At 72.7% G+C, this 55,707-nt stretch carries 49 protein-coding genes and 1 pseudogene (1 of these 50 cut by a window edge); 19 read left to right on the plus strand and 31 right to left on the minus strand.

All coding sequences use genetic code 11. From position 1 onward, the window contains the following. Nucleotides 1-358 carry the 5' portion of a MurR/RpiR family transcriptional regulator gene (locus tag B072_RS0100870; protein ID WP_026245327.1) on the minus strand. Its footprint begins 572 nt before the window's first position, so only the first 358 of its 930 coding nucleotides appear in the window; its start codon is at nucleotides 356-358; the stop codon falls past the left edge of the window. A gap of 120 nt (nucleotides 359-478) precedes the next feature. Between B072_RS0100870 and B072_RS0100875 the strand changes: the two genes are divergently transcribed. Together B072_RS0100875 and B072_RS0100880 are read left to right on the plus strand one after the other, a co-directional pair. Beyond that, nucleotides 479-859 (plus strand): hypothetical protein, encoded by a 381-nt coding sequence (locus B072_RS0100875; protein WP_018528039.1) that lies wholly within the window; start codon nucleotides 479-481, stop codon nucleotides 857-859. Next, on the plus strand, nucleotides 856-1,122 hold the full coding sequence (locus B072_RS0100880; RefSeq protein WP_018528040.1) for a DUF4031 domain-containing protein: 267 nt from the start codon (nucleotides 856-858) through the stop codon (nucleotides 1,120-1,122). Before B072_RS0100875 ends, B072_RS0100880 begins: the two co-directional genes overlap by 4 nt. Here B072_RS0100880 and B072_RS0100885 read toward each other — a convergent pair. Together B072_RS0100885 and B072_RS0100890 are read right to left on the minus strand one after the other, a co-directional pair. Then, entirely contained in the window at nucleotides 1,079-2,293 is a 1,215-nt protein-coding gene (locus tag B072_RS0100885) for a Cmx/CmrA family chloramphenicol efflux MFS transporter (protein ID WP_026245328.1), read from the minus strand. The two genes, B072_RS0100880 and B072_RS0100885, sit on opposite strands and share 44 nt — an antisense overlap. A 79-nt stretch (nucleotides 2,294-2,372) precedes the next feature. Further along, a complete protein-coding gene (locus B072_RS0100890; protein ID WP_234018772.1) occupies nucleotides 2,373-3,080 on the minus strand; it encodes a hypothetical protein in 708 nt (235 codons plus the stop codon). A gap of 31 nt (nucleotides 3,081-3,111) precedes the next feature. On the opposite strand from B072_RS0100890, the gene B072_RS0100895 reads away from it, so the two are divergent. Together B072_RS0100895 and B072_RS0100900 are read left to right on the plus strand one after the other, a co-directional pair. Beyond that, on the plus strand, nucleotides 3,112-3,786 hold the full coding sequence (locus B072_RS0100895; protein WP_026245329.1) for a maleylpyruvate isomerase family mycothiol-dependent enzyme: 675 nt from the start codon (nucleotides 3,112-3,114) through the stop codon (nucleotides 3,784-3,786). A 404-nt stretch (nucleotides 3,787-4,190) separates the two neighbouring features. After that, nucleotides 4,191-6,164 carry an ATP-binding domain-containing protein gene (locus B072_RS0100900; protein ID WP_018528044.1) on the plus strand — a complete coding sequence of 658 codons (1,974 nt, stop codon included), beginning with the start codon at nucleotides 4,191-4,193 and terminating at the stop codon, nucleotides 6,162-6,164. A gap of 290 nt (nucleotides 6,165-6,454) precedes the next feature. Here B072_RS0100900 and B072_RS0100905 read toward each other — a convergent pair whose 3' ends face one another. Beyond that, entirely contained in the window at nucleotides 6,455-7,150 is a 696-nt protein-coding gene (locus B072_RS0100905) for a copper homeostasis protein CutC (protein ID WP_018528045.1), read from the minus strand. Between the two features lie 86 nt (nucleotides 7,151-7,236). Beyond that, a complete protein-coding gene (locus B072_RS0100910) occupies nucleotides 7,237-8,100 on the minus strand; it encodes a hypothetical protein (RefSeq protein WP_018528046.1) in 864 nt (287 codons plus the stop codon). Between the two features lie 184 nt (nucleotides 8,101-8,284). On the opposite strand from B072_RS0100910, the gene B072_RS0100915 reads away from it, so the two are divergent. Continuing rightward, the gene (locus B072_RS0100915) at nucleotides 8,285-10,549 is read left to right on the plus strand and encodes a heavy metal translocating P-type ATPase (protein WP_018528047.1); all 2,265 of its coding nucleotides are present in this window, start codon (nucleotides 8,285-8,287) and stop codon (nucleotides 10,547-10,549) included. Between the two features lie 238 nt (nucleotides 10,550-10,787). Continuing rightward, nucleotides 10,788-11,987, plus strand: a complete 1,200-nt coding sequence (locus B072_RS0100920; RefSeq protein ID WP_018528048.1) for a glycosyltransferase 87 family protein — start codon at nucleotides 10,788-10,790, stop codon at nucleotides 11,985-11,987. Here the strand turns inward: B072_RS0100920 and B072_RS0100925 are convergent. Together B072_RS0100925 and B072_RS0100930 are read right to left on the minus strand one after the other, a co-directional pair. Further along, a complete protein-coding gene (locus B072_RS0100925) occupies nucleotides 11,945-13,588 on the minus strand; it encodes a DNA repair helicase XPB (protein ID WP_026245331.1) in 1,644 nt (547 codons plus the stop codon). The two genes, B072_RS0100920 and B072_RS0100925, sit on opposite strands and share 43 nt — an antisense overlap. 106 nt (nucleotides 13,589-13,694) lie before the next feature. Beyond that, entirely contained in the window at nucleotides 13,695-16,148 is a 2,454-nt protein-coding gene (locus B072_RS0100930; protein WP_018528050.1) for a helicase-associated domain-containing protein, read from the minus strand. Nucleotides 16,149-16,295: 147 nt separating this feature from the next. Here B072_RS0100930 and B072_RS0100935 point away from each other — a divergent pair, with 147 nt between their 5' ends. Then, nucleotides 16,296-17,339, plus strand: coding sequence for a hypothetical protein (locus tag B072_RS0100935; protein WP_026245332.1), 1,044 nt, complete (start codon nucleotides 16,296-16,298; stop codon nucleotides 17,337-17,339). A gap of 7 nt (nucleotides 17,340-17,346) precedes the next feature. Here the strand turns inward: B072_RS0100935 and B072_RS0100940 are convergent, their stop codons facing one another. The 4 genes from B072_RS0100940 to B072_RS0100955 form a co-directional block, all read right to left on the minus strand. Beyond that, nucleotides 17,347-18,324 (minus strand): ABC transporter substrate-binding protein, encoded by a 978-nt coding sequence (locus B072_RS0100940; RefSeq protein ID WP_018528052.1) that lies wholly within the window; start codon nucleotides 18,322-18,324, stop codon nucleotides 17,347-17,349. Between the two features lie 230 nt (nucleotides 18,325-18,554). Continuing rightward, nucleotides 18,555-19,352 carry an ABC transporter ATP-binding protein gene (locus tag B072_RS0100945; RefSeq protein ID WP_018528053.1) on the minus strand — a complete coding sequence of 266 codons (798 nt, stop codon included), beginning with the start codon at nucleotides 19,350-19,352 and terminating at the stop codon, nucleotides 18,555-18,557. After that, nucleotides 19,349-20,419: a FecCD family ABC transporter permease gene (locus B072_RS0100950; RefSeq protein WP_018528054.1), complete on the minus strand. Its 1,071-nt coding sequence runs from the start codon at nucleotides 20,417-20,419 to the stop codon at nucleotides 19,349-19,351. Before B072_RS0100950 ends, B072_RS0100945 begins: the two co-directional genes overlap by 4 nt. Continuing rightward, nucleotides 20,416-21,429 (minus strand): FecCD family ABC transporter permease, encoded by a 1,014-nt coding sequence (locus B072_RS0100955; protein ID WP_026245333.1) that lies wholly within the window; start codon nucleotides 21,427-21,429, stop codon nucleotides 20,416-20,418. The genes B072_RS0100950 and B072_RS0100955 overlap by 4 nt, the downstream gene beginning before the upstream one ends. 107 nt (nucleotides 21,430-21,536) lie before the next feature. Between B072_RS0100955 and B072_RS0100960 the strand changes: the two genes are divergently transcribed. Continuing rightward, nucleotides 21,537-22,202 carry an HAD family hydrolase gene (locus tag B072_RS0100960; RefSeq protein WP_026245334.1) on the plus strand — a complete coding sequence of 222 codons (666 nt, stop codon included), beginning with the start codon at nucleotides 21,537-21,539 and terminating at the stop codon, nucleotides 22,200-22,202. Here B072_RS0100960 and B072_RS0100965 read toward each other — a convergent pair. Next, nucleotides 22,181-22,441, minus strand: coding sequence for a hypothetical protein (locus B072_RS0100965; protein WP_026245335.1), 261 nt, complete (start codon nucleotides 22,439-22,441; stop codon nucleotides 22,181-22,183). The genes B072_RS0100960 and B072_RS0100965 overlap by 22 nt on opposite strands. A 185-nt stretch (nucleotides 22,442-22,626) precedes the next feature. Here B072_RS0100965 and B072_RS49735 point away from each other — a divergent pair, with 185 nt between their 5' ends. Together B072_RS49735 and B072_RS0100975 are read left to right on the plus strand one after the other, a co-directional pair. Next, nucleotides 22,627-23,010 (plus strand): cold-shock protein, encoded by a 384-nt coding sequence (locus B072_RS49735; protein WP_018528058.1) that lies wholly within the window; start codon nucleotides 22,627-22,629, stop codon nucleotides 23,008-23,010. A gap of 70 nt (nucleotides 23,011-23,080) precedes the next feature. After that, complete coding sequence (locus tag B072_RS0100975) at nucleotides 23,081-23,911, plus strand: hypothetical protein (protein ID WP_234018773.1); 831 nt, start codon at nucleotides 23,081-23,083, stop codon at nucleotides 23,909-23,911. 26 nt (nucleotides 23,912-23,937) lie between these two features. On the opposite strand, the gene B072_RS0100980 is transcribed toward B072_RS0100975, so the two are convergent. From B072_RS0100980 to B072_RS0101000, 5 genes are all read right to left on the minus strand, one after another. Then, entirely contained in the window at nucleotides 23,938-24,690 is a 753-nt protein-coding gene (locus B072_RS0100980) for an SDR family oxidoreductase (protein ID WP_018528060.1), read from the minus strand. A gap of 122 nt (nucleotides 24,691-24,812) precedes the next feature. Beyond that, entirely contained in the window at nucleotides 24,813-25,703 is an 891-nt protein-coding gene (locus B072_RS0100985; RefSeq protein WP_018528061.1) for a 1,4-dihydroxy-6-naphthoate synthase, read from the minus strand. Further along, nucleotides 25,700-26,401 carry a futalosine hydrolase gene (locus B072_RS0100990; protein WP_018528062.1) on the minus strand — a complete coding sequence of 234 codons (702 nt, stop codon included), beginning with the start codon at nucleotides 26,399-26,401 and terminating at the stop codon, nucleotides 25,700-25,702. Before B072_RS0100990 ends, B072_RS0100985 begins: the two co-directional genes overlap by 4 nt. Continuing rightward, entirely contained in the window at nucleotides 26,371-26,847 is a 477-nt protein-coding gene (locus tag B072_RS0100995; RefSeq protein WP_018528063.1) for a hypothetical protein, read from the minus strand. Before B072_RS0100995 ends, B072_RS0100990 begins: the two co-directional genes overlap by 31 nt. A gap of 230 nt (nucleotides 26,848-27,077) precedes the next feature. Next, complete coding sequence (locus B072_RS0101000; protein ID WP_018528064.1) at nucleotides 27,078-28,421, minus strand: MFS transporter; 1,344 nt, start codon at nucleotides 28,419-28,421, stop codon at nucleotides 27,078-27,080. 420 nt (nucleotides 28,422-28,841) lie between these two features. Here B072_RS0101000 and B072_RS0101005 point away from each other — a divergent pair, with 420 nt between their 5' ends. From B072_RS0101005 to B072_RS0101020, 4 genes are all read left to right on the plus strand, one after another. Next, nucleotides 28,842-29,765: a DUF3027 domain-containing protein gene (locus tag B072_RS0101005; RefSeq protein ID WP_018528065.1), complete on the plus strand. Its 924-nt coding sequence runs from the start codon at nucleotides 28,842-28,844 to the stop codon at nucleotides 29,763-29,765. Between the two features lie 252 nt (nucleotides 29,766-30,017). Next, nucleotides 30,018-33,143, plus strand: a complete 3,126-nt coding sequence (locus B072_RS0101010; RefSeq protein ID WP_018528066.1) for a sacsin N-terminal ATP-binding-like domain-containing protein — start codon at nucleotides 30,018-30,020, stop codon at nucleotides 33,141-33,143. Between the two features lie 206 nt (nucleotides 33,144-33,349). Continuing rightward, nucleotides 33,350-34,300, plus strand: a complete 951-nt coding sequence (locus B072_RS0101015; RefSeq protein WP_018528067.1) for a hypothetical protein — start codon at nucleotides 33,350-33,352, stop codon at nucleotides 34,298-34,300. A gap of 301 nt (nucleotides 34,301-34,601) precedes the next feature. After that, on the plus strand, nucleotides 34,602-34,955 hold the full coding sequence (locus B072_RS0101020; protein WP_018528068.1) for a hypothetical protein: 354 nt from the start codon (nucleotides 34,602-34,604) through the stop codon (nucleotides 34,953-34,955). A gap of 7 nt (nucleotides 34,956-34,962) precedes the next feature. On the opposite strand, the gene B072_RS0101025 is transcribed toward B072_RS0101020, so the two are convergent. Together B072_RS0101025 and B072_RS0101030 are read right to left on the minus strand one after the other, a co-directional pair. After that, the gene (locus B072_RS0101025; protein WP_018528069.1) at nucleotides 34,963-37,371 is read right to left on the minus strand and encodes an HAD-IC family P-type ATPase; all 2,409 of its coding nucleotides are present in this window, start codon (nucleotides 37,369-37,371) and stop codon (nucleotides 34,963-34,965) included. Between the two features lie 233 nt (nucleotides 37,372-37,604). Next, a complete protein-coding gene (locus B072_RS0101030; protein WP_018528070.1) occupies nucleotides 37,605-37,880 on the minus strand; it encodes a DUF2530 domain-containing protein in 276 nt (91 codons plus the stop codon). A gap of 237 nt (nucleotides 37,881-38,117) precedes the next feature. On the opposite strand from B072_RS0101030, the gene B072_RS0101035 reads away from it, so the two are divergent. Beyond that, on the plus strand, nucleotides 38,118-39,566 hold the full coding sequence (locus tag B072_RS0101035) for an NCS2 family permease (RefSeq protein ID WP_018528071.1): 1,449 nt from the start codon (nucleotides 38,118-38,120) through the stop codon (nucleotides 39,564-39,566). Between the two features lie 19 nt (nucleotides 39,567-39,585). On the opposite strand, the gene B072_RS46100 is transcribed toward B072_RS0101035, so the two are convergent. Next, nucleotides 39,586-39,768 (minus strand): ribbon-helix-helix protein, CopG family, encoded by a 183-nt coding sequence (locus B072_RS46100; RefSeq protein WP_078506238.1) that lies wholly within the window; start codon nucleotides 39,766-39,768, stop codon nucleotides 39,586-39,588. Nucleotides 39,769-39,932: 164 nt separating this feature from the next. Between B072_RS46100 and B072_RS0101045 the strand changes: the two genes are divergently transcribed. Both B072_RS0101045 and B072_RS0101050 read left to right on the plus strand, forming a co-directional pair. Further along, nucleotides 39,933-40,367 carry a MarR family winged helix-turn-helix transcriptional regulator gene (locus B072_RS0101045; protein WP_018528073.1) on the plus strand — a complete coding sequence of 145 codons (435 nt, stop codon included), beginning with the start codon at nucleotides 39,933-39,935 and terminating at the stop codon, nucleotides 40,365-40,367. A 60-nt stretch (nucleotides 40,368-40,427) separates the two neighbouring features. After that, nucleotides 40,428-41,774: an MFS transporter gene (locus B072_RS0101050; RefSeq protein WP_026245338.1), complete on the plus strand. Its 1,347-nt coding sequence runs from the start codon at nucleotides 40,428-40,430 to the stop codon at nucleotides 41,772-41,774. A 237-nt stretch (nucleotides 41,775-42,011) separates the two neighbouring features. On the opposite strand, the gene B072_RS0101060 is transcribed toward B072_RS0101050, so the two are convergent. The 4 genes and pseudogenes from B072_RS0101060 to B072_RS0101075 form a co-directional block, all read right to left on the minus strand. Further along, complete coding sequence (locus tag B072_RS0101060) at nucleotides 42,012-43,001, minus strand: aldo/keto reductase (protein WP_018528076.1); 990 nt, start codon at nucleotides 42,999-43,001, stop codon at nucleotides 42,012-42,014. Nucleotides 43,002-43,031: 30 nt separating this feature from the next. Then, nucleotides 43,032-43,277, minus strand: a pseudogene (locus B072_RS0101065) (helix-turn-helix transcriptional regulator); the annotation flags it as partial. A gap of 157 nt (nucleotides 43,278-43,434) precedes the next feature. Then, on the minus strand, nucleotides 43,435-43,824 hold the full coding sequence (locus B072_RS0101070; RefSeq protein ID WP_018528078.1) for a VOC family protein: 390 nt from the start codon (nucleotides 43,822-43,824) through the stop codon (nucleotides 43,435-43,437). Between the two features lie 9 nt (nucleotides 43,825-43,833). Continuing rightward, complete coding sequence (locus B072_RS0101075; protein WP_018528079.1) at nucleotides 43,834-44,535, minus strand: SGNH/GDSL hydrolase family protein; 702 nt, start codon at nucleotides 44,533-44,535, stop codon at nucleotides 43,834-43,836. 68 nt (nucleotides 44,536-44,603) lie between these two features. Between B072_RS0101075 and B072_RS0101080 the strand changes: the two genes are divergently transcribed. Further along, on the plus strand, nucleotides 44,604-45,587 hold the full coding sequence (locus B072_RS0101080; RefSeq protein WP_018528080.1) for a hypothetical protein: 984 nt from the start codon (nucleotides 44,604-44,606) through the stop codon (nucleotides 45,585-45,587). Nucleotides 45,588-45,734: 147 nt separating this feature from the next. Here the strand turns inward: B072_RS0101080 and serC are convergent, their stop codons facing one another. The 7 genes from serC to B072_RS0101115 all read right to left on the minus strand — a co-directional run bounded on the left by serC (nucleotide 45,735) and on the right by B072_RS0101115 (nucleotide 52,583). After that, entirely contained in the window at nucleotides 45,735-46,853 is a 1,119-nt protein-coding gene (gene serC / locus B072_RS0101085) for a phosphoserine transaminase (RefSeq protein ID WP_018528081.1), read from the minus strand. Nucleotides 46,854-46,972: 119 nt separating this feature from the next. Next, nucleotides 46,973-48,214: a cytochrome P450 family protein gene (locus B072_RS0101090; protein WP_018528082.1), complete on the minus strand. Its 1,242-nt coding sequence runs from the start codon at nucleotides 48,212-48,214 to the stop codon at nucleotides 46,973-46,975. A 127-nt stretch (nucleotides 48,215-48,341) separates the two neighbouring features. After that, entirely contained in the window at nucleotides 48,342-49,580 is a 1,239-nt protein-coding gene (locus B072_RS0101095; protein WP_018528083.1) for a cytochrome P450, read from the minus strand. Further along, complete coding sequence (locus B072_RS0101100; RefSeq protein ID WP_078506240.1) at nucleotides 49,577-50,236, minus strand: GTP-binding protein; 660 nt, start codon at nucleotides 50,234-50,236, stop codon at nucleotides 49,577-49,579. Before B072_RS0101100 ends, B072_RS0101095 begins: the two co-directional genes overlap by 4 nt. Further along, on the minus strand, nucleotides 50,217-50,576 hold the full coding sequence (locus B072_RS0101105) for a DUF742 domain-containing protein (protein ID WP_018528085.1): 360 nt from the start codon (nucleotides 50,574-50,576) through the stop codon (nucleotides 50,217-50,219). The genes B072_RS0101100 and B072_RS0101105 overlap by 20 nt, the downstream gene beginning before the upstream one ends. Then, nucleotides 50,573-51,004 carry a roadblock/LC7 domain-containing protein gene (locus tag B072_RS0101110; protein WP_018528086.1) on the minus strand — a complete coding sequence of 144 codons (432 nt, stop codon included), beginning with the start codon at nucleotides 51,002-51,004 and terminating at the stop codon, nucleotides 50,573-50,575. The genes B072_RS0101105 and B072_RS0101110 overlap by 4 nt, the downstream gene beginning before the upstream one ends. Further along, on the minus strand, nucleotides 50,979-52,583 hold the full coding sequence (locus B072_RS0101115) for a sensor histidine kinase (protein WP_078506241.1): 1,605 nt from the start codon (nucleotides 52,581-52,583) through the stop codon (nucleotides 50,979-50,981). The genes B072_RS0101110 and B072_RS0101115 overlap by 26 nt, the downstream gene beginning before the upstream one ends. Nucleotides 52,584-52,759: 176 nt before the next feature. Here B072_RS0101115 and B072_RS0101120 point away from each other — a divergent pair, with 176 nt between their 5' ends. Beyond that, a complete protein-coding gene (locus B072_RS0101120; RefSeq protein ID WP_018528088.1) occupies nucleotides 52,760-55,564 on the plus strand; it encodes an FAD-binding and (Fe-S)-binding domain-containing protein in 2,805 nt (934 codons plus the stop codon). Nucleotides 55,565-55,707 lie beyond the last annotated feature (143 nt).

Genomic DNA, 55,707 nt, shown 5'->3' on the forward strand with positions numbered 1-55,707 from the left:
CGAGCTTCGCGACGACGTCGGCGATCGGGTCGTCGACCGCGATGTCCGCCGTGACGGCCGGGGCGCGGCCCGACTGCTGCTGGGCGGCGAGCCCGGCGAGCGCCAGGCGCAGGTCGCGGTAGCCGGGGTAGCCGAGGAGGCGGGCGGTGCGGACCACCGTCGCCTCGCTGGTGCCGGTGAGCTCGGCGAGGCCGGTGACGGTCAGCGCGGCGCAGCCGGCCGGGTCACCGGCGACCGCCTCGGCGACCCGCTGCATGGACCGCGTCATCGACGGGGCCAGGGTGCGCACCTTGGCCGCGAGGGCGGCCGGGGCGGGCGGCGCGTCGCTGGCGAAACTTTCCTTCACGTCATTGCTCACGTAATGAAAGATATTTTCGGGACGGGTGGGGGTCAAGGGTCCTTCGCCCCTGTCGTGCGGCTCACACGCCCCTGCCGTAGGGCTCACACGCCCCTTGCGCCGCGGGCGCACAATTGGGGGATGGACACCATCAGCCCCCTGGAACAGGCCCTGCACGCGGCCCGCGCGCTCGTCCTCGCCGACCTGAAGGCGGTGGACGTCGCCGACGCGGACGTCGTCTCGCTGGTCGAGGAGTCGATCGCGCAGCGGCGCTGGTGGGTGGAGCAGTGGCCGGAGGGCGTCGAGTTCGTCACCGGGCTCGTGGCGCAGGACGTGAAGGACGGGATCCTGGAGCGGTACGGGCGCTGGCCGCTCTGCCCGGTCTGCGGCCCGGGGTCCGGCACGGAGGGGCCGCACGCGCTGGACGTCGAGCCGGAGCTGGGGGCCGACCCGCACTGGGTGTGCTCGGAGGCGGGCGTGGTCGTGGCGCCGGTCGGCTCGCTCGGGACCGTCGCCGGGTGACCCTCTACATCGATCCGCCGGACTGGCCCGGTCACGGCCGCATGTGGTCGCACCTCGTCAGCGATGTGTCGTACGACGAACTGCACACGTTCGCAAGGGAGTTGGGAGTGCCGGAGCGCGCCTTCGAGCGCGATCACTACGACCTTCCGTCGCACCGTTACGCGGACGCGGTGCGGGCCGGGGCCGTGGAGATCGGCTCGAAGGAGCTCGTGCGGCGGCTCACGGACGCCGGGCTGCGGCGGCCGAAGGGGCGGCCCGCGTAGCGCCGCGGGCCACGACCTTGGAGGCGGTCCTCCGGTGCAGCCGCAGCGACACCGCCGTCAGGGCCAGTGCCGTGACCGTCATCGCGCCGCCCGCCCAGGCGACGGCCGGGTAGCCGAGGTGGGCGTCGATGACCGTGCCGCCGAGCCAGGGGCCGCCCGTGTTGCCGAGGTTGAACGCGGCCGTCGCGGTGGCGCCCGCCAGCGTGGGGGCGGCGCCCGCGACGTTGAACATCCGGGCGTTGAGGGCCGGGGCCGTGAAGAAGGCGGACAGGCCGAGCAGGAACGACAGGCCGACCGCCGCGACCGCGACATGGCCGAGCAGGGCGAGCGCGGCCAGGAAGACCGTCGACGCCGCGGTGCCCGTCAGCAGCACCCCGAAGAGGTGCGCGTCCGCGACCCGGCCGCCGACCGTCGTGCCGACCAGCGCGCCGACGCCGAACAGGGCCAGCACCGCGGGGACCCAGCCCTCGTCCAGGCCCGCGACGTCCGTCAGGAACGGGGACAGGTAGCTGAACGCGCAGAAGACGCCGCCCGCCGCCAGCGCCGTCACGGCGATCGACAGCCACACCTGACGGTCCGCGTAGATCGACAACTCGCTCTTCAGGCGCGGGCGTTCGGCGGCCAGGGGGATGCGCGGGACGAGCGTGAGGATGCCGACGAGCGCGATCGCCGAGGCCGCGCCGACCGCCCAGAACGCCGCGCGCCAGCCGAGCCCGTCACCGAGGAAGGCACCGGCCGGGACGCCGAGCACGTTCGCGATCGACAGGCCGCCGATCATGACCGCCATCGCGCGGGCCCGCTGGTTCATCGGCACCATCGCGATGGCCACCGCCGCGCCGACCGCCCAGAACCCGGCGCAGGCCAGCGCGGACACGACGCGGGACGCGAAGAGGACCGCGTACGAGGGGGCGAGAGCGCCCGCGATCTGGCCCAGGCCGAACACGGTGATCAGGGCGATGAGCGTGGTGCGGCGCGGCAGGCGCAGCGTCGCCACCGCGAGCAGCGGGGCGCCCACCACCATGCCGATCGCGAACGCCGAGATCAGCAGGCCGGCCTGCGGGATCGTGACGTCCATGTCGTCGGCGATCGCCGGGAGCAGCCCGGAGAGCATGAACTCGCTCGTGCCGAGGGCGAAGACACTCAGGCCGAGTATGTAGACGGCCAGGGGCATGGCGGTGCGGGCGGGATTTCGCGGCATGCAAGGGGCAACCGGGGGATGGGGGGTGGCATTCCCGGCGACCGCCACGCCTTCAGGCGGTCAGCAGCCGCAGCTCCGTGGAGAGGTTCTCCCGGGCCGGGGCCTCCCAGTTCGCCTTTCCGTACGGGGTCCTGAACAGCCTTGGGAGAGAGAGGAGTTGGCTGAGCACCGCCGCCCGGCCGCTTCTGAAGGCTTCGTCGGGGACGAACGCGTACTCCTCGCGGACCGCTCGCGTATAGGCCGCGTACGGCTCCGGGGGCGACGCGAGGATCGCCAGGTCGGCGTCGCACAGGGCCTCGCCGTTGGTGTCGTCGTCGGCCGGGTCGTGGGTGACCGTGAGGCGGACCAGGCGGGCCACCTCGGCGATCCGGTCCGCCGCGAGACCGGCCTCCGCCAGCGCCCGCTCGGCGAGGGCGGCGGACCGCTCCTCGTTCTCCGAGCGGTCCGGGCGGTACACCGCGTCGTGGAACCAGGCCGCGAGCCGCACCAGCGCCGGGTCCGCCGCGTGCTCCTCCAGTACGTCGATGTGGTCGAGGACCGCGGTGAGGTGCGCGGGGGTGTGGTACCGGCGCTGTGGTTCGGACCAGCGGGTCAGCAGGGCGTGGCCGTATCGGTCCGGGTCGACGGCGCCGGTGTCCGCCTCGTCGGTGTCGTCGGTGTCGTCGGTGTCCAGCGCGCCGAGGAGTGCCGAGCGCCAGCGCCGGATCAGCTCGTCGTGCCGGGGGTCGCCGTCCGTCATCTCTGTCGTCGTCTCCTTCATGGGACGACCTTAGGCGCCCTACCGTGTGGCCATGACTGCAGACACCGTACGGACGAAAGAGCGTGACCCCGGGCTGCCGGGACGCCTGCTGGTCTCCGAACGGGACGTCCTCGTACCGTTGTTGCGGGCCAGGCCCGACGCCGACTTCGCCCGCTACACCGCGTGTCCGGGGTGGACCGTGCGGGATGTGCTCGCGCACTGCTCGGCCGCGCTGATCCGGGTCGTGGAGAGCCGGTTCGAGGCCGGGGTGTTCAGTCCCGAGTGCAACGACCGGGACATCGCCGAGCGCGCCGACCGGAGCAACCAGCAGATCGTCGACGAGCTGGAGCGCGGCATGACCGACGCCGGGGCCGCCATCGCCGCGGCGGGCGGCCGCCTCGACGGGGTCGCGCTGGGGGAGTGGGTGCACGCGGGGGACGTACGGGACGCGTTCGGGGAGCCCGGGGCGTATGCCGGGGTCGGGCTTCCGGTGGCCCTCGAACTGCTGGCGCGGATCACTCGTGACCGGGGGCGGGTGGCGCTGCACGCCGATCTGGACGACGTGGACGAGCCGCTGGTGCTCGGGGCCGTCGCGGGCGAGGGGCCGCCGGCGCGGTACATCGGGGATGCGGCGACCTTGGTGCGGTTGTGCGCGGGGCGGCCGGTGGTGGGGGCGCGCTATGAGCTGGCCGGGGTGCGGGAGGCTGAGCTGAATTTGTTCGGGTGAGCGGGTGCGGGGGGTGGTTCGTTGCCGGGTGCGCGTGGGTGGTGGCCGGTCGCGCAGTTCCCCGCGCCCCTTTTCGCCTGAGCGTCTGCCGGGTTCCCTTGTCGCGCGGCGGAAGGTCGCGGGGAACTGCGCGAAGCAGGGCCACCGGGCCGCAGTCGCGAACGAAAGCGCATCCGGCACCGGCACCGGCCCCCGCGGAAATCGTTGGCACCGGCATTCAGGCGTCACGTAGAATCGCCCGTCTTTCCCGCCTCCCCTTGCCGGAGTGCCGCCGACCGGTCGGAAACCGGGCGGCCCGTGACGTACATATCTCGGAGCCGGAGGCAGAACCCGTGAGTCAGCCAGCGTCACCGCTCGACCGTGAGCGCGCACACCTAGCCTCGTCCCGCTCCGCACTGCGGGCCATGCGCGAGGACGTGCAGGCCCTGGACATCCGTGACGTCACCGCGAACTGGGTGAACGCCGAGGTGCTGCAGCGCCAGATCGACGAGCGGATCAAGGCGCTCGCCGACCTGAGTCACACCCCGCTCTTCTTCGGGCGGCTCGACTACCTGCACGCGCCGGGCGCCGACCGGGCCGAGGGTGCCGAGGGGGAGCAGTTCTACATCGGGCGGCGGCACGTGCACGACGCCGACGGCGACCCGATGGTCATCGACTGGCGCGCGCCCGTATCGCAGCCGTTCTACCGGGCCTCGAAGAAGGACCCGCTGGACGTCGCGCTGCGCCGCCGGTTCGGTTACACGGGCGGGGAGTTGACCGCCTATGAAGACGAGAACCTGACCGACCCCGCCGAGGTCGAGCGGACCAGCAAGCTGCTCCAGCAGGAGATCGAGCGGCCGCGCGTCGGCCCGATGCGCGACATCGTGGCCACCATCCAGCCCGAGCAGGACGAGATCGTCCGTAGCGGCCTCGCCGGGTCGGTCTGCGTGCAGGGAGGGCCCGGGACCGGAAAGACCGCCGTCGGCCTGCACCGTGTCGCCTATCTGCTGTACGCGCACCGCGAACGGCTCGCCCGCACCGGCACCCTCGTCATCGGACCCAACAAGTCCTTCCTCCACTACATCGAGCAAGTGCTGCCCGCGCTCGGCGAGTTGGAGGTCAAGCAGGCCACTGTCGACGATCTCGTCGCGCACGTGGAGGTGCGGGGCACCGACGACGCGAGCGCCGCGCTGGTGAAGGGCGACGCCCGGATGGCCGAGGTGCTGCGGCGCGCCCTGCGCTCGCACATCACGCCGCCGACCGAGGGCGTCGTGGTCGTGCGCGGTTCGCGCCGGTGGCGTGTCGCCTCGTACGAACTGGAGGAGATGGTCTCCGAGTTGATGGCCCGCGACATGCGGTACGGGGCCGCGCGCGAGGCGCTGCCGCAGCGGATCGCGCACGCCGTGCTCGTCCAGATGGAGCGGGCCGGGGAGGCTCCCGACGACCGCGTGCAGAACGCCGTCGCGCGCAACGCCGCCGTGAAGGCCGCCGTCAAGGAGATCTGGCCGCCCGTCGACCCGGCGAAGCTGGTGCTGCGGCTGCTGTCGGACCCGGACTTCCTGGCCGAGCACGCGGCCGGGCTGTTCGACGAGGCCGAGCAGAAGGCCATGCTGTGGGAGAAGCCGGCGCGCAGCGTGAAGACCGTCAAGTGGTCCGCCGCGGACGCGGTGTTGATCGACGAGGCCGGCGATCTCGTCGAGCGCACGCACTCGCTCGGGCACGTGGTGCTCGACGAGGCGCAGGACCTGTCGCCGATGCAGTACCGGGCGGTCGGGCGGCGCGCCACGACCGGTTCCGTGACCGTGCTCGGCGACCTCGCGCAGGGCACGACCCCGTGGGCGACGCGGAGCTGGGCCGAGGCGCTGTCCCATCTGGGCAAGCCGGACGCCGTGGTGGAGGAGCTGACGGCCGGTTTCCGTGTGCCGTCCGACGTCATCGCGTACGCGTCCCGGCTCCTTCCGCACATCGCGCCCGGGCTCGCTCCGGTGGCGTCGGTGCGGGAGAACCCCGGGGCGTTCGAGGTGCGGGCCGCCGCCGGGGACGACGACGTGGTCGCGGCCTGCCGGGAGGCGCTGGAGTACGAGGGGTCGATCGGGCTCATCGCGGCGGACGCGCGTTGCGCGGCGCTGGGGGAGCTGCTGACGGAGGCGGGGCTCACGTTCCTGGCGCCCGGTGAGGAGACGACCGCCGAGTCGCGGCTCACGCTCGTGCCGGCGTCGCTCGCGAAGGGGCTGGAGTACGACTACGTGGTCCTCGACGAGCCCGCGGCGGTGGTGAGCGGCGAGCCGGACGAACGCACCGGGCTGCGCCGCCTGTACGTCGCTCTGACCCGCGCGGTGTCGGGGCTCCTGGTGGTCCACGGGGCGCCGCTGCCGGAGGAGTTGGGGGCCGCCGCGTAGGCGCGGCCGAGCCTCTTACGCCTTCGCGTCTGCCGGGTGCGCTTGGTTCGCGGCTGCGGGCCGGTGGTCCTGCTGCGCGCAGTTCCCCGCGCCCCTGGGAGCGAGCTTCGCTCGCCCAGGGGAGGCTGCGCGCAGCGCATGCCTCAGGGGCGCGGGGCTGTGCCCATCAGCGGCTCCGCCGCGGGGCGCGACCAGCCACGACGCACCCACAGCCGCGAGACGAACCGCCACCCGGCAGACGCGAAGGCGAAAAGCCCCGCCGGGCCCGCACCCGCAACCCCGGCGGCGCCCTACGCGTCCAGCGCCTCCCGCCACACCCGTACCGCGTCCGCCGAGACCGGCCCGTCCCACCCGCGCGGTCGCGACGCCCCGCCGATGTGGAACGCCGAGATCCCGGCGGCCCGCAGGCCGGCGACGTGTTCGAGGCGGAGGCCGCCGCCCACCAGGATCTGCTGCTCGTACCCGGGCTCGCCGGAGGCGGCCCGTGCCGCCTCGGCGACCAGGACGTCGAGGCCGGCGTCGACCCCGTCGGCCGAGCCCGCGGTCAGATACGTGTCGAGCCCCGGCAGGTCCGCGAGCTGCTTGCGCAGCGCGTCGCGGTCCGCGGCCCGGTCGACGGCCCGGTGGAACGTCCACCGGCAGCCGTCCAGCTCGCCCACCAGACGCTCGACGGCCGCCAGGTCGGGGCCCCCGTGCTCGTCCAGGAACCCGAGCACGAACTCGTCCGCGCCCGCGGCCCGCAGCGTCCGCGCCCGCTCCACCAGAGCCGACACGTCGCCGGCGGCGAAGCCGTCCGCGAGCCGCAGCATCACGCGCAGCGAAATGTCCACGGCGCCGCGGATCGCCGCGAACGTCTCGACCGACGGTGTCAGACCGTCCGCGGCCATGTCGGTGACCAGCTCGAGCCGGTCCGCGCCCCCGGCCTGGGCGGCGATCGCGTCCTCGGCGTCGAGGGCGATCACCTCCAGGACTGCACGCTTGCTCATGAGGCTCTGGCTCCTGTCGCGCGTCGACCCGGCCCCGAACCCTCGGCGGATACGGCTTACAGGTCTAGTCCAATGTCCCGCTCAGCCTACGCCGCGTGCACGGTGAACGCAGCCGTCCTGACCTTGCCGTCGTGCTTGAAGTCCAGGAAGAGCCGGTACGTACCCGTGCTCGGCGCGGTCGCGGTGAAGGAAACCTCCGGCCCCGGCCTGCCGTCGTGCGGGTGAACGTGAAGGTACGCGAGATCCCCGGAGCGCAGCGCGACCAGGTGCCCGTACGCGCCGAGATACGGCTCCAGATCGGTGACGGGACGCCCGTCCTTGCTGACGCCGAGAGTGAGCTCGCTCGCGGTGCCCGGCCTCAGTTCGCCGTCGACCCGGACCTCGTACCCGTCCGCCGTGCGTGCCGTCGCCGCGTGCGGGGGCAGTGGCGCGGGTGCGTACGTCCCCGCGACCCCGAGCCCGGCGCCGAGCGTGAGCCCCTCCTCCTCGCCGCGCGGCGTGAAGTCGGCGAAGACCCGGTAGTCGCCCGCCTTCGGCAGCGAGACCGGGGTCGACCAGGTCCCGTCGGCCGCCCGCACCGGATGCAGATGCCGGTACGCGGTCAGGTCGCGCGAGGCGACGATCAGGTGCAGCTCCTTGCCGTGCTCCTTCGTGTACGAGGTCAGGGGCTTGCCGGTGGCGTCCTTGGTGATGGTGAAGCGGAGCTCGCCGGTGCGGCCCGGCAGTCGGTCGCGCTCCAGGTCGAGCGTGTAGCCGCGCTCGGAGACCTGGAGTCCGCCGGGCGTGGTGTCGGCGGCGGCCGCGGGGGCGGCGGCGTGCTCGTCGTGCGCGGCCGGCCGCTTCTCGTCCCCGGCGACGACCGGGTCCGCCGCGCTGCCGACCCCGTACGCGGTCCCGAACGTGGCGGCCGCCGCGGCGGTGAAGGCGGCGATCTTCAGTCCTGTGCGCATGACGGGCTCCTCGGTTGGCTGGTCGGCGGGGCGGTCGGCGCCTGGGCGTCGCCGTTGTCACGAAGATACCCCTAGGGGGTATCAAGTCAAGCCCGGTCCGACCTTGCTCACGATACCCCCGAGGGGTATAAATGACGAACGTCACGGGGTACCCGCCCCGGGTACCGGCTACCGAGGAGGCACCATGTCGGCGCACACCGTCGCCCCACCCGCGCAGGTGGAACTCGCCATCGGCGGCATGACCTGCGCGTCGTGTGCCGCCCGTATCGAGAAGAAGCTGAACCGGATGGACGGCGTCGAGGCGACCGTCAACTACGCCACCGAGAAGGCGAAGGTCGCGTACGCGGACGGGGTCGAGGTCGCGGACCTGATCGCGACCGTCGAGGCCACCGGATACACGGCGCGGGAGCCCGCCCCGCCCGTGCCTGTGCCGGAGGGCGGCCCCGCGGCCGGCGCGGACGACGAGCTGCGTCCGCTGCGTCAGCGGCTGATCACCGCGGTGGTCCTCGCCGTGCCCGTCGTCGCGATGGCGATGATCCCGGCCCTCCAGTTCGAGTACTGGCAGTGGCTGTCCCTGACGCTGGCCGCGCCCGTCGTGACGTACGCGGCCTGGCCCTTCCACAAGGCGGCGTTCACGAACGCGCGGCACGGCGCCGCGACGATGGACACGCTGATCTCGCTCGGCACCTCGGCCGCGTTCCTGTGGTCGGTGTGGGCGCTGTTCCTCGGCACCGCCGGCACGCCCGGCATGACGCACCCCTTCGAGCTGACCATCGGCCGCGGTGACGGCGCGGGGAACATCTACCTGGAGGCCGCCGCGGGCGTCACCGCCTTCATCCTCGCGGGCCGCTACTTCGAGGCACGCTCCAAGCGGAAGGCGGGCGCCGCGCTCAGGGCGCTGCTCGAACTGGGCGCCAAGGACGTCACCGTCGTCCACGAGGGCGGACACCGACAGACCGTTCCGGTCGGCGAGTTGAAGGTCGGGGACCGGTTCCTCGTCCGGCCCGGCGAGAAGATCGCCACCGACGGCACCGTCGTCGAGGGCTCCTCCGCCGTGGACGCCTCCATGCTCACCGGTGAGTCCGTGCCGGTCGAGGTCGCGACCGGCGACGCCGTCACCGGTGCCACGCTCAACGCCGGCGGCCGGCTCGTCGTCGAGGCCACCCGTGTCGGCGCCGACACCCAGCTCTCCCGCATGGCCAGGCTCGTCGAGGACGCCCAGAACGGCAAGGCGGCCGCGCAGCGTCTCGCCGACCGCGTCTCCGGGGTCTTCGTCCCCGTCGTCATCGCCCTCGCCGTCGCCACCCTCGGCTTCTGGCTCGGCAACGGCGCGGGCTGGACGGCCGCCTTCACCGCGGCCGTGGCCGTCCTGATCATCGCCTGCCCGTGCGCCCTCGGCCTCGCCACGCCCACGGCCCTCATGGTCGGCACGGGGCGCGGCGCGCAGCTCGGCATCCTCATCAAGGGCCCCGAGGTCCTGGAGACGACCCGCAAGGTCGACACGATCGTCCTCGACAAGACCGGCACGGTCACCACGGGCCGGATGACACTCCTCGCCACGCACGTCACGGACACCACGTCCAAGGGTGAAGTCCTGCGGCTCGCGGGCGCGTTGGAGCACTCCTCCGAGCACCCCGTCGCGCAGGCCGTCGCGGCGGGCGCGCTGGCCGAGGCCGGTACGCTCCCCGCTCCCGAGGACTTCGTGAACATCGCCGGGCTCGGCGTCCAGGGCGTCGTCGAGGGGCACGCGGTCCTCGTCGGCCGTGAACAGCTGCTGGCGCAGTGGGAGATCCGCCTGCCGGTGGAACTGGCGCGCGCCAAGGCGCGGGCGGAGGCCGCCGGCCGTACGGTGATCGCGGTGGCCTGGGACGGGGAGGCCCGCGCGATCCTCGAAGTCGCCGACGCCGTGAAGGAGACCAGCCCGGACGCCGTCCGCCGGCTGCGTCGACTGGGCCTGCGGCCCGTGCTGTTGACCGGGGACAACGAGGCCGTGGCCCGCGCCGTCGCCGCCGAGATCGGCATCACCGACCCGGCGGACGTCATCGCCGAGGTCCTTCCGCAGGACAAGGTCGACGTCGTCAAGCGCCTTCAGGGCGAGGGGCGTTCGGTGGCCATGGTCGGTGACGGGGTCAACGACGCGGCGGCGCTGGCGCAGGCCGATCTGGGGCTCGCGATGGGGACCGGTACGGATGCGGCGATCGAGGCCGGTGACCTGACGCTCGTCCGCGGTGACCTGCGCTCCGCGGGCGACGCGATCCGGCTCTCCCGCAAGACCCTGGGCACGATCCGGTCGAACCTGTTCTGGGCCTTCGCGTACAACGTGGCGGCGTTGCCGCTCGCCGCGGCGGGGCTCTTGAATCCCATGATCGCCGGGGCGGCCATGGCCTTCTCCTCGGTCTTCGTGGTCGGTAACAGCCTGCGGCTCCGCGGATTCCGTCCCGGGTTCTGAGGTTCGTCGCGGGGTGCGGGCCCGGTGGGGGCTGGTCGCGCAGTTCCCCGCGCCCCTGAGGCATGCGCTTCGCGCAGCCTCCCCTGAAGGCCGCAGGCCTTTCAGGGGCGCGGGGAACTGCGCGAGAAGCCCCCACCGGCCGTCAGCCGAGGGCGAAGCCGGTTTTCAGGGGCGCGGGGAACTGCGCGAGAAGCCCCCACCGGCCCGCAGTCGCGAACGGCGCATAGAGTCGCCCACTGTGATCACCCGCGCACGCAAAGTCACCCCGTACGTCCTCGCGGCAGCCTCCGTGGCCGCGCTGCTCGCCCTCTGTGCCCTCCAGCGCGCCCCGATGGCCGACGTCCTGGTCTACCGGGCCGAGGGCCACGCGGCGGCGACGCGTGGCGCGGACCTGTACGGATTCACCGTCACCGAGTGGCAACTGCCCGCCACCTACCCCCCGTTCGCCGCGCTCCTGTTCGTGCCGACGACGTGGCTGCCGCTGCCCGCGCTCAAGGCCGTCTTCCTGCTCGGCAACATCGTGCTCACCGCACTCCTGGTGCAGCTGTCCTGCCGTCGCCTCGCGGGACTGCGGCCGGCCGGGGCCACGGTCTGCGCGGTCGCCGGCGGAGCGCTCTGGCTCGAACCCGTCTTCCAGACCGCCGTGTTCGGCCAGATCAACCTGGCCCTGGCCTGCCTGATCCTCTGGGACCTGACCCGCCACGACACCGCCCGCTGGAAAGGCGTCGCCCTCGGTGTCGCGACCGGCATCAAGCTGACGCCCGCCGTCTTCATCGTGTACCTGTTCCTGGCGGGCCGCCGCCGCGAGGCCGCCCGCGCGACCGCCGGATTCGCCGGCACCGTCGCCGTCGGCGGGCTCGTACTCCCGTACGCCAGTGGGGAGTTCTGGACCGGGCGGCTCTACGAGACCGGGCGCGTCGGCAAGGCGTGGATCGTCGACAACCAGTCGCTGCAAGGGCTGGTGGCCCGGGCGCTGCACACCGCCGAACCGGGACTGCTCTGGGCCGTCCCGGCGGCCCTCGTCGCCGCCGCGGGGCTGTACGCGGCGACCCGCGGGGCCCGGACGCCCGCCCAGGGCATCGTGCTCACCGCCCTGACCGCGCTGCTCGTCTCACCGATCAGCTGGTCCCATCACTGGGTGTGGTGCGTGCCGCTGCTCGCGCTGCTGTGGGCCGGGGGGCATCGGCGTACGACGGTCGCGCTGGCGGTGGTGTTCACCGCCCGCACCATGTGGATCCTGCCGCACCAGGGCGACCTGGACCTTCAACTGCCTTGGTGGCAGCAGCCGTTGGCGGCGCCGTACCCGCTGCTCGGGGTGGGCGTGCTGGGCCTCGCGGTGCTGGACGCCCGGCGGCGCCGCGACGCACACCCCGCCCCGTCCGGAGCGCCGGTGCGTCAGCTGCCGGCCAGCAGTTCGTCCGCGTCCACGATCCGGTAGGCGTACCCCTGCTCGGCCAGGAACCGCTGCCGGTGCGCCGCGAAGTCCTGGTCGATGGTGTCGCGGGCGACGACCGAGTAGAAGCGGGCCTCGTGCCCGTCCGCCTTCGGCCGCAGCACCCGGCCGAGCCGCTGCGCCTCCTCCTGGCGCGAGCCGAACGTGCCCGACACCTGGATCGCGACCGTCGCCTCCGGCAGGTCGATGGAGAAGTTCGCGACCTTCGACACGACGAGGACGCTGATCTCGCCCTCGCGGAACGCGTCGAAGAGCTTCTCGCGCACCGCGTTCGTCGTCTCGCCCTTGATGACCGGGGCGTCCAAGTGGGCGCCCAGCTCGTCGAGTTGGTCGATGTACTGGCCGATGACGAGGGTCTGCTCGCCCGCGTGCTTCTTCACCAGCGCCTCGGTGACCTTCCGCTTGGTGGCGGTCGTCGCGCAGAAGCGGTACTTCTCCTCCTGCTCGGCGGTGGCGTACGCGAGCCGCTCGGAGTCGGTGAGGTTGACGCGTACCTCGACGCAGTCCGCCGGGGCGATGTAGCCCTGCGCCTCGATCTCCTTCCACGGGGCGTCGAACCGCTTCGGGCCGATGAGTGAGAAGACGTCGGACTCGCGCCCGTCCTCGCGTACGAGGGTGGCGGTCAGCCCGAGGCGGCGGCGCGCCTGGAGGTCGGCGGTGAACTTGAAGACGGGCGCGGGCAGCAGGTGCACCTCGTCGTAGACGACCAGGCCCCAGTCGCGGGAGTCGAACAGCTCCAGGTGCGGGTAGACACCCTTCCGCTTCGTCGTCAGCACCTGGTACGTGGCGATGGTGACCGGGCGGATCTCCTTCTTCGTACCGCTGTACTCGCCGATCTCGTCCTCGGTGAGCGAGGTGCGCTTCACCAGCTCGTGCTTCCACTGGCGGGCGGAGACGGTGTTCGTGACGAGGATGAGCGTGGTCGCCTTGGCCTCGGCCATCGCCCCGGCCCCGACCAGCGTCTTGCCCGCGCCGCAGGGCAGGACGACGACACCGGAGCCGCCGTGCCAGAAGTTCTCCACGGCCTGCTTCTGGTACGGGCGCAGCGACCAGCCGTCCTCGGCGAGCTCGATGGGGTGCGCCTCGCCGTCCACGTACCCGGCGAGGTCCTCGGCGGGCCAGCCCAGCTTCAGCAGGGTCTGCTTGATCTGGCCGCGCTCGGAGGGGTGCACGGCCACGGTGTCGGCGTCGATGCGGGCGCCGACGAGCGGCTGGATCCGCTTCGAGCGGAGGATCTCCTCCAGGACCGGGCGGTCGGTGGACGTCAGGACGAGGCCGTGCGCCGGGTGCTTGCTCAGCGTCAGGCGCCCGTAGCGGTCCATCGTCTCCGCGATGTCGACGAGCAGCGCGTGCGGCACCGGGTACCGGCTGTACTCCACGAGCGCGTCCACGACCTGCTCCGCGTCGTGCCCGGCGGCCCGCGCGTTCCACAGGCCGAGCGGCGTCAGCCGGTACGTGTGGATGTGCTCGGGCGCCCGCTCCAGCTCGGCGAACGGGGCGATCGCCCGGCGGCAGTCGTCGGCCTGCTCGTGGTCGACCTCGAGAAGCAGGGTCTTGTCCGACTGGACGATGAGTGGACCGTTCACGCGCGGCACCCTTTCTGCTGGGCCTGGCCCGGTGTGGCCAAACGTCCAGTGTGCCTCATGGGGTGCCGTGCGGGTGTTCGGTCGGCTGCCCCGGGCGCGAACGGGGTCACCCCGCGTCGGGCGCCAGCTCCGCCACCCCCGTCACCCGGTGCAGCGGATACGTCCGGACCTCGTCCGCCGTGTGGTCGTACGCCGTGACGAACCCGCCCTCGACCCGGATCGGCGCGATGACCCGCTGGCTGGCGGAGCCCTCCGCGTTGACGTAGCCGATCCACAGGGTGTCGCCCGTCATCACCGCGGCCTGCATCGTGGCGAGGGTGTCCGCGGGGGTGGTGCGGGGCAGCTCGCCGTTGGCCGCCGGGGCCTGCTTGCGCGGGGTCGTGGCCGCCGTGTCGCCCGCTCTGATGGCCCGGATCGCGGCGTCGAGGAGTGTGCCGTCGGGCAGCGGGGGGCCGTCGGGCACCGGCTCGGGGGCCGTGCGCGGCGGGGTGCGGTGGGCGTGCGCGCGGGCGATCAGGACATCGCCCTCGGGGGTCTCGGCGGCCGGGGCGAAGCCCATCGCGCGCAGCCCTTCGAGGAGCGTGCCGGGGTCGGCCTGGGCGGCGAGGACGGTGGGCGCCAGGCGGCGCAGGCGCAGACCGGCGGCCCGCTTGTCGGCGAGGATCTCGCCGAGCACGGCGTCGTCGTCGCAGCGCACGTACGCGGAGGCCGCGCCGATCCGCAGATGCCCGTGGCGCCGGGCCACGTCGTCGATGAGGTACGCGAGGGGCTGGGGGACGGGCGTGCGGGAGTGGGCGCCCAGGAAGGTGTGCAGGTCGGAGGCGGTCCGCCCGGAGTCGAGCGCGCGGCGCACCGAGCCGGGCGTGAAGCGGTAGACCGTCGCGCCGCCTCTCGACTCCACGTCGGCGAGGACGGCGAGCGCCTCGGCGAGCGGGCGCACCAGCGGTCCGGGGGCGACCGCCGTCAGGTCGGCCTGGAGGAGTACGTGGTCGAGCGGTTCCGGCAGCAGCGGGGCGAGCAGCTTCTCGGCGCGGGCCGCGGTGGCCGACGCCTCCAGGGCGGTCCCTCCGGGCTCTCCGGGCTCACCGGGCTCTTCGTGTACGGGCAGCAGCGCCCGGCCGTGCGCGGACAGCGCCCCGCGGCCGGTCAACCCGATCAACTCGGCCTCGGCGAGCGTCCATCGGGTCAGGCGCGTGCGCAGGTCGAGGGAGGCGGGGGAGGGCCGCTCCCAGGTGAGGCGGGCCGTCAGCGACTCCGGGGCGGGCGCGGCGCCCTCCGGCAGGGTGCCGAGCAGGGCCAGCACCCGGTGGCGCACCTCGGGCGCCGCCGAGCGGTCCAGGTGCGGGCCGAGGGCGGACAGCGTGCGGTCCTTGCCGTCCCGCCCGCCCACCAGGCCGGACGTCCGCGTCGCCGACAGCCACGCCGTGGCCAGGCGGGTCCACCGCTCGGCCGGGGGACGCTCCAGCCACGCGTCGTACTCGGGGGTCGCCGCGTACCGCTCGTCGGCCTCGCCGTCCGACGCGATCAGACCGGCGGCGTAGGCGAGTTCGACCCAGAAGGCGGCCGTCTGCTCGGTGGTGTCGAGGGCGGTGGCGGTGCGCTTGAGGTCGCGCACGCTCAGGCCGCCCGCGCGCAGGACGGCGGGCCCGCCCTCGTCCCAGTCCTTCAGCAGTTCCTCGACGGTGTCGAGCGCGGTGTACGCCTGCGCCGCCGCCGTCGCGTCCACAACCTGTGGACGGTGCGCCGCCTTCTCCTCGACGGCGGGCGCCAGCGGCTCCAGCGCGCGGTGCGCCCGGCCGCCGCGCAGGTGCAGCGCGGCCTCCCGGGGCAGCACGACCGTGCCCGGATTCGTCGGCACCAGCAGCGCGCGGTCGAGCAGCCAGCGCAGATGGGCCGCGGGCCGGGCCGTCACCTGCCCGTACGGCGGTCCCCACAACAGCCGGTTCAGCACCTCGATGGACTCGGCCGGGGCCTCGTCGAGCAGCGCCGACATCCGGTGCGGGTCCGTGAACAGGGCCGTCAGCGCGGAGACCGCGGACACCGGGTCGTGGGTGGACGGCAGGCCCGCCGCCGCCACGATCTCCTGGATGCGGCCCGGCGACATGCCGGAGGTGGCCTCGGCGACGGTCGGGCCGAGGCCGGTGGGCGACGGATGCTGCGGCGCGGGCACGAGCAGCTCGCGGGCCGTGCGTACGAGGCGCAGCTGGTCGTCGCCGCCCCAGGCGAGGGCCTGCTCGCGCAGGGTGGCCACGGCACGCGGCAGCGCGTGCGTCGTGTCGGGGCCCGGCAGCAGGCTCTTCAGCGTCCCGTACGTCGTCGGGTCGGGGGCGACCGCCAGCGCCTGCGCCACCTGCTGCGTGAAGCGGTCCAGGCGGTCCAGTGCGCGGATCACCGAGGCGCGGGTGCCGGCCCGGGTGGCGAGCTGGGTGAGGTCGTTCGGCACCGGATTGAGCAGGTCGGGGCGGGCGCGCAGGAGACGGGCCAGGGACACGTCGTCCCGGGCGCGCAGCGCTTCCGCGAGGGAGCGGGGTGCCGCCGGTGTCTGCTCGTTGGGGCTCATCTGTCCCACGGTAGCGGGTGGCCATATCAAGCCCCTCCGGTGAGGGAGGAGCGGGGTCCGGGTCGCGGCCCCGTGGCCCGGAACACGCCGGGCCGCACCATTCGCGATACGGTCGGATGCCAACTGCTGCACCCCGGAGGGGACTTCGTGGGGATCGAGAGTGATCAGCTCGTCTTCGACTATCTGAGCCGGGTCGGGGACCTGGCCCAGCAGCGCCAGCTGCCGTCCGCGACACGAATGCGCCTGGTCACGGAGTTGCGCGGGGAGATCGACCGGCGCAGAGCGAGGACGACCGTCGACAGCCCGGCCGCCGTGCGCCGCATCCTCGACCGCCTCGGCACGCCGGACCGGATCGTCAGCGGCGCCCAGGAGGGCGGGTCCGCCGCGGCCGACCCGGCGGCGCCCCTCATCCGCCCGCTGCCCGAGCAGCGCTCCACCAAGGACGAGCGGAGCGGCGGGCTGCGCCGCAGGGTGCCGCGCCCGCGCCGCGAGCCCGCCCCGGAGCAGCCGGCCGACGCACCGTCGCCGCCGCACCTGGCCGGCACCGACGAACTCGGCGTGCCGGGCGGCGACACGGACTGGTGGCGGATCGGTGACGGCGCCCCGGGGGCCGGGCTGTCGCTCACCGACACGGACAGCGTGCCGGGGTTCACGGGCGGGGTGGAGATCCCGGACATACTCAAGCCGCCGAGGCGCCGCCCCGACGGCCCGGACCTGCGCAAGCGCCCGGAGCCGGAGGCGGTGGAGGACGACGAGGAGGCCGACGAGGCCGAGGCGCAGGACGAGGAGGCGGTCGAGGAGCCGCGCGCCTTCCGGCGCCGCCGGACCGTGCCCCGTATGGCCCCGGCCGGAGGCTGGACCAACCCCCTGCTCCTGCTGGCCGCCGCGGCCCTCGTCGTCGGCGCGGTCCTCGGCAACATCCTGGTCCTGCTGGTCGGTTGGGCCGTCGTCTACCTCTCCCGCCGGCTGACCGTCCTGCAGAAGAAGTTCGCGGTGTTCGGCCTGCCCGCTCTGGCCGTCGTGGGCGGCATCGTCTGGCTGTGGGGGCGCGGCGAAGGGAAATGGGGCGCGCCGCTCGCCGACGGGCGGATGAGCGGCGCGTTCCAGGAGACCTGGCCGTGGGTGCTGCGGTGCGCCGCGTTCGCCTCGGCCCTGTATCTGCTGTGGCGGTCGCAGCGCCCCCGGATCTGAATCGGTCCTACCGGGCCAGGTCGGACCGGAGCTCGGAGAGGATCTGGTTCGCCGCCGTGTAGCCGATGCCCTGGATCCACAGTTCGTCGTCCACCTGGTAGACCTTGCCGTCCTTGACGGCCTTCAGGTTCTTCCACAGGCCGCTCGTGGTGGTCTCGGTGACCTTCGCCCGGCCCGGCCTCCCGTACGTCGACGTGTAGATGACGTCCGCGTCCGCCTTGTCGATCTGCTCGGGGCTGACGTCGTACGAGAATCCGTCCTTGGCCTTGTCGGTGATCGCGGGCCGGCCGAGGCCGATGTCGGCGAGGATCGTGCCGATGTAGTTCTGCTTGCCGTAGATCCGGATGTCGGCGCCCTCCACGAACCGGACGACGTTCACCTCGGTCCTCGCGGCCTTCGCTCTGCCTCCCAGTGCCTCGGTGACGGCGGCGACATGGGTCTCGTACGTCTTGACGGCCTTCTTGGCCTGCGCCTTCTTGCCCAGGGCGTCGGCGTGCACGAGGAAGTTCTGCTTCCACGGGTAGCCGGTCGTCTCCGTGAGCACGGTCGGGGCGATGGCGCTGAGCTGCTGGTAGCGCTGCCCGTCGCGGATCTTGCTGCCGAGGATCAGGTCGGGCTTCAGCCCGGCGATCTTCTCCAGGCTGGGGTTGGCGATCTCGCCGACCTCGGTGATGCCGCTGGTCCTGTCCTTCGGAAGGTACGAGAGGAACGCGTCCTCGGCGCCCGCGCGCGTGGCGCCGACCGGCTTCACACCGAGGGTGATCGCGGAGTCGAGCTCGGCGGTGTCCAGGACGACGACGCGCTTCGGTGCGTTCTTCACTTTTACGTCGCCCATCGCGGTCCGCACCGTATGAGTGGTGCCCGCGGTGGTGGGGCCGGAGCCCTTCTTCCCCGAGTCGTCGGAGGTGCAGGCCGTCAGGGTCAGGGCGGTGCTGAGGGCGAGGGTGGTGAGGAGGGTGCCGCGGCGCTTGAGGGAGGCGTTCACTGTGGTGCCTTTCGGGTCGTCGGGCTGCCTTGCGTGGGTGCGTTGCCGGGTGCTCGTTTCGTCGTGGCTGGTCGCGCAGTTCCCCGCGCCCCTGGGACGAGCTCAGCTCGTCCAGGGGAAGGCTGCGCGGAGCGCATGCCTTCAGGGGCGCGGGGAACTGCGCGAAGCAGGACCACCGGTCCGTAGCCGCCCGTGAAGCAGGAGCCAGGCAGACGGACCGGCGAGGGCGATCACGGCGCCGGGGCGTGCCAAGGCGAACCCGGGACGACCAGAGGGGACCCCGTGACCGGGTCGGGGACCACCACGCACTCCAGGCCGAAGACCTCGCGCACCAGCTCCGCCGTGACCACCTTGCCCGGCTCCCCCTCCGCCACGATCCGCCCCTCCTTCATCGCCACCAGATGATCGGCGTACCGTGCGGCCTGGTTGAGATCGTGCAGCACGACAGCGACCGTACGCCCCTTGTCGTGGTTCAACTGGCGTACCAGGTCCAGGACTTCGACCTGGTGCGAGATGTCCAGGTAGGTGGTCGGCTCGTCCAGGAGCAGGATCTCCGTCTCCTGCGCGAGGGCCATCGCGATCCAGACCCGCTGCCGCTGGCCCCCGGAGAGTTCGTCGACGCCGCGGTCCGCGAGGGCCGCGACGTCGGTGCGTTCCATCGCCTCCGTGACGGCCCGCTCGTCCGCGTCGGACCACTGCTGCCACCAGTGCTGATGCGGCTGCCGCCCGCGCGAGACCAGATCGGCGACGGTGATCGCCTCGGGCGCGACCGGCGTCTGGGGCAGCAGCCCGATCTGCTGGGCGATCCTCTTGGTGGGCAGCTCGGCGAGCGCCTTGCCGTCGAGGACGACGGACCCGCCGGCCGGCTTCAGCAGCCGCCCGAGCGCCCGCAGGGTCGTCGACTTGCCGCACGCGTTGGGGCCGACGATGACGGTGACCTGCCCGTCGGGCACGGCCAGGTCGAGCTCGCGCACGACGACCCGGTCGTCGTAGGCGAGCGTCAGGTCGCGGGCCGAGAGCCGGCTCATGAGGTACCTCCGGAACTGGCGCGGACAGCGGCCCGGCCACGCACGATCAGCCAGATCAGATAGGGCGCCCCGACGGCGGCCGTCAGCACGCCCACCGGCAGTTCGGTCGGCGAGAACAGACGCCGGGCCAGCAGGTCCCCCACCACCACGATCAGCGCGCCGAGCAGCGCCGACGTGACCAGCGGGATCTGTGCCGTACGCGTCACCCGGCGGGCGATCTGCGGCGCGAGCAGCGCCACGAAGTCGACCGGCCCGGCCGCGCCCGTGGCCAGCGACGCGAGCACCACGCCCAGCGCGACGAGCCCGAGCCGTACCCGCCCGAGCCGCACCCCGAGCGCGGTCGCCGTGTCGTCGTCCAGCGAGACGGTGCGCTGCGCGCGGGCGGCCCACGCGACGCAGGGCGTGAGCAGCAGCAGGCTCCAGGCCAGCGGCTGCGCCTCCGCCCAGCCGCGCCCGTTGAGGGAGCCCGTCATCCAGATCTGCGCCTGCTGGGCGACGAGATAGTCGCCCTTGGTCATGAACAGGGTCGTCACCGACCGCAGGGCGATCGCGAAGCCGATGCCGATCAGCACGAAGCGCGTGGCGTGCAGCCCGCCGCGCCACGCGAAGACGTAGACGAGGGCCGCGGCCAGCACGCCGCCGCCCACGGAGACGTAGGGCAGATACGCGTACGAGGTGAGGCCGAAGGTCATGGCCGCCACGGTCACCGCGCTCGCGCCCTGGCTGATGCCGATGATGTCGGGGCTCGCGAGGGGGTTGCGGGCGACGGTCTGGATCAGGGCGCCCGCCACACCGAACGCCGCGCCCACCAACAGGCCGACGACCATGCGGGGTTCGCGCAGGGTGCCGACGACCAGCTCGTCCGGCGACGGCTGCCCGGTGAGGACCTTGAAGACCTCGGCGGGGCCGATGAACTGCTCCCCGACACAGAGGTACGCCACACAGCTCACGGCCAGCGCCACCGCGCAGACCGCCGCGACGACGGTCGCCCGCCGGTGCACCAGGAACCGGGCGCGGCCGGCGCGGGCGACGGCGTACCCGGCGGGACGTATGCCGATGCCGCTCACGCCGGTACCGCCTTCCTGCGCACCAGCGTCACGAGGAACGGCACCCCGATGAGCGCGGTCATCACCCCGGCCGGCACCTCGCTGGGCGGGAAGATCACCCGGCCCACCGTGTCCGAGACCAGCAGCATCACGGGCCCCACGAGCGCCGCCATCGGCAGCAGCCAGCGGTGGTCGGAGCCGACCACGGCGCGCGCGATGTGCGGCACGGCGAGCCCGATGAAGGCGATGGGCCCGGCGGCCGCGACCCCCACACCGGTCAGCACGGTCGCGCCGAGCCCGCCCACGATCCGTACGGTCGCCACCCGCTGCCCGAGCCCCTTCGCCACGTCCTCGCCGAGCGCGAGCGCGTCGAGCCCGCGGGCGACGGACAGCACGAGGACCACGCCCACCAGCAGGAACGGCCAGGTCTGGCCGATGAGATCGGCGTCACGGCCGGACAGCGATCCGACCTGCCAGAACCGGAACTCGTCGAGCGCCGACGCCTTGGTGGTCAGCACGGCGGTGGTCACCGACACCAGCAGCGCGTTGATCGCGGCGCCGCCGAGCGCGAGCTTCACGGGCGTCGCCCCGCCCCGCCCGCTCGCGGCGATCGCGTACACGGCGACGGACGCGATCCCGGCCCCGGCGAACGCGAACCACACGTACCCGGTCAGCGTGTGGATGCCCAGGTACGCGAGGGCGAGCACGACACCGACCGAGGCGCCCTGGCTGATGCCGAGGATGCCGGGGTCGGCGATGGGGTTGCGGGTGATGCCCTGGAGCACGGTCCCGGCCAGCGCGAGGGACGCGCCGACCATGATCCCGACGACGGTGCGCGGCACGCGCAGCCCCCGTACGACCTCGGCGGCATCGCTGTGCCCGCCGTGCAGCAGGGCGTCGAGGACGGCGGACGGCGCGATCGGGCGGGCGCCCACCGCGAGGCTGAGCAGCACCGCGAGCGCCAGGGCCACGACGGCCGCCACGATCGCACCTGCCCTGACAGCACCGACGGCACCGGGTCTGACGGGCATGAGCGTGCTCTCCCAGGAGGTGAGGCCGAGGCAGGGGCGGGGCTTGGTAAGGCTTAGCTAAGTATGTGCTGTGAAGGCTCATCGTATGCCGGGGCAGAATGGCGTTCATGGCTGCCCTCACAGATCCCGCAGATCCCGCGTCCGCCACGGAAACCGGCGCGGGCCCCGTCGTCGGCTTCGACCTCGACATGACGCTGATCGACTCGCGCCCCGGGATCCGTGCGACCTGGGTGGCACTGGCCGAGCAGACCGGCGCGTACGTCGACGTCGACCTGGTCGTCTCGCGCCTCGGCCCGCCGCTGACCGACGAGATGGCCAACTGGTTCCCGGCCGACCGGATCCCGGCCATGACCGACCTCTACCGTGAGATGTATCCCACATACGCCATCGAGCCGACGCTGCCGATGCCGGGCGTCCGCGAGACGGTCGCCGCCGTGCACGCCGCGGGCGGCCGGGTGGTCGTCGTCACCGCCAAGTACGAGCCCAACGCGAAGCTGCACCTGGCCCACCTCGGCATCGACGCGGACGTCGTCGTCGGTGATCTGTGGGCGGAGGGCAAGGGGGCGGCGCTGGAGGAGCACGGCGCGAGCGTCTACGTCGGCGATCATGTCGGTGACGTACGCGGAGCACGCACCGCGCAGGCGCTGTCGGTCGGCGTCACCACGGGCCCGTGCGACGCGGACGAACTGCGTGCCGCGGGCGCCGACGTGATCCTCGCCGGCCTGACCGAGTTCCCGTCCTGGCTCGCGGGCTACGTGGCCGAACGCGCCTGACGGCGCTGGACGGCGATCCCGCGCAGCACTCCCGCCGCCGCCAGCAGGAAGCCGACGCCCATCAACATGCACACCGCGTAGGCGACCGGCGGGAACGGGTCGGTGTGGAGGAACAGCGGGGCCACCGTGACGAGGGTGGCGACCGCCCCCACGACGAAGACGATGCCGCCCGCTTTCACGAGTCCGTCGCCCGGACCGGTCTCGGCCGCCCGGGAATTGGCTTGGGTTTTGTCACGCACCCCGCCAGGGTAGTTCCCAGCCCATAAGGACAAACAGCGGGCAGGCACGGGACGGTCACGGGACGGCCACAGAACGTCTTGTCACCGGCTCCGCGCCCCATAGTGTTGGTCGCGGCGGGTCGGACCACGACCCGCTGCACTGCTATCCAGAGCGTTTTCTTCAGTGACGAGGACGAGGACTCCAGGTGCCTACCGGCAAGGTCAAGTGGTTCAACAGCGAGAAGGGCTTCGGCTTCCTCTCCCGCGACGACGGCGGCGACGTCTTCGTGCACTCCTCCGTACTTCCGGCCGGCGTCGACTCCCTCAAGCCCGGCCAGCGCGTCGAGTTCGGGGTGGTCGCAGGGCAGCGCGGCGACCAGGCGCTCTCGGTCACGATCCTCGACCCGACCCCGTCCGTGGCCGCGGCCCAGCGCCGCAAGCCCGACGAACTGGCGTCGATCGTCCAGGACCTGACGACGCTTCTGGAGAACATCACGCCGATGCTGGAGCGCGGCCGCTACCCCGACAAGGCGGCCGGCGCGAAGATCGCGGGCCTGCTGCGCGCGGTCGCCGACCAGCTGGACGTCTGACGGGCCCCGCCCCATGTGTGTGTCGAGCGCGCCCGCGCACTTCGCCGGTACGGCGTTGTACGTCGGGCGCGTGACGCATCCCCGGCACGGCGTCACACACGTCCTCGGCTACCGCAACACCGTGGAGAACCGCTCCGACGGCCCGAACGCGATGCTGCTGCACCTGCCCGCGCACCGCATGACGCGGGCCGGCTTTCTTTTCACGGCGCACCATCCGGAGCTGATGGACGTCCTGGTCGACGCGGTCCGGCCGAAGGACCTCGCGCTGATGGGCGGCATCGACTGGATGGGCGGCGACGAGACCCGGACCGCCCCCGCCGAGGTCTTCGACCACGACATCTACACGGTCGTGCTCGCCGCCGACGCCCGCGCGATCCCGGCCGCGCTCGCCGAGGTCCCGCGGCACAAGCGCCCCCGGATCGACCCGGACCTCATCGACTTCTACGCGACCCGGTACCCGGACCACGTACTGGCCCTGTGCTGCTTCGACAACGCCGAGGCGGCCCGCGCGGCGCCCCTGTTCCTCCGGTATCGCCCGCACGATCCGGACCTGCTCACCGCGGCCGCCCTCGACTGCCACACCGGCGGCCCGCCGACGCCCGGCGAACCCGTCGTCACCGACCACCTGCTGGTCTTCGGCACCGACGAGGCAGGGCCCGGCTGGGGCGAGGAGGTCGGCTACCCCGGGGGCACGCACGGCGGCGGCCCGCGCCGCTCGCTGCGCGCCTTCCTGCCGGACCGGGTCATGGGCGCCCACTTCCCGCACCAGCCGCTGCCCAACGGCGACTTCGCGCTCGCCCACACCGACCTGCTCGCGGGGCGCCTGGACCGCATCGTCCGCGTCCCGCCGACGTCCTGGGGGCCGCCGGTGCCGGCGGCCCCGCACTGGCGGACGCCGTAACCGGTTCGGCCCGTTCGCCGCATCCGTTACTTCGTCCGCGCGCGCAGCCATTCCTCGATCGTCGGCCCGACGATCCGCGCCGCGGCGGGAGCCAGCTGCGCGCCTTCGGCCAGCGCGGGGACCGCCGCGGGAACGGTCCGCACGGGCCGCGCGTCACCCCGCGCGGCGAGCAGCCGCCGCGTCAGCTCGGGCAGCCGGATCGTCTCGGGCCCCGACAGCTCGACGACCTCCGGCGCGTCCGCGGCCACGGTGAGCGCGGCCACGACGTCGGCGACGGCGTCCGCCGCGACCGGCTGGACCAGCCAGTCCCCGACGGTGACCTCGGTGTCGCCGAGGACCACGGCCGCCGGGTTGGTGGCGAACTCGTGCCACTGCGTGGTCTTCACGATCGTGGTCCGCAGCCCGCTCGCGGCCACCGCCTTCTCCTGCTCGCGCTTGGCGACGTAGTACAGGTTCTGGTCGAAGACCGGGTTCTCGATGTTGCAGATGGAGACCAGGACGAACCGGGGGACACCCAGCTCGCGCGCCGTGTCGAGCAGCAGGCGGGTGGCTCCGGCCACGGTCCCGACGACGTCGGCCGCCGGGTCGGAGGGGAACGCGTTCGCCGCGTCGATCACCGCGTCCGCCCCGGCGAGCGCCTCCTTCAGGCCCTCGCCGGTGTGCAGGTCGACCCCGGCCGAGCGGGAGACCGGCACCACGGTGTGGCCGGCCGCCGTGAGCCGGGCGGCGATCTTCGCGCCGGCCGTTCCGGTGGCTCCCGCGACGGCGATCCTGCTCATGTCCGCACCTTCTTCCGTGACGTCCCGCGTGCTGTTTCCGCTGGGTACGTCATCGAATCTACGGCGGGAAAAGACCCGCCGCATGGTGCATTCGGCGGCCGGAATCGTGGGTCAATTCCCGCTTACGGGAATGTCAGCGCGTCCGGTGCCAGCGCCGGGACCAGGCCCTCGGCGGCGGCCCGGGTGAGCAGCCCGCGGATCGCCGCGTAACCGTCCTCGCCGAGATCGGCGGTGAACTCGTTCACGTACAGGCCGATGTGCTGGTCGGCGACGGACGGGTCCATCTCCTGCGCGTGCGCCATGACGTACGGCCGCGAGACCTCGGGCTCGTCCCAGGCCGCCCGGACCGAGGTGCGCACCGCGTCCGCGTAGCCGCGCAGCTTCTCGGCGCCCAGGTCGCGCCGCGCGATGATCGCGCCGAGCGGGATCGGCAGGCCCGTCGTGGCCTCCCAGTGCTCGCCCATGTCGGCGAGCTTGTGCAGGCCGTAGTTCTGGTAGGTGAAGCGGGCCTCGTGGATGACGAGTCCGGCGTCGATCTTCCCGTCGCGCACGGCGGGCATGATCTCGTGGAACGGCATGACGACGATCTCGCCGACCCCGCCACCGGGGACGGTGTCGGCCGCCCACAGCCGGAACAGCAGGTACGCGGTCGAGGTCTCGCTCGGCACCGCGACGCGCTTGTCGGAGAGGTCCACGCCCGGCTCGCGGGTCAGGACGAGGGGCCCGCAGCCGCGGCCGAGCGCGCCGCCGCACGGCAGCAGCGCGTAGTCGTCGAGGACGTACGGCAGGACCGCGTAACTCACCTTGAGGACGTCGTACGTGTCCTCGCGGCGCTCCGCGATCCCGTTGGTGATGTCGATGTCGGCGAACGTCACGTCGAGCGCGGGGGCGCCGGGGACGCGGCCGTGGGCCCAGGCGTCGAAGACGAAGGTGTCGTTCGGGCAGGGCGAGAAGGCGATGCGGACCGCTGCGTCCTCGGCTGCGTTCTCCGCTGTGTTTTCCGTCGTCGTCATGTACTGCTCCAACTCATCAGGACGGGTGCCGCCTTCCCGAACGCGTCGGTGAGCGCGGCCAGCGCGTCGCCGATGCGCCAGGCGTCGCGGTCGCGGGGCCCGACGGCGTTGGAGACGGCGCGTATCTCGGCCACGGGCACGCCGTGCGCGGCGGCGGCCTCGGCGACGCCGAAGCCCTCCATCGCCTCGGCGACGGCGCCGGGGTGCGACTGGGCGAGCAGCGCGGCACGGTCGGCGGTGCCGGTCACCGTGGAGACGGTGAGCACGGTGCCGACGCCGGCGGAGGTGACCGCGGCGAGGTCTCGTACGAGGGACGCCGGCGGACGGTGGGTGACGGTGCCGAAGCCGAGTTCGGTGACCGGCACGAAGCCCTCGGGGGTCTCGGCGCCGAGGTCGGCCGCGGTGATCGCGTCGGCGATCAGGACCGCGCCGGGCGGTGCGGTGAAGCCGCCGCCGATGCCCGCCGAGACGACGAGCGTGTAGGGGCGGCCTTCGAGCGCGGCGGTGGTCAGCGCGGTGGCGGTGCCGGCCGCGGCGGCCGCGGGGCCGACGCCCACGGCGATCACGTCGATCGCCGGGTCGTCGTCGTGCACGCCGCGTGCCACCGCGTCCCGTTCGGCGGGGACGGCGGTGGCGACGAGGACGCGCGAGGCGGGTCCGGTGTCCGTCAGGAGTCCTTCTCGAGCTTGAACGACCACAGGCCGTACGCCTTGGAGTTGCCGCCCTCCAGGATCGTCACCGTGGTGGACTTCCCGGTGGCGCCGTACTGCTGGTTGAAGAACACGCTGCCCGGGACGGTGCGGTACGTCTTCTTGCTGGCGTCGGTGAGCGGCTGACCGTTCATCAGGATCGTCCAGCCCTTGTCCGCGACCTCGGGGTCGACGCCGAAGCGGACCGTCGCGTCGGGGTCGACCTTGATCGACTTGGCGTCCTTGTCCTTCAGGCAGCCCTGGAGGGAGGAGGCCTTGAGCGACTTGCCGTCGTTGTAGCAGGTGGCCTCGGAGTTCACCGTGCTGCGGTCCACCGTGACGGTGGCCAGCGGGGTCGGCTTGTCGCAGGCGGAGAGGACGAGCAGTCCGGCGCCGACGGCACCGACGGCGGCCAGGGCGCGGCGGTGGCGCGCGGCGAAACGCTGGGAGGTCATGGCGGAAGGCTATCTGGCGGGTCCGCCGCGGCTCAGAGTGGGGCGTGTGTCGGCGTGCCCGGGGTTTTTGGGCGCCTTTGCGTCTGCGCGGCTGTCGTTTCGCCGGCGGCTGCGGCCCGGTGGGGCTTCTCGCGCCCCGCGGCGGAGCCGCTGACCGGCACAGCCCCGCGCCCCTGAGGCATGCGCTCCGCGCAGCCTCCCCTGGGCGAGCAACCGCACTCGGCAGACGCCTAGGCCACCCGGGTCGACCGGGCCGGGCCGCTGTGGCGGGCCGAGGCCAAGAGGCCCCGGACCGTGGACAGCCAGCCCACCGCCACGATCGCGGCCGCGACGGAGAGCCCCAGCGCACCCACCAGCGGCAGCGCGATCCCGATCGCCCCGCCCACCACCCAGGCCACCTGCAGGATCGTCTCCGACCGGGCGAACGCCGACGTCCGCACCGCCTCCGGCACGTCCCGCTGGATCGTCGCGTCCAGCGACAGCTTCGACAGGGCCTGCGCGAACCCGGTGACCGCGGCCAGACACGCCGTCATGATCGCCCCGAAGAACACCGCCGAGGTGATGGCGACCGCGAGCACCACCGCCACCACGGCCACGATGATGACCTCGGGCGCCCGCGCCTTCAGCCACGCCCCGACCGCCGTCCCCAGCGCGTTCCCGGCCCCCGCCGCCACTCCGACGATGCCCAGCGAGACGGCCGCGCTCTGCCCGGTCATCGGATGCTCGCGCAGCAGGAACGCGAGGAAGAAGATCAGGAAGCCGGACAGGCACTTCAGCGAGGCGTTCGCCGCGAGGGCGTGGGTCACGGCGGGCCCGACCGTGCGCAGGCCGGGCCTGCGCTGCCGCTTCCCGGGCCCGTGCACGTGCTCCTCGTCCGCGGCGAGCAGCGCCTTGCTCTCGCCCTTCGAGGAGTCGACCTTGTGCGGCATCGAGAACGACAGGAACATCCCCGACACGTAGAGCACGAAGGCCCCGAACAGCGGCCACCGCGGCCCGACGGACTGCAGCCCCGCCCCGATCGGCGCCGCCACGCCGGTGGCGAGGAGCCCCGCGAGCGTGACCCGTGAGTTGGCCTTCACCAGGGAGAACCCGGTCGGCAGCAGGCGCGGCACGACCGCCGAGCGCACCACGCCGTACGCCTTCGACGCGACGAGCACGCCGAGCGCCGCCGGATACAGCTCCAGGCTGCCGCTGACCACCGCGCCCGAAAGGACCAGCGCGAGCAGCGCCCGCGCCAGCATCGAACCGGCCATCGCGGCCCGCCGCCCGTGCGGCAGCCGGTCGAGCAGCGGCCCGATGACGGGTGCCAGGAGGGTGAAGGGGGCCATGGTGATGGCCAGGTAGAGCGCGACGCGCCCGCGCGCCTCGTCCGTCGGCACGGAGAAGAACACCGTCGACGCGAGGGCGATGGTGATCATGACGTCGCCCGCGCCGTTCACCGCGTGCAGTTCGATCAGCTTGCCGAGGCCCGACTCGCCCGCGCCGTGCGCGTGTGTGGCCTTCCGGATGCCGCGCGCCGTGCCGGTGAACGGCAGGTGCAGGGCACGGCCGACCTTGCGGACGGCTCCGCGCACCGGACCCGAACCGCTGTATTCGTACCGCGTCGCACCCGACGTACGCGTTGAACCCGACGAACCGGGCGAACCCGACGGCGAGCCGGACGACGACCTTGCGGCAGTCACCCAGTCATAGTGCCCCTTGAACGCGCGTACTAGTGCCGATATGGGCATGCGGGTCTGCTTCTGTGGACTCAGGAGGTGGGCGCGGCTCGTACGTCGGTGTGGGCGCAGGGCGTGGAAGGAGGTAGCGTGCGTAGCGCGCCCGCGGCGGTTGTTCTCGGCCGCGCGCCTCTCGGCCATCCCGCAGAATGGATGGCGTAGGTGCGCCCGGAACGTCGGGCGCGGACGTCGACGCGGCCCTCCGGTCCGCTCCGTCCGCGCTCCCGCTCACCCGACGGCGCACTCGTGAGACGGCGTAGGAGAGAAGCGATACCTGTGAGCGCAGCGACAACGCGAAGCCGCACCCCTGACCGCCTGTGCGCCGAGGCGGTCGACATCGCCCGGGCCGCCGCCGAGGAGGCCGCGGCCCCCGGGGTGGTCGGCGAGCATGTCGAGACGGTCGTCGAGGGCGACCGCGTCGTCACGCATCTCTTCGAGTGCAAGGAGTTCGGCTACCGGGGCTGGCGCTGGGCCGTCACGGTCGCCCGCGCCTCGCGCGCCAAGTACGTCACGCTCGACGAGGTCGTGCTGCTGCCGGGGTCCGACGCCCTCCTCGCGCCCGAGTGGGTGCCGTGGAGCGAGCGGCTGCGGCCCGGCGACCTCGGTCCGGGCGATCTCCTGCCCACCGAGTCCGACGATCTGCGTCTGGAGCCCGGTTTCTCCGGCGAGGACACGCCGCCGCCGAACTCACCCGTCTCCGCGGAGATGGCCGAGCTGGTGGAGGCCGAGGACGCGGAGGTCTCCGCCGGGCCGGTGGGCGAGCTGCCGATCGTGCCCACCCGCGGGTCGATCGCGGCCGTCGCGGAGGAGCTGGGCCTGCGCCGGGCCCGGGTCCTGTCCCGGTACGGGCTGCACGTCGCGGCCGACCGCTGGGAGGACACCTACGGCGCCAAGACCCCGATGGCGCAGGCCGCGCCGTCGACCTGTGTCTCGTGCGGGTTCCTGTGCCCGATCGGCGGTTCCCTCGGGCAGGCCTTCGGTGTCTGCGCCAATGAGTTCTCGCCGGCGGACGGGCGGGTCGTCTCCCTGTCGTACGGGTGCGGGGGGCACTCCGAGGCGGCCGTCATGCCGACGCCGCCTCGTCCCGCGCCGCCGGTGATCGACGAGACGGTGGTGGACGTGCTTCCGCTGCGGCCGTCCGCTGACGCGGGGTCTGTCGGGGCCGTGGCCGAGGGCGCGGACGATCTGGGCCACTCGTAGCCCCTTCCCGTCTGCCGGGTTCCCTTGGTGCGCGGCTTCAGGTCGTAGGTGGTTGCTCGCGCAGTTCCCCGCGCCCCTGAAGCGAGCTTCGCTCGCCCAGGGGAGGCTGCGCGCAGCGCATGCCTCAGGGGCGCGGGGAACTGCGCGAGAAGCCCCACCGGGCCCGCACCCGGCAACGCACCCTCGCCTGGCAGGCCATGAGCCGCGATACGGTGCGGGCCGATCGTTTCAGCGGCCCAGAGGGAGACACCCGTGAGCGTCAGCAAGCCGGCACCGGAGGGCATCGACCCGTTCGGCACCGCCAGACTGCGGCGGGGTGTGCTGGACGCCTGGGCGAGCAGTGCCGCCCGGTTCCGTGAGGACGCCAACGCCGAGGAGGACCTCGCCCTCGGCGGCTACCGGGACCGCCTGGTCGTCGAACTCGCCCAGAACGCCGCGGACGCGGCGGCCCGCGCCGGAGCGGAGGGCCGCCTCGCCCTCACCCTGAAGGACGGCGTGCTCGCCGCCGCGAACACCGGCGCCCCGCTGGACGCGACCGGCGTCGAGTCGCTGTCCACGCTGCGCGCCTCCGCCAAGCGCGGCGACACGGAGACCGCCGTGGGCCGCTTCGGCGTCGGCTTCGCCGCCGTGCTCGCGGTGTCCGACGAACCCGCCGTCGTCGGCCGCACCGGCGGCGTCCGCTGGTCGCTCGGCGAGGCCCGGATCGCCGCCGCGGAGACCGCCCGGCACAGCCCCGCCCTCGGTGACGAGCTGCGCCGCCGCGACGGTCATGTGCCGCTGCTGAGGCTCCCGTTCGCGGCCGAGGGGCAGGCCCCGGACGCGTACGACACCGTCGTGATCCTGCCGCTGCGGGACGCCGCCGCCGAGGCGCTCGCGGCCAGGCTGCTCGACGCGGTCGACGACACGCTGCTGCTCGCCCTGCCGGGGCTCGTCGAGGTCACCGTCACCACCGAGTCCGGTACGCGCACGCTGCGCCGCCGCGCCGTGCTGGAGGGGGGCCCGTACACCGTCGTCACGGACGACGCCCGTGAGCCCGCCGAGCTGCGCTGGCGCACCGTCAGCCACCAGGGCGCGCTGAGCGCCGAGCTGCTCGCCGACCGCCCCGTCGAGGAGCGCCTGCGCCCGCACTGGTCCATCACCTGGGCCGTCCCGGTCGACGGCGACGGCGCCCCCGCGGCGCCGCGCAGCGCCCCCGTCCTGCACGCGCCCACCCCGAGCGACGAGGCCCTCGGCGTACCCGCGCTGCTCATCGGCTCGTTCCCGCTGGACACCGCACGCCGGCACGTCGCGCCGGGCCCGCTCGCCGACCACCTGGTGCAGCGCGCCGCCGACGCCTACGCCGAACTGCTCGAAGCCTGGCGGCCGGTGGGCCCCGGCATCCTCGACCTGGTCCCCGGGGCGCTCGGCAAGAGCGAGCTGGACGGAGCGCTGCGCGCCGCGATCCTGGAGCGGCTGCCCCGCACCCCCTTCCTGCCCCCGGCCGTCGCGGGCGGCGAGGACCGGCCCGACGCCCTGAAGCCCCGGGACGCGGAGGTCGTCGAGGGCGCGGGCGCCGACACCGTGCGGGTCCTCGCCGAGGTGCTGCCGAGCCTGCTGCCCGCCGGACTCGAACGCCGCGTCGAACTGCGCACGCTCGGCGTCGCCCGGGTCCCGCTGACCGAGGCGGTCGACCGGCTGGCCGGCCTGGAGAAGGAGCCCGGCTGGTGGCGGAGCCTGTACGAGTCCCTCGCCGGCGTCGACCCGGACCGGCTCAGCGGGCTGCCCGTGCCGCTCGCCGGGGGCCGCACCACCATCGGCCCGCGCCAGGTCCTGCTGCCCACCGCCGGGGCCACCGCGGTCCCCGGCGACGCGCTCGCCCGGCTCGGCCTGAAGGTCGCCCACGCGGACGCCGCCCACCCGCTCCTGGAGAAGCTCGGCGCCCTGCCCGCCACGCCCCGCGCGATCCTCACCACGCCGCAGGTGCGCACGGCCGTCGCCGCCTCGCTCGACGACGAGCCCGCCTGGGACGACGAAAGCTCGCTCGGCGCCGACGAGTTGGCGGACATCGTCCTCACCCTCGCGCGCGACGCCCACCTCGACGCGGGCGACGAACCGTGGCTCGGCGCCCTCGCCCTGCCCGACGAGGACGGCGAACTCGCGCCCGCCGCCGAACTGATCCTCCCCGGCAGCCCGCTCGCCTCCGTCGTCCGCGAGGGTGAACTCCCGTACGTCGACGAGGAGCTGGCCGAGCGCTGGGGCGAGCAGCCGCTCGTCGCCTGCGGGGTGCTCGCCACCTTCGCCCTGGTCCGCGCGACCGACGTGGTCCTCGACCCGGACGAACTCGACCCGCGCGACAGCGACTTCCCCGAGCCCGACGACGCGGGGCTGCTCGACGCCGTCGACGTGTGGTGCGAGGACGTCATCGACCGGCTGCCCGAGACGCCCGTGCCGCCCGTCGCCACCGAGCTCGTCGCCGTACGCGATCTCGACCTGGTCGACGAGGACCGGTGGCCCGAGGCGCTCGCCCTGCTGGCCCGGCCGCCGTTGCGCGACGCGCTCACCCAGCCCGTCCGCGTCCTGCTCCCCGACGGCACGCACGAGCTGGTCCGCCCGTACACCGCCTGGTGGCTGCGCGGGAACCCGGTCCTCGACGGGCGCCGCCCCGCCGGTCTGCGCGCGGCGGGCGGCGACCCGCTGCTCGAAGGGCTCTACGAACCCGCCGACGCCGGCGGCTTCGACGACGAACAGGTCCTGCGCGCCCTCGGCGTCCGCACCTCCGTCGCCGCACTCCTCGACGAGCCGGGCGGCGCCGCCGAACTCCTCGACCGGCTCGCCGACCCGGAGCGGCCCGTCGGAGCGGCCCAACTCCACGCCCTCTACGGCAGGCTGGCCGCCCTCGACCCCGAACAGGTCACGCTGCCCGACGAGGTGCGGGCCGTGCGGGACGGCGAGGTCGTCGTGGTCGACGCCGCCGACGCGCTGGTCGCCGACGCGCCCGACCTGATCCCGCTCGCCGACGGGCGGCCGCTGCTGCCGGTCGCCCCGGCGCGCGCGGCCGAGCTCGCCGAGCTGTTCCAGGTGCGCCGCCTCAGCACCGCCGTCGAGGCCGAGCCGACCGGCGCGGACGCCACCGAGCACCCCGTGCCCGACTCCGTGCGCACGCTCCTCGGGGCGGCGACCCCGGCCTCGTACGTCGAGTACGAGGAGCTGTACGCGGGGGACGTCGAGGTCGACTGGCGGCGCACCGGTGACGGGGTGGTCCATGCCGCGACCCTGGAGGGGGTCGCCGCGGGGCTCGCCTGGGCGGCGGGGCAGTGGCCGCGCCGCTTCGAGGTCGCGGCGCTGCTGGAGGATCCGTCCCGGACGGCGGAGCTGGCCCGGGACCGCTGGTTCGACTGAGGGGCCCGGGGGACCCGCGGAGGCTTTTTGCGGCCCGCGGGTTCCCTTTTGGCAGGGAGAGGCATGTCACACCTCGGCGGTTGATTCCCGTACAACCGGTCGCGCCCTTCACGGGTCTACACCGCGAGTCAACAGACTCCTAGACCACTTGGGACCCGCGTGACGGCAACTGCACCGTGGATCCCCTTCTCCACCATGGAGAACACATGCGCATTCGTGCCACCGCGGCCGCCGTGACGGTTTCCGGCGCCCTGGCTCTCACCGCGTTCGCCGTTCCGGCCGCGCAGGCCGACAGCGGCTGGGACGGCGCGGGCCTCGCCCAGAAGTCCCTGGTCGAGCTCGCCCGCCAGCACGCCCCGAGTGCCGCCCCGAAGGCCACCGCGCGCGCCCTCGCCCCGGACCCGTCCGACGCCTACGCCCTCGACGTGTCGTTCTCCGGCGTCAAGGTCAACAAGGGCAAGCCGATCGTCGTCGGCACGACCAACAAGGTCACCGTCCCGGTCACCTACAACGTCGCCTTCGGCTCCGACCCGGGCATCTTCGCCGCCGACTTCGTCCTCGGCGTCGACCTGTACTGGAACAGCTCCACCGACGGCAACTACCTCGCCACCAACGGCCCGACCTGCACGGTCTACACCTCGACCGCCACCTGCACGGACACGCTCACCGTCACCCCGAAGGACGAGCTGTACAACAGCGACGCGGGCGCCAAGTGGACGGCCGAGGGCGTCGCCATCGCGCCCAACGGCGAGGACCTCAACGGTGACGTGGACGACGTCGACTGGAACAAGGTCGGCATCGCCGTGCAGGACGGCGTCGCCACGAAGGTCGCTCTCCAGCGCTACGCCCGCCTGAGCACCAACGCCTCCCCGGAGCCGATCACGAAGGGCAAGACCCTCACGGTCACCGGCGCCCTGACGCGTGCCAACTGGGACACCAGCAAGTACGCGGGCTACACCGTGCAGAAGGTGACGCTCCAGTACCGCAAGAAGTCCTCCAGCACGTACACCACCCTCAAGACCGTCACCTCGGACTCCAAGGGCAACCTGAAGACCACGGTGAAGGCGTCCGCCGACGGCTACTTCCGCTACAAGTTCGCGGGTACGTCCACGACCCCGGCCGTCACGTCGACCAGTGACTTCGTCGACGTGAAGTAGGCATGTGGTGAAGCAGTACTGACGCTCCGTCAGCCCCTGAGCCCCGGGACCTTGGTCCCGGGGCTCAGGGGCTTCTTGCTCCCGTACAGGCATAAAGCGGCTGTTAACGTCGTCATCACGACCTGAACGCAGCACGGCCGGCCGAGAGGAGGCGATCCGCCATGGACCACAGTCCGAGTTGCCCTTGCCCTTCCCCGCAGCACCGCGTCGCCTCGACCTCCGGCTCGCTCTGAGTCCGTAGCCCCGCGTCGTCGCGCTTTCGCTGCACTTTTCACATGCATGCAGAAAGCAGAGAAGAACCATGACGCTGAACACCCAGAACACCCAGAACACCCAGGCGCTTCGGCACGACGCCGAGGCCATCGCCCTGCTCACCGAGATCCGCGACGAACTGCGCGATTTCAACCGGGACATGGAGCGGCTCAACACGCTCACCGAGGAGCAGGTGACCTCCACGGTCGAGAACCGCAGGCTCACGGCGATGACCCTGATGTTCGTCATCCCGTCGACCTTCGCGGCCATCCCCGGCGCCAACTTCGTCCACCTCGACGAGTACGGCTTCGACAACTTCTACGCCCTGCCGGTCCTGCTCGGCACGGTGCTGCTCACCGCCCTCGCGACCTTCGGCTTCGTGCGCAAGAAGGGCTGGCTCTGAGCCGGAGTCAGACGGGAAAGCGGCGGTCGACCCACTTCCACAGGAACTCCAGGAAGGCCGCCGCCGCCACCGCGACGCCCACCGCCGTCCACGGCATCACGTCGCCGACCAGCTTCAGCGCGAAGAAGTCCTGCAGCCACGGGACGACGAGGACCAGCAGGAAGCCCAGTCCCATCGCCGCCACCAGGCACACCCGCCACCACGTGTAGGGGCGGGCGACGATGGCGAGCACCCACATCGAGATCAGGAACAGTGTGAGCGTCGCCGCGCTGGTCTCCGCGTCGAGTGCGCCCGAGCCCGTGTAGTAGTGCCGGGCCACCATGTACATCACGAACGTCGCGACGCCCGCCACGGCCCCGCCCGGGATCGCGTACCGCATCACGCGCTTCACGAAGTGCGGCTTCGCGCGCTCCTTGTTGGGCGCGAGCGCGAGGAAGAACGCGGGGACGCCGATCGTCAGCGTCGACAGCAGCGTCAAGTGCCGCGGCAGGAACGGGTATTCGACCTGGAAGCAGACCACGAGCAGCGCGAGCAGCACCGAGTAGACGGTCTTCACCAGGAACAGGGTCGCCACGCGCGTGATGTTGCCGATGACGCGGCGTCCCTCGGCGACCACCGAAGGGAGCGTCGCGAACGAGTTGTCGAGCAGCACGATCTGGGCGACCGCCCGGGTGGCCTCCGACCCCGACCCCATCGAGACGCCGATGTCGGCGTCCTTCAGCGCCAGTACGTCGTTCACGCCGTCGCCCGTCATGGCGACCGTGTGGCCGTGCGACTGGAGCGCTCCCACCATCTCCCGCTTCTGCTGCGGGGTGACGCGGCCGAACACCGTGCCCTCGTCCAGCGCGTCCGCCATCGCCGCCTGCTCCGTGGGCAACGTACGGGCGTCGACCGTGTTCTCGGCGCCGGGCAGGTCGAGCTTGGCGGCCACCGCACCGACCGACACCGCGTTGTCGCCCGAGATGACCTTCGCCTTGACGTCCTGCTCGGCGAAGTAGCGCAGGGTGTCGGCGGCGTCGGGGCGCAGCCGCTGTTCGAGGACGACGAGGGCGGCCGGTTCGGCACTGTCCTTCACCGCCGGGTCGGCGAGGTTCCCGGGGGCCTTGGTGACGCGGGCGAGCAGCAGCACCCGCAGGCCCTGCCGGTTCAGCCCGTCGATCTCGGCGAGCGCCGGGTCGCCCTCGGGCAGCAGCACGTCGGGCGCCCCGAGCAGCCAGGCGCTGCTGGTCTTGTCGTCCTCGTTGAAGGTCGCGCCGCTGTACTTGCGGGCCGACGAGAACGGCAGTGACTCGGTGCAGCGCCACTCCTCGCCGTCCGGGTAGGCGTCGATGACGGCCTGCAGCGACGCGTTCGGCCGCGGGTCGGACTCGCCGAGCGCGCCGAGGACCTTCCGTACGTACGTCTCGTCGCCGCCGCCGAGCGTGCGCAGTTCGGCGACGTCCATGCCGCCCTCGGTGAGCGTGCCCGTCTTGTCGAGGCAGACGGTGTCGATCCGGGCCAGGCCCTCGATGGCCGGGAGCTCCTGCACCAGGCACTGTTTCCGGCCGAGCCGGATGACGCCGATCGCGAAGGCGACGGAGGTGAGGAGCACGAGCCCTTCGGGGACCATCGGGACGATGCCGCCCACGGTGCGGGCGACGGAGTCCTTGAAGTTGTTCTCCTTGACCACGAGCTGGCTGACGACCAGACCGATCGCGGTCGGGATCATCATCCACTGCACGTACTTGAGGATCGTGGAGATGCCGCTGCGCAGCTCCGACTGGACGAGCGTGAACCGGCTCGCCTCCTCGGCCAGTTGGGCCGCGTACGCCTCGCGGCCCACCTTCGTCGCGGTGAACGCGCCGCCGCCCGCGACCACGAACGAGCCCGACATCACCGGGTCGCCCGGCTGCTTGACCACCGGGTCGGCCTCACCGGTCAGCAGCGACTCGTCGATCTCCAGGCCGTCGGCCTCGGCGCAGGCGCCGTCCACGACGATCTTGTCGCCGGGGCCGATCTCGATCAGGTCCCCGAGCACGATCTCGGAGGTGGAGACCTGGGCCGCGACCCCGTCGCGCCGCACGGTCGGCTTCGCCTCGCCGATGACGGCGAGCGAGTCGAGGGTCTTCTTCGCCCGCCACTCCTGGATGATGCCGATGCCGGTGTTGGCCAGGATCACGTAGCCGAAGAGGCTGTCCTGGAACGGCGCCACGGCCAGCATGATCAGCCAGAGCACGCCGATGATGGCGTTGAACCGGGTGAAGACGTTGGCGCGGACGATCTCCGACAGGGAGCGGGAGCTGCGCACCGGGACGTCGTTGACCTCGCCCCGCCGCTTGCGCTCGGCGACCTCGGCGCGGGTCAGGCCCGTCGCCCGGGACGGCAGGGGGACGGGGTGCACCGGGTCCAGTTCGGCGCCCGCGTCGATGTGCGTCATGTCTCCGACGGTACGGGTGGATCGGGGGGTTCACCCCTTGAGCGGTGCTTTATCCGACCTGGGGAGGACGTGGGTCGTACCGGGGTCGTACGGGGCCTGGCGGGTGCGGTTCGGTGGGGGCTTCTCGCGCAGTTCCCCACGCCCCTGAAGCGAGCTCCGCTCGCCCAGGGGAGGCTGCGCGCAGCGCATGCCTCAGGGGCGCGGGGAACTGCGCGAGAAGCCCCCACCGAGCGTCACTCGGAGACGGTCGCGCCACCCTCGGACGTGGCCGCGGCCCGCTTCAGCGCGGCGTCACGGCCGCGGACGTACCAGATGCCGATCAGGCCGAGGCCCGCGCCGGCCAGGCAGGTCCAGATCCACCAGGTGCGGTCGTGGTCGGCGTACGAGCCGTAGAACGGCAGCTGTACGAGGAAGAGGACGAACCACAGGATCGTGCCGCCCTGGATGGTGGCTACGACCGGGCCCTCAAGGGGTTCCGGCGCCTCATGCTTCGGTGTCCACTTCGCCATGTGCACAGCTTAACGACACCTCCGAAACCACTCGCGGCCCCCGTATACCAAGGGTCTACGCGCGGAGATAGCGATTTCGGCCTCATATGTTCATACTGAAACGGCCTGAGACTGGCTACTTCTGTTCGTACGAAACACCAACAGAAACGTCGGGGAAACCTGTTGGTGATCACGCGACGACCAGACTTGATCACATCCCTGCCCGCTGAGCACTGCTGAATACCGCTGAGGTCATCCATGTCCACTTCGACCACCGCCCCGGTCGATGTCAACGAAGAGCCCCCGCAGCCCCCGAAGAACGGGCTCGACCGCTACTTCAAGATCTCCGAGCGCGGCTCGACGGTTCCCCGTGAGATCCGCGGTGGCTTCGCCACGTTCTTCGCGATGGCCTACATCATCGTGCTGAACCCGATCATTCTCGGCAGCGCGAAGGACATGTACGGGCACCAGCTCGACAACGGTCAGCTGGTCACCGCGACCGCGCTCACCGCCGCCTTCACCACGCTGCTCATGGGTGTCATCGGCAACGTGCCGATCGCGCTCGCGGCCGGCCTCGGCGTGAACACCGTCGTCGCCCTGCAGCTCGCCCCGCGCATGTCCTGGCCGGACGCGATGGGCATGGTCGTCCTCGCGGGCTTCGTCGTGATGATCCTGGTCGCCACCGGCCTGCGCGAGCGCGTGATGAACGCCGTGCCGCTCAGCCTGCGCAAGGGCATCGCGATCGGTATCGGCCTGTTCATCATGCTGATCGGTCTCGTCGACTCCGGTTTCGTCTCGCGCATCCCGGACGCCGCCCACACCACCGTGCCGCTGCAGCTCGGCGCCGACGGTCACCTGAACGGGTGGCCGGTGCTGATCTTCGTCATCGGCGTGCTGCTGACCCTGGCGCTGCTCGTGCGCAAGGTGCCCGGCGCCATCCTGATCTCGATCGTCGTGATGACGGTCGCCGCGGTGGTCATCGACGCCGTCGCCAAGGTGCCCTCCTGGGGACTGACCACCCCGAAGTGGCCCGGCAACCCCGTCTCCACCCCGGACTTCGGGCTCGTCGGTGACGTCAGCCTGTTCGGCGGCTTCGAGAAGGTCGGGATCCTGACCGGTGTTCTCTTCGTCTTCACCGTGCTGCTGTCGTGCTTCTTCGACGCCATGGGCACGATCATGGGCATCAGCGACGAGGCGCATCTGACCGACGAGAACGGTCAGATGCCCGGCATGAACAAGGTGCTCTTCATCGACGGCATCGCGGTCGCCGCCGGCGGCGCCTCGTCCTCCTCCGCCACCACCTGCTTCGTGGAGTCCACGGCCGGTGTCGGCGAGGGCGCCCGCACCGGTCTCGCCAACGTCGTCACCGGTGGCCTCTTCGCGGTCGCGCTGTTCCTCACGCCGATCGCCACGATGGTCCCGTCCCAGGCGGCCACCCCGGCCCTGCTCGCGGTCGGCTTCCTGATCCTGTCCGGCGGCATCCGTGCCATCGACTGGGACGACTGGACGGTCGCCATCCCGGCCTTCGTCACCATGCTGATGATGCCGTTCACGTACTCGATCACGAACGGCATCGGCATGGGCTTCATCACCTTCACCGTGCTGCGCGTGGTCGCCGGCCGGGCCAAGGAGGTGCCGGCCGCGATGTACGCCGTGTCGGGCGTCTTCGCCTTCTACTACCTGATGCCGGCTCTCGGCCTGACGTGATCCGGTGGTGCGGGGCGGCTCAGGCCGCCCCGTAGAACCTCTCCGTCTCCTCGACCGACGTCTTGAAGCGTTCGTCGAAGTCATCCCGAATGAGCGTCCGGACCACATAGTCCTGGACGCTCATTCCCCTTTTCGCGGCATGCCCCTTGAGCCGGTCGAGCAGCTCACCGTCTATCCGCAGGCTGAGCACTGTCGATCCCATGCGAACAGGGTCGCGGGGCGATGCGTCCGATCGTGTCACTTTCCGGATCCGGCTCACTCGTTTGAGTGACGAGAAGGTGGCCAGAGGGTTCCGTGGTGGGGATCACGGGCAGAGGGGCCGTATCCGGTAGTAGTTAGGAACAGTAATGAGTTACTCTAACGAACATGCCGGACCTCTCCCATGGCGACGACGCCGCCGTGAACTCTCTGCGCTCCGCAGTGATGCGCCTGTCACGCCGACTCAAGCACCAGCGGGTCGACGAATCGCTGAGCCCCACCGAGATGTCGGTGCTCGGCACCCTGGCCGGATGCGGCTCCGCGACGCCGGGTGAACTGGCCCGCAAGGAGCACGTCCAGCCGCCGTCGATGACCCGCATCGTCGCGCTCCTGGAGGCCAAGGGACTGGTCAGGCTGGAGCCTCACCCCGAGGACCGCCGACAGAAGGTCGTCACGTCGACCGAGCGGGCCGAGGCCATGCTCGCCGAGTCCCGCCGCAAGCGGAACGCGTGGCTGGCCGGCCTGGTCGACGGCCTGGACGAGGACGAGTGGGCCAAGCTCCGCGAGGCCGCGCCCGTCCTGGAGAAGCTCGCCCACCTGTGAACACCTGCCGCTGAACACCTGCCACGTCGCTGAGCCGACCGCCGAGGAGGCGAACCCACTTTGAGTACGGGATCCGGAGCAGACTCCGCCCCCGCACCTATCCCTACTTCCCCGGGCTCCGGGCGTAAGACCTCGATGTTCGCCAGCCTGAAGGTACGCAACTACCGGCTGTTCGCGACCGGGGCGGTCATCTCGAACACCGGCACCTGGATGGCCCGCATCACCCAGGACTGGCTGGTGCTGTCCATCACCGGCTCGTCCGCCGCCGTCGGCATCACGACGGCGATGCAGTTCCTGCCGATGCTGCTCTTCGGGCTGTACGGCGGTGTGATCGCCGACCGGTTCGCCAAGCGGAGCCTGCTCTTCTGCACCCAGGGCGCGATGAGCCTGTCCGGCCTGTTCCTCGCCGCGCTGACCCTGTCCGGCAACGTACAGGTCTGGCACGTCTACGTGGCCGCCTTCTTCACGGGTCTGGTCACCGTCGTCGACAACCCGACCCGGCAGTCCTTCGTCTCCGAGATGGTGGGCCCCGACCAGGTCCGCAACGCGGTGTCCCTGAACTCCGCGAACTTCCAGTCCGCGCGCCTCATCGGCCCCGCCGTCGCCTCCGCGCTGACCGCCGCCGTCGGCCCCGGCTGGGCGTTCCTCGCCAACGGCCTGTCCTTCCTGGCGCCGCTCACCTGCCTGACGCTGATGCGGACGCGGGAGCTGCACGAGAACAAGCGGGCCCCGCGCGGCAAGGGCCAGCTGAAGGAAGGCCTGCGGTACGTGTCGCGGCACCCCGAGCTGATCTGGCCGATCGTGCTCGTCGGGTTCGTCGGCACCTTCGGCTTCAACTTCCCGATCTGGCTGAGCGCGTACGCCGACGACGTGTTCCACGGCGGGGTCGGCCAGTACGGCCTGTTCAACACGCTGATGGCGCTCGGCTCGCTGGCCGGCGCGCTGCTCGCGGCCCGCCGCCGCTCGACCCGGCTGCGGGTCCTGGTGGGTGCGGCGATCGGCTTCGGCACCCTGGAGGTCCTGGCCGCGTGGGCGCCGGGCGTCTGGGCGTTCGCGCCGCTGATCGTGCTGCTCGGCATCCTCGGCCTCACCGTCAACGTGACGGCCAACTCCACGGTCCAGATGGGCACGGACCCGGAGATGCGCGGCCGCGTCATGTCGCTGTTCATGATGGTGTTCACCGGCGGTACGCCGCTGGGCGGCCCGCTCTTCGGGTGGCTCGCCGACCAGTACGGGGTGCGGGTCAGCTTCATGCTGGGCGGCCTGATCTGCGCCTCGGCGGCGGTCGGCGTCGGACTGATGCTGGCCCGCGCGGCGAACCTGCGCCTCAAGGTCGATCTGCGGCGCGGGGAGCGGCATGTGCAGTTCGTGCCGCGGGAGGCCGTGCCGGTGGCCGCGGTCGCTTGATCGCGGGTGCTGTGGGCGGGGCCGGGCGTTTTCGCCCGGCCCCGTTCCGTAGGGGCCGGGGCCGGCTCCGCTACGAGAAGGTCGGCGGCCGGAAGCTCACGGGTGCGCGTTAGGCTCGACGCGTGGACCCGAAGACGCGGAACCGGATCATGGCCGGTGTGCTTGTGCTGATGTTCGTCGTGGTGGGGGTGGCGGCGGCCGTGGGCAAGTAGCGCCCGGCGGCCGCCGCACCCGTGGTCACCAGGCGAAGGCCTCCGGCGACGGCCCGGGACCCGGGAAGATCTCGTCGAGGCCGGTCAGGAGCTCCTCGCTCAGCTCCAGCTCGACCGCGCGCAGTGCCGAGTCCAGCTGCTCCTGCGTGCGCGGGCCGACGATCGGGCCCGTGACGCCCGGACGGGTCAGCAGCCACGCCAGGGCCGCCTCGCCGGGCTCGATGCCGTGCTTGTCGAGCAGGTCCTCGTACGCCTGGACCTGGTCGCGCACCTTGGTGTTCTCCAGGGCGCTCGCGCTGCGGCCGTCCTTGCGGCGCTTGCCCTCGGACTCCTTCTTGAGCACACCGCCGAGCAGTCCGCCGTGCAGCGGGGACCACGGGATGACCCCGAGGCCGTACTCCTGCGCGGCCGGGATGACCTCCATCTCGGCGCGGCGCTCGGCCAGGTTGTAGAGGCACTGCTCGCTGACGAGGCCGACGCGGCCGTGCCGGGCGGCGATCTCGTTGGCCTGGGCGATCTTGTATCCGGGGAAGTTGGACGAGCCCGCGTACAGGATCTTGCCCTGCTGGATCAGGACGTCGATCGCCTGCCAGATCTCGTCGAACGGCGTCCGGCGGTCGATGTGGTGGAACTGGTAGATGTCGATGTAGTCGGTCTGCAGGCGCTTGAGCGAGGCGTCGACGGCGCGGCGGATGTTCACCGCGGAGAGCCGGTCGTGGTTGGGCCAGGCGTCGCCGTCGGCGGCCATGTTGCCGAAGACCTTGGTGGCGAGGACGGTCTGGTCGCGGCGGCCGCCGCCGTTCGCGAACCAGGTGCCGATGATCTCCTCGGTGCGGCCCTTGTTCTCGCCCCAGCCGTACACGTTGGCGGTGTCGAAGTAGTTGATGCCGCTGGCCAGCGCCGCGTCCATGATGGCGTGGCTGACGGCTTCGTCGGTCTGCGGACCGAAGTTCATGGTGCCGAGGACGAGCCGGCTGACCTTGAGTCCCGTGCGTCCGAGCTGCGTGTACTTCATGACTGCTAAGCCAAGGACGTGGAGTGCGCTCTAGGCAAGTGCCCGGTATCTCCCCGGTGTCGTTCCGAACTCCCGGCGGAAGGCGTGCGGGAGGGCGTACGGCGAGCCGTGGCCGACCTGCCGGGCCACCGACTCCAGGGGCGCGTCCGCCGTGCGCAGGAGGGTGGCGGCGCGGATCATCCGCCACCACGTCAGGTACGCCATCGGGGGCCGGCCCACCAGAGCGGTGAACCGGCGGCCCAGGGTGGCGCGGGACACGCCCGCACGGGTGGCCAGGAGCGCGGCCGCGCGTACGCGTCCTGCAACGGGCGTCCGACGAGCGCGAGTTGGTGATCCCCGCGCACTTCCCCGGGCCCGGGGCCGCGGAGATCCGGCGGGCCGGTGCCGGGTTCGCGGTGAGCCGGTGGCGCGGCCAGAGGCTGTCCGGCGCGGCTCAGTCGAGGCAGAACTCGTTGCCCTCGACGTCCTGCATCACGATGCAGGACTCGTTCTCCTCGTCGGCGTACAGCGTCCGTACGTGCGTCGCGCCGAGGGCCACCAGGCGTGCGCTCTCGGCCTCCAGGGTGGCCAGGCGCTCGTCGCCCACGAGCCCGGTGCCGGCCCGCACGTCGAGGTGCACCCGGTTCTTGACGGTCTTGCCCTCGGGCACGCGCTGGAAGTAGAGGCGCGGGCCCTCGCCCGTGGGGTCGACACAGGCGGACCATGTGCTCTCGCCCCGGGCGGACTCCGGTAGGACGTACCCCAGGGCCTCGCACCAGAAGGCGGCGACGCGCTCGGGCTCGGCGCAGTCGAAGGTGACCTGGATTTCTCTGATCGTCGGCATCGGCGCACCCTAGCAAGCGGGTTGGGGCACGTGACCGTGGTCGTAGGGCCCGCCGACGCCCCACGCCTGGTGCAGCGCGTCCGCGAAGGCGGCGGCCAGCTTGTGCTCGCCGGACGCGTTCGGGTGCGTGCCGTCGTACGTGTCGTGGTGGATGTCGTACGACTCCGGGGCCGAGGCGAGGAGCAGCGGCGAGCGGGGCTCGGACAGGTCCGCGACCGTCTTCGCGAGCAGGGTGTTGAAGTGCGCGACCTCGGCGGCGAACGGCGCGTCCGTCTCGGCCCGGATGTTCGGGATCACCGGGAGCAGGACGATGCGGACCGCCGGGTTCGCGGTGCGGGCCTCGGCGATGAAGCGGCGGGTGTTCGCCGCGGTCTGCTCGGCGTCCGTGTAGAAGCCGAGGTCGATGAGGCCCAGGTTGACCAGGAGGACGTCCGGGCCGCAGGCGCGCACCGCGTCGGCGACGACCGGCGCCATGTGCAGCCAGCCCTCGCCCCAGCCGGCGAGGTGGTGGCGCGGGAAGCCGGGGTCCGCGTACGCCATCGACGTGGGGGCGTCGGCCGTCTTGTCGTAGAGCGTCTCGCGGGGGCCGACGACCGCGAACCCGCCGTCCACGGAACAGGATCGGAGGTGGCACCAGAAGCGGTGGCGCCAGGTGTGCTCCCCGGCGCTGCCGATGGTCTGGCTGTCGCCGACGAACATGAACCTGAGCATCCGCTCATCATCGTCGATCGCCCGGGCCGCGTGCGTGTGACACGAGACACGCCTGGCAAGCTGGGGCCATGCGTTCGTATCTGGGTGCGGCCGGAGCCGCAGTCGTCCTCGCCCTCGGCGCCGTCGTCCCCGCCGCCGCGGCCGACTCGCCTTCCGTGGGCTCCTCCGGTTTCACCCTCCAGGATCCGCGGATCACGGAGTCCAGCGGCCTCGCCGCCTCCCGCGCCCACCCGGGCATCTACTGGACCCACAACGACAGCGACGACGGGGCCTTCCTGTTCGCCGTCGACGGGCGCACGGGAAAGACCGTCGCCACGATCACCCTCACCGGGGTCGGGGCCCCGCGCGACGTCGAGGCGATCTCGGTCGGCCCCGACGGGAACCTCTACGTCGGCGACATCGGCGACAACCTCGGCGGCAAGTGGGACCACGTGTGGATCTACAAGCTGCCCGAGCCGAAGAAGCTCGTCGACCAGACCGTGCGGGCCACGCAGTACGTCGTGAAGTACGCGGACGGGCCGCGCAACGCCGAGGCGCTGATGGTCCACCCGAAGACCGGGCGGGTCTACATCATCGAGAAGGGCGAGGACGGCGGCGGACTCTACGAGGGCCCGAGCACCCTCGACCCGTCCGCCACGAACACCTTCCGGCGCATCGGCGACATCGACCTGTGGGCCACCGACGCCGCCTTCTCGCCGGACGGCGAACAGCTCGCCGTGCGCGGCTACTTCGGCGGCGTCGCGTACTCCTGGAACGACGGAAAGCCGAAACGGCAAGGGCAGTTGAGCGTTCCGATGCAGCCGCAGGGCGAGTCCGTGACGTACACCCTCGACGGGAGGACCCTGCTCTACGGGAGCGAGGGCCGGGGCAGCTCCGTGCAGCCGGTGGAGGTCGAGGGCGCGGATGCCTCCGGCGGGGGCGGGGGTTCGGCGTCCGGTGACGACGGTGGCGACGACGGCGGGTTCACCGGGAAGGCGGGGGCCGTCGGGGCCGCGGCCGTGCTGATCGTCGTCATCGGGGTCGGGCGGCTGCTGCGCAAGCCTCGCCGGTAGTTCGCCGGGTGCGGGCCGGTGGGGCTTCTCGTGCCCCGCGGCGGAGCCGCGACGAAAGCCGCGGACGCCTCTGCTCGGTCGATGAGCAGAGGCGTCCGCGGCTTGTCGTGGGTCGCTCGCGCAGTTCCCCGCGCCCCTGACGGGGCTTTAGAGCTGGCCGATGACGTAGTCGACGCAGGCCGTCAGGGCCTGGACGTCCGCCGGGTCGATCGCCGGGAACATCGCGATGCGGAGCTGGTTGCGGCCCAGCTTGCGGTACGGCTCGGTGTCGACGATGCCGTTGGCGCGGAGCACCTTGGCGACCGCGGCGGCGTCGATCTCGTCCGCGAAGTCGATGGTGCCGATGACCTGCGAGCGCTTCGCGGCGTCCGTGACGAACGGCGTCGCGTACTTCGACTCCTCGGCCCACGAGTACAGGCGGGTCGAGCTGTCCTTCGTGCGCGCCGTCGACCAGGCCAGACCGCCCTGGCCGTTGATCCAGTCCAGCTGCTCGGCGAGCAGGAAGAGCGTGGAGAGCGCCGGGGTGTTGTACGTCTGGTTCTTGCGGGAGTTGTCGATCGCCGTCGGCAGCGAGAAGAACTCCGGGACGTGGCGGCCGGACGCGTGGACGCGCTCGGCGCGCTCGATCGCGGCCGGGGAGAAGACGCCGATCCACAGGCCGCCGTCGGAGGCGAAGGACTTCTGCGGGGCGAAGTAGTAGACGTCCGTCTCGGCGATGTCGACCGGCAGGCCGCCCGCGCCGGAGGTGGCGTCCACCAGGACGAGGGACCCGGCGTCCGCACCGGCGACGCGCTTGATCGGCGCGGCGACACCGGTGGAGGTCTCGTTGTGGGTCAGGCCGTACACGTCGACGCCGGCCTCGGCCACGGCCTCCGGGTGCGTGCCCGGGTCCGAGGAGATGACGGTCGGCTCGGCCAGCCACGGGGCGAGCTTGGACGCCTTGGCGAACTTGGACGAGAACTCGCCGAAGTTCAGGTGCTGCGACTTGTTCTCGATCAGGCCGTGCGTCGCCACGTCCCAGAACGCGGTCGAGCCGCCGTTGCCGAGGACGACCTCGTAGCCCTCGGGGAGGGAGAACAGGTCCTTGACCCCGTCGCGCACCCGGCCGACCAGGTTCTTGACCGGGGCCTGGCGGTGGGAGGTGCCGAGCAGGGAGGTACCGGTGGCGGCCAGCGCGTCCAGCGCTTCCGTCCGCACCTTGGAGGGGCCCGCGCCGAAACGTCCGTCGGCGGGCTTGATGTCAGCGGGAATCTGGATCTCAGCCACGAGCCGGAGGGTATCTCCTCGGTGAAACCGGACGGAAACGTGTCCGTTCGATGAGACGACTTCTCCGGCCCGTGGACTTGTAGTGATCTACGGTTCCGCGGACGACGCGGTCGGCGCGGTCAGCCGCCCAGCACCACCGGCAGCTCGAACAGGTCGTTCTGCGTCACCACCGGCTTGTTGCGCAGCTCGCCCGGCTCGACCGCGAGCCGCAGCTGGGGGAAGCGGGCGTACAGCGCCGGGAGCGCCACCCCGGCCTCCAGGCGGGACAGCGCGGCGCCGGGGCACACGTGCGGGCCGTGGCCGAAGGAGATGTGCCGGGTCGGCGAGGTGCGGGTGATGTCGAAGGAGTCGGCGGTCGGGCCGTGCGCCTGCTCGTCGCGGCCGATGGCGCCGTAGGAGACGATCAGCGCCTCGCCCTGCTTGATGGTCTGCTCGCCGACCTGGACGTCCTCGGCGGCGAACCGGATCAGGACGTGCGAGGTCGGGGTCGCGTAGCGCAGGGTCTCCTCGACGACCTGCTCCCAGGTCGCCCCGCCGTCGAGGACGAGGGCCAGCTGGTCGGGGTGGGCGGAGAGGTTCACGACCGCGTTGACGATGAGCGAGATGGTCGTCTCGTGGCCGGCCGCGACCATCAGCTGCAGCGTGGAGACGATCTCCGCGTCGGTGAGGTGGTCGCCGTTCTCGGAGGCCTGGATCAGGGCGCTGGTCAGGTCGTCGCCCGGCTCCTCGCGGCGGGCCGCGACGACCGCGCCCATCATCGCCGCGAGCTCGCCGAGCGTCGCGACGACCTCCTCGGGCGGGGTCTGCGTGGAGAAGAACTTGTCGAAGAGGACCTTCAGGCGCGGGTGGTCGGCCTCGTCGATGCCCATCAGGTCGCTGATCACGTACATGGGCAGCGGGTAGGCGAACTCGGCCTTCAGGTCGACGGCGCCGTCCTTCGGGAGCCTGTCCAGCAGGCCCGCGGTCAGCTCCGTGATCCGCTCCCGCATCCGCTCCACCCGGCGCACGGTCAGCGCCTGGGCGACCAGGGCGCGCATCCGCCGGTGGTCCTCGCCGTCCACGGTGAGCATCGAGCGGCCCGGGTTCGCCAGGCCGATCAGCGGCCAGTCGGCGGGTATCTCGCCGCGCTGCCAGGCGCCCCACACCTCGATGTCCTTCACCAGGCGTTTGTCGGTGAGGAGCTGGCGGGCCTCCGCGTGGTGCGTGACCGCCCACACCGGGACGCCGCCGGGCAGCTCCACCTCCGCGAGCGGGCCCGCCGCCAGCAGCCGGGCGGTCTCGCCGTCCAGGTCGGTGACGAAGGGGTCGAGGGGGATGCGGGCGGCGGACGCGTGCGGGCAGGCGGATGCGGATGTCGTCATGGGAGCGCTCCAGGGGATGTGTCGTTACAGGACGGGCGTCACGGCAGAGCGGGCGTCACGGCAAGGCGGTCACGGTGGGGCGTCACGGCGAGGCGTCGACGGTGGGGCGGTCACGGCGGGACCGGCGTCACAGGGCGGGCGTCGGGGTGAAGCGGACCCGGAGATCGGTCAGGCCGCGCAGCCACGGCGAGGGGCGGCGGGTCAGCGCCTCGGCCGGTCCCGCCAGGTCGATGTCGGGGAGCCGGTCGAGGACGACCTCGATGCCGGTCCGCGCGATGACCTCGGCGACCTCCTGGGCCGGGAACGGGCAGCGGTGCTCACCGTGCCCGAAGGCGAAGTGGGCGTTGTTGCCGCCGGTCAGGACCGAGGCGTCGGTGCGTACCTGGGGGTCGGCGTTGGCCGCGGCGAGGCCGAGCAGGAGCATGTCGCCCGCCCGGATGTGCCGGTCGCCGAGCCGGGTGTCGCGGGTGGCCCAGCGGCCCGCGACGTTCTGCGTCGGGGTGTCCTCCCACAGCACCTCGTTCATCGCCTCGGCGACGCTGTGCCGCCCGCCGAACAGGGACGCGGCGAACCGGTCGTCGGTCAGCATCAGGCGCAGCGAGTTGCCGATCCAGTCGGCCGTGGGCTGGTGTCCGGCCGCCATCATCACCATCAGGTCCTGGGCGATCTCCTCGTCCGTGAAGCCCGAGGGGTCCTGGAGCATGGACGAGACGACGTCGTCGCCCGGCTTCGCGTGCTTGGCGGCGATGAGCTCGACCATCGACCGTGCCAGGTGCTGCTGCCCCGCCAGGGCGCGCTCCCGGCCGTCGATCATGTCGTTCAGGGCCGTGACCAGGCCCGGTCCCTGTTCGTCGGAGAAGCCGTAGATGCGGGCCAGGACGCGGACCGGCAGCATCATCGCGTAGTCCGCGATGATGTCGGTCTCGCCCTTGGCGCAGAAGGAGTCGATCAGCTCGTCCGCGAACTGCTCGGCGTGCTCCTTGAGTTCGAACGGGTCGACCGACTCCAGGGCGTGGCTGACCATCGCGGCGCGCTTCCGGTGCCGCTGGCCGACCGTGTAGAGGATCGACGGCTGCTTGTGGCCGATCATCGGCAGCAGCGGCCAGTCCGCCGGGATGTCGTCCCACTGGTTCCACAGGTCGGAGTCCCGGCTGAACAGCGCCGGATCGCCGGTGACCTGGTGCAGTTCGCGGTAGCCGAGGACCAGCCACGCCGGGATGTCGCCGTCGAGGACGACGGGCGCGACGGCGCCGTGGTCGCGGCGCATCTCCCGGTAGAGCGTGGCGGGTTCGGTGGCGAACCGCGGTCCGGACAGCGGCACGGGGGCGGGGCCGTGCGCGGACGCGGGGCAGCCGGGGCTTGTCACGGGGCGGTCTCCTGAGGCACGTACAGCTGACTGGACGGCGGACCGGACAGCCGGCCGGCCTGCGGGGCGTAGAGCGTCTTGAGGTGTTCCACGAGCGAGATCAGCACGCCCTTGCTGGACTCCCTGGAGCGGGCGTCGCACTGCACCAGCGGCACCTCGGGGTCGAGGTCGAGGGCCTCGCGCAGCTGCTCCAGGGTGTGCGGCGGGCCGCCGAAGTCGTTGTGGGCGACGATGAACGGCGTGCGGTGGTGCTCCAGCCGGTCGATCGCGTAGAAGGAGTCCTCCAGGCGGCGGGTGTCGACGAGGACGACCGCGCCGAGCGTGCCGGAGAACAGCCGGTCCCACAGGAACCAGAAGCGTTCCTGGCCGGGGGCGCCGAACAGGTAGAGGACGTTGCGCGCGTCGAGCGTGATGCGGCCGAAGTCGAAGGCCACGGTCGTCGACGTCTTGGCGCCGACCCCGTCCAGGTCGTCGATGCCCTGCCCCGCCTGCGTCATCGTCTCCTCGGTGTTGAGGGGACGTATCTCGCTGACCGAGCGGACCATGGTGGTCTTGCCGACGCCGAAGCCGCCGACGATGACGACCTTCAGGCCGTTGTCGGCTCCGGCCGCCAACTCCCGTCGGCCGCTCGGCGGTTCAGAGGTTGCGGAGTCCAACGAGCACCTGCTCCAGGATGTCGGGATCGGGAAGGTGGTGGGGCGAGGGGACGGTGCGCGGATGGCGGGCGCCGATGCGGCCCTGCGTCAGCAGGTCGGAGAGCAGGATCCGCACGATGCTCACCGGCAGGCCCAGCTCGGCGGCCACCTCCACGACGGCCGTCGGCCGCGCGCACATCCGCAGGATCGCGGCGTGCTCGGACGGCATGCCGGGCGCCGGGTCCGACTCGGCGACGACCAGCGACACCAGGTCGAAGGAGACGTCGGCGGCCGGCCGGCTGCGCCCTCCGGTGAGGGTGTACAGCCGGTCGGGGGCGTCGTCCCGGCCCGGGCGGCTCATGACGCCGTGGGGGTGCGGGAGAGGTCCTCGCCGCGCGGCAGGGCGCGCAGGTGCTCGCCGAGCTGCTCGACGAGCTCGACCATGGTGTGCCCGACGAGGCCCGCGTCGGCGTCCTCGGTGGCGATCGCCGCGAGGTGCGCGCCCTCACCGGCCTCGACGATGAACAGGGTGCCGCCGTGGAACTCGGTCATCGCCGAGCGCACCCCGCCGCTCCCGTCGCCGAATTCGGCGGAGGCGCCGTGCGCGAGGGCCTGGATGCCGGCGGCGATCGCGGCGAGCTGGTCCGCCTGGTCCGGGGAGAGTTCGGGGGTGTGGCACAGCTTCAGGCCGTCGCGCGACAGGACCAGGGCGTGCCGGGTGCCAGGGGTGCGCTTGAGGAGGCCTTCGAGCAGCCAGGTCAGGCTAGCGCCGGTCGTGGTCCCGGTCATGGGAGGTGTCGCCTTCCTGCGTGGATGGTGCGGGATGTGCGGGTGCGGGGTGTTCGGGGTGCTCCGGGGCCTCGGGCGCCGGAGCGGTGCGTACGGCCTGCCGGAAGCTGCTGAAGCGGGCCGCGGGGGACGGGAAGGAGCCGGTGGACTCGTTGTCCGCCTCGGCGGCGGGTTCGGAGGCTTCGGCCGCTTCGGCGGCCCGGGCCTGGGCGCGCTGCGCTGCGGCGAGGGTGCGTCCGCGCCGCCGCTTGGGCAGTGTGCTCTCGACGGGCGGTTTCTCGCGCGCCGGGAGGGCGGCGTCGTCCGTGGTGGGCTGCGCCGGTACGCGGGCGTGGTCGGCCGCGGGCGAGAGGGTGAGGGTCAGTTCGGAGTCGAGTGGCTCCGACGGCGCGGCCGGTTCCGGTGACGGCGCGGACTCCGCCGGCGCTTCCGGAGCCGGGGCGGGCGAAGTCGCGGGCGCCGAGCTCTCCGCCTGGCCGGGCGTACGGCCCCCTTCCGCCGCGCGCGAGAGCAGTTCCTGCGGGATGAGCAGCAGGACGCCGGTGCCGCCGCGCGCCGACGGACGGAACGACACCGTCAGGCCGTGCTTGCGGGCCAGCCTGCCGACGACGGCGAGGCCGAGCCGGGTGCCGGACAGACCGCCGAGCCCGGCCGCCTCGCCGGAGACCGCGTGCTCGGCGCGGCGCAGCTGCACCGCGCCCATCACGAGCCCCGAGTCCTCGACGGAGACGATGACGCCCGCCGGGACCTCCTCGACGTAGACGTGGACCTCGGCGGTCGGCGGCGAGAAGTTCGCGGCGTTGTCGAGGAGTTCGGCCAGTACGTGCATGACGCCCTCGGCGGCGTGGCCCGCGACGGCGGTCGTGCCGCCGCCGTGCGTGCGCACCCGCTGGTAGCCGCCGATGCGGCCCATCGCGCCGCGCAGGATCGACTCCATGGCGATGGGCCGCGCCCAGCGGCGGCCCGAGCGGGCGCCGGTCAGCACGGCCACCGAGTCGGCGAGGCGGCCCGCCTGCGCGGTGCGGTGGTCGAGGTGGAGCAGGTCGGCGAGGACGTCCTCGTCGGTGTGCCGGTGTTCCATCTCGCGCAGGTCGGCGAGCATGCCGGTGGCCAGGGCCTGCATGCGCCCGGCCGCGTTGGCGCAGGCGGCGAGGGCGGCGGCCCGCTCGGCGCGGGCGCTGCGCAGCTGCCCGGCGAACTCCTCGGAGTCCGCGGCCCGCGCGTCCCGCTCGTGGGACAACTGGGCGGCGAGACGCAGGCGTTCGGAGGCGCCGCGGTCGAGGATGTGCCGCTGCTCGGTGACGCGACGGCTCAGCAGCTCGGCGGCCCTGCGGGCGTGCGCGGCGTAACCGACGGTGGCGGAGAGCACGAGCGCCGTCCCGGCGAGGATCCAGGCGAGCGGGGCGCGTACCGAGTCCGGCGCGAGAGCGACCGCTCCCGCGGCGAGCGCGCCGGTGGCGACGAGTGCGGTCAGCAGGGTGAGCGCGGCCGGGCGCAGGGCCGGGCGTATCGGGGGCGCCCCGGCGGGCCCGGGGGGCACTGGGGCCGGTGCGGGCGCTAGGGGGGTGGGCGCGGTCATCGGTCGGGTCCTCGGGGGGAGGGGCGGGCTGATGTTTGGTAACGACAGTCTGTGCTCAATTTCACGTCACTATAGGAGAGTTGGTGATCGAGTTGGGAATGTTGCGGTCCGGATCGTGAGAAATCGGTCTACGTCCTGTGGCGCCGGGGGCCCCTGAGGGCTGCATCCTGGAGGGCATGGATGATCTGGACGGCCTGGAACGGGAACTGCGGGCGTCCGTGCGCGGCGGGGTCGACTTCTCCGTCACCGCGCGGGCCCTGAACACGATGGACGCGTCCAACTACCGCCGCGTGCCGCTGGGTGTGCTGGCCCCCAGGGACCGGGACGACGTGGCCGCGGCCCTGGAGGTGTGCCGACGGCGCGGGGTGCCGGTGGTGGGCAGAGGCGGCGGCACCTCCATCGCCGGGCAGGCGACCGGCACCGGCCTCGTCCTCGACTTCACCCGCCACATGAACGGCATCGTCGCCCTCGACCCCGGGGCGCGAACGGCCGTCGTCCAGCCCGGGGTCGTCCTCGACCGGCTCCAGGCGGCCGCCGCCCCGCACGGGCTGCGCTTCGGCCCCGACCCGTCCACGCACAGCCGCTGCACGATCGGCGGCATGATCGGCAACAACTCGTGCGGCTCGCACTCCGTGGCCTGGGGCACCACCGCCGACAGCGTCGCCGCGCTCGACGTGGCCGCCGCGGACGGCTCCGCGTACCGGCTCGGGCAGGGCTGGGACGGCGCGCCCGAGGGCCTGCGGGCGCTGGTCGAGCGGGAGTTGGCGACGATCCGGACCGGCTTCGCCCCGTACTCCGGGCTGCCGCGCCGCATCTCCGGTTACGCGGTGGACGCCCTGCTCCCCGAGAACGGCACCGACCTCGCGCGCTTCTTCTGCGGCACCGAGGGCACCCTCGGCCTCGTCACGGAGGCGACCGTGCGGCTCGTCGAGGCGCCGCCCGCGAAGGCCCTCGCCGTCCTGGCGTACGCGGACGAGAGCGCGGCCGCGGAGGCGGCGGCGGGCCTGCTGCCGTACGGGCCGCTCACGGTCGAGGGCATGGCCGCCGACCTCGTACCGGCCGACTCGGGCCTGCCCAAGGGCGGCGCCTGGCTGTTCGTGGAGACCGGGGGCGCCACGGCGGCCGAGGCCCGGGCCGCCGCCGAGCGGATCGTGCGGGCGGCGGACGTCGTGGACGCCCTGGTGGTCGCCGACCCGGCCGGGCAGCGGACGCTGTGGCGGATCCGGGAGGACGCGTCCGGCACGGCGACCCGGATGCCCGACGGCAGCGAGGCGTGGCCCGGCTGGGAGGACTGCGCGGTGCCCCCGGCCCAACTGGGCCCGTACCTGCGCGACTTCAGGAGTCTGCTGTCCGAGCACGGGCTGCGCGGCACCCCGTACGGTCACTTCGGCGACGGCTGCATCCACGTACGGATCGACTTCGACCTGCTGACCGGGCCGGGCATCGCGCGCTTCCGGAGCTTCTCCGAGGACCTGGCCGCGCTCGTCGTCGCGCACGGCGGCTCGCTGTCGGGCGAGCACGGCGACGGCCTCGCACGGGCCGAGCTTCTGCCGAAGATGTACGGCGACGAACTCGTGGGCCTGTTCGGCAGGGTCAAGGACGTGTGGGACCCGGCGGACGTCCTCAACCCCGGGACCCTGGTGCGCCCCGCGCGCCTGGACGACAACCTGCGGTTCGCGCCGCTGCCGCGCGAGCCGGTCGATGTCGTCTTCGGCTATCCGCACGACGGCGGCGACTTCTCGGCGGCGGTGCGGCGCTGTGTCGGCGTCGCCAAGTGCCGGGTGGAGGAGGCCCCTTCGGGCAGCGGCGTGATGTGCCCGTCCTTCCGGGCCACCGGCGGCGACGAGACCCACTCCACGCGCGGCCGGGCCCGGCTGCTGCACGAGATGCTCGCCGGGGAGGTCGTCACCGACGGCTGGCGCTCGGAGGAGGTACGGGACGCGCTCGACCTGTGCCTGTCCTGCAAGGGCTGCAAGAGCGACTGTCCGGTGGGCGTCGACATGGCCACGTACAAGGCGGAGTTCCTCCACCACCACTACGAGGGGCGCCGCCGCCCCGCCGCGCACTACGCGATGGGGTGGCTGCCGCGCTGGCTGCGCCTGGTGGCCGCGACGAGGACGGCCGGCATCGCCAACTCGCTCGCGGGAGTGGGGGTGTTGGCCCGGCTCGGCAAGCGGCTCGGCGGGATCGCGGCGGAGCGCGGGATCCCGAAGGTGGCCCGGAAGACGTTCAGCGCGGGGTGGCGGCCGCGGGCAGGTGCCACCCCGGGGCCGAAGGTCGCGCTGTGGCCGGACACGTTCACGGAGCATCTGGCGCCGGAGGTGGGCCACGCGGCGGTACGGGTCCTGGAGGCGGCCGGGATCGCGCCGCTGCCGGTGCCGCGGCGGCGCGGCAAGGTCTGCTGCGGCCTCACGTACGTGTCCACGGGTCAACTCGACTCGGCCCGTGCGGTGTTGCGGCGCACGCTGGAGACGATGGAGCCGGTCCTCGACGCGGGCGTGCCCGTCGTCGTCCTGGAGCCGTCCTGCGCGGCCGCGCTCCGCTCCGACCTGCCCGAACTCCTCCCCGACGACCCGCGGGCCCGGCGCCTGGCCGACCGGGTGGTCACCTTCGCCGAGGCGCTCGAACGGCTCGCCCCCGACTGGGACCCGCCGCGCGTCGACCGGCCGGTCGTGGGCCAGACGCACTGCCACCAGCACGCGGTACTCGGCGACGCGGCGGATCGCAGGCTGCGGGAACGGGCCGGTCTCGCGGGCGAGTTGAGTGGCGGCTGCTGCGGCCTGGCGGGCAACTTCGGCTTCGAGGAAGGGCATTACGAGGTGTCGGTGGCCTGCGCCGAGGAGCAACTGCTGCCGGCGGTGCGGTCCGCGGGGCCGGGTGACGTGGTGCTGGCCGACGGCTTCTCGTGCCGGACGCAGTTGGATCAGCTCGGCGAGCGGGCCGGTCGGCATCTCGCGGAGGTGCTGGCCGAGGGGCTGTGAACGGTCGACGGTCGACGGTCGACGGTCGACCGACGGCCGGTGGGGGCCGGTCGCGCAGTTCCCCGCGCCCCTGGAAGCGAGCTCCGCTCGCCCAGGGGAGGCTGCGCGGAGCGCATGCCTCAGGGGCGCGGGGAACTGCGCGA

It is taken from the genome of Streptomyces sp. HmicA12, assembly GCF_000373565.1.
In the GTDB taxonomy this organism is placed as follows: domain Bacteria; phylum Actinomycetota; class Actinomycetes; order Streptomycetales; family Streptomycetaceae; genus Streptomyces.

What these genes read in the sequence shown, in the direction of transcription:
- B072_RS0100875 (WP_018528039.1), top strand. Translation starts at nt 479, where the DNA reads ATGGACACCATCAGCCCCCTGGAACAGGCCCTGCACGCGGCCCGCGCG.
- B072_RS0100885 (WP_026245328.1), bottom strand. Translation starts at nt 2,293, where the DNA reads ATGCCCCTGGCCGTCTACATACTCGGCCTGAGTGTCTTCGCCCTCGGC.
- B072_RS0100890 (WP_234018772.1), bottom strand. Translation starts at nt 3,080, where the DNA reads ATGAAGGAGACGACGACAGAGATGACGGACGGCGACCCCCGGCACGAC.
- B072_RS0100895 (WP_026245329.1), top strand. Translation starts at nt 3,112, where the DNA reads ATGACTGCAGACACCGTACGGACGAAAGAGCGTGACCCCGGGCTGCCG.
- B072_RS0100900 (WP_018528044.1), top strand. Translation starts at nt 4,191, where the DNA reads ATGCGCGAGGACGTGCAGGCCCTGGACATCCGTGACGTCACCGCGAAC.
- B072_RS0100905 (WP_018528045.1), bottom strand. Translation starts at nt 7,150, where the DNA reads ATGAGCAAGCGTGCAGTCCTGGAGGTGATCGCCCTCGACGCCGAGGAC.
- B072_RS0100910 (WP_018528046.1), bottom strand. Translation starts at nt 8,100, where the DNA reads ATGCGCACAGGACTGAAGATCGCCGCCTTCACCGCCGCGGCGGCCGCC.
- B072_RS0100915 (WP_018528047.1), top strand. Translation starts at nt 8,285, where the DNA reads ATGTCGGCGCACACCGTCGCCCCACCCGCGCAGGTGGAACTCGCCATC.
- B072_RS0100930 (WP_018528050.1), bottom strand. Translation starts at nt 16,148, where the DNA reads ATGAGCCCCAACGAGCAGACACCGGCGGCACCCCGCTCCCTCGCGGAA.
- B072_RS0100945 (WP_018528053.1), bottom strand. Translation starts at nt 19,352, where the DNA reads ATGAGCCGGCTCTCGGCCCGCGACCTGACGCTCGCCTACGACGACCGG.
- B072_RS0100955 (WP_026245333.1), bottom strand. Translation starts at nt 21,429, where the DNA reads ATGCCCGTCAGACCCGGTGCCGTCGGTGCTGTCAGGGCAGGTGCGATC.
- B072_RS0100960 (WP_026245334.1), top strand. Translation starts at nt 21,537, where the DNA reads ATGGCTGCCCTCACAGATCCCGCAGATCCCGCGTCCGCCACGGAAACC.
- B072_RS0100980 (WP_018528060.1), bottom strand. Translation starts at nt 24,690, where the DNA reads ATGAGCAGGATCGCCGTCGCGGGAGCCACCGGAACGGCCGGCGCGAAG.
- B072_RS0100985 (WP_018528061.1), bottom strand. Translation starts at nt 25,703, where the DNA reads ATGACGACGACGGAAAACACAGCGGAGAACGCAGCCGAGGACGCAGCG.
- B072_RS0100995 (WP_018528063.1), bottom strand. Translation starts at nt 26,847, where the DNA reads ATGACCTCCCAGCGTTTCGCCGCGCGCCACCGCCGCGCCCTGGCCGCC.
- B072_RS0101015 (WP_018528067.1), top strand. Translation starts at nt 33,350, where the DNA reads ATGCGCATTCGTGCCACCGCGGCCGCCGTGACGGTTTCCGGCGCCCTG.
- B072_RS0101020 (WP_018528068.1), top strand. Translation starts at nt 34,602, where the DNA reads ATGACGCTGAACACCCAGAACACCCAGAACACCCAGGCGCTTCGGCAC.
- B072_RS0101025 (WP_018528069.1), bottom strand. Translation starts at nt 37,371, where the DNA reads ATGACGCACATCGACGCGGGCGCCGAACTGGACCCGGTGCACCCCGTC.
- B072_RS0101030 (WP_018528070.1), bottom strand. Translation starts at nt 37,880, where the DNA reads ATGGCGAAGTGGACACCGAAGCATGAGGCGCCGGAACCCCTTGAGGGC.
- B072_RS0101035 (WP_018528071.1), top strand. Translation starts at nt 38,118, where the DNA reads ATGTCCACTTCGACCACCGCCCCGGTCGATGTCAACGAAGAGCCCCCG.
- B072_RS46100 (WP_078506238.1), bottom strand. Translation starts at nt 39,768, where the DNA reads ATGGGATCGACAGTGCTCAGCCTGCGGATAGACGGTGAGCTGCTCGAC.
- B072_RS0101045 (WP_018528073.1), top strand. Translation starts at nt 39,933, where the DNA reads ATGCCGGACCTCTCCCATGGCGACGACGCCGCCGTGAACTCTCTGCGC.
- B072_RS0101060 (WP_018528076.1), bottom strand. Translation starts at nt 43,001, where the DNA reads ATGAAGTACACGCAGCTCGGACGCACGGGACTCAAGGTCAGCCGGCTC.
- B072_RS0101070 (WP_018528078.1), bottom strand. Translation starts at nt 43,824, where the DNA reads ATGCCGACGATCAGAGAAATCCAGGTCACCTTCGACTGCGCCGAGCCC.
- B072_RS0101075 (WP_018528079.1), bottom strand. Translation starts at nt 44,535, where the DNA reads ATGCTCAGGTTCATGTTCGTCGGCGACAGCCAGACCATCGGCAGCGCC.
- B072_RS0101080 (WP_018528080.1), top strand. Translation starts at nt 44,604, where the DNA reads ATGCGTTCGTATCTGGGTGCGGCCGGAGCCGCAGTCGTCCTCGCCCTC.
- B072_RS0101090 (WP_018528082.1), bottom strand. Translation starts at nt 48,214, where the DNA reads ATGACGACATCCGCATCCGCCTGCCCGCACGCGTCCGCCGCCCGCATC.
- B072_RS0101105 (WP_018528085.1), bottom strand. Translation starts at nt 50,576, where the DNA reads ATGAGCCGCCCGGGCCGGGACGACGCCCCCGACCGGCTGTACACCCTC.
- B072_RS0101110 (WP_018528086.1), bottom strand. Translation starts at nt 51,004, where the DNA reads ATGACCGGGACCACGACCGGCGCTAGCCTGACCTGGCTGCTCGAAGGC.
- B072_RS0101115 (WP_078506241.1), bottom strand. Translation starts at nt 52,583, where the DNA reads ATGACCGCGCCCACCCCCCTAGCGCCCGCACCGGCCCCAGTGCCCCCC.
- B072_RS0101120 (WP_018528088.1), top strand. Translation starts at nt 52,760, where the DNA reads ATGGATGATCTGGACGGCCTGGAACGGGAACTGCGGGCGTCCGTGCGC.